The 53,502-nt window shown below is 61.2% G+C and carries 62 protein-coding genes (2 of these 62 cut by a window edge); 33 read left to right on the top strand and 29 right to left on the bottom strand.

Annotation, left to right across the window (positions count from 1 at the left end; genetic code table 11):
- Positions 1-209, top strand: the final stretch of a protein-coding gene (locus tag ACJ8HN_RS08425; protein ID WP_028240156.1) for a superoxide dismutase. Its footprint begins 391 nt before the window's first position; the window shows 209 of its 600 coding nt (coding positions 392-600); its start codon lies off the left edge, out of view; it ends in the stop codon at positions 207-209.
- Between the two features lie 58 nt (positions 210-267).
- Complete coding sequence (locus ACJ8HN_RS08420) at positions 268-720, top strand: chromate resistance protein ChrB domain-containing protein (protein ID WP_236079463.1); 453 nt, start codon at positions 268-270, stop codon at positions 718-720.
- Positions 721-954: 234 nt separating this feature from the next.
- Here the strand turns inward: ACJ8HN_RS08420 and ACJ8HN_RS08415 are convergent, their stop codons facing one another.
- The 9 genes from ACJ8HN_RS08415 to ACJ8HN_RS08375 all read right to left on the bottom strand — a co-directional run bounded on the left by ACJ8HN_RS08415 (position 955) and on the right by ACJ8HN_RS08375 (position 8,406).
- Positions 955-2,940 (bottom strand): relaxase/mobilization nuclease domain-containing protein, encoded by a 1,986-nt coding sequence (locus ACJ8HN_RS08415; protein WP_028240157.1) that lies wholly within the window; start codon positions 2,938-2,940, stop codon positions 955-957.
- A gap of 448 nt (positions 2,941-3,388) precedes the next feature.
- Complete coding sequence (locus ACJ8HN_RS08410; protein WP_028240158.1) at positions 3,389-3,988, bottom strand: S26 family signal peptidase; 600 nt, start codon at positions 3,986-3,988, stop codon at positions 3,389-3,391.
- A complete protein-coding gene (locus tag ACJ8HN_RS08405; RefSeq protein WP_015476696.1) occupies positions 3,985-4,542 on the bottom strand; it encodes a DUF2840 domain-containing protein in 558 nt (185 codons plus the stop codon). The genes ACJ8HN_RS08410 and ACJ8HN_RS08405 overlap by 4 nt, the downstream gene beginning before the upstream one ends.
- Entirely contained in the window at positions 4,539-4,802 is a 264-nt protein-coding gene (locus ACJ8HN_RS08400) for a hypothetical protein (RefSeq protein ID WP_023094609.1), read from the bottom strand. The genes ACJ8HN_RS08405 and ACJ8HN_RS08400 overlap by 4 nt, the downstream gene beginning before the upstream one ends.
- Complete coding sequence (gene parA, locus ACJ8HN_RS08395) at positions 4,799-5,437, bottom strand: ParA family partition ATPase (RefSeq protein ID WP_015476698.1); 639 nt, start codon at positions 5,435-5,437, stop codon at positions 4,799-4,801. Before parA ends, ACJ8HN_RS08400 begins: the two co-directional genes overlap by 4 nt.
- A gap of 241 nt (positions 5,438-5,678) precedes the next feature.
- On the bottom strand, positions 5,679-6,536 hold the full coding sequence (locus tag ACJ8HN_RS08390) for a replication initiator protein A (RefSeq protein WP_156867395.1): 858 nt from the start codon (positions 6,534-6,536) through the stop codon (positions 5,679-5,681).
- A gap of 26 nt (positions 6,537-6,562) precedes the next feature.
- Positions 6,563-6,847 (bottom strand): helix-turn-helix transcriptional regulator, encoded by a 285-nt coding sequence (locus tag ACJ8HN_RS08385; RefSeq protein ID WP_026069907.1) that lies wholly within the window; start codon positions 6,845-6,847, stop codon positions 6,563-6,565.
- 75 nt (positions 6,848-6,922) lie between these two features.
- Positions 6,923-7,720, bottom strand: a complete 798-nt coding sequence (locus ACJ8HN_RS08380) for a DUF2285 domain-containing protein (protein ID WP_028240160.1) — start codon at positions 7,718-7,720, stop codon at positions 6,923-6,925.
- Positions 7,721-8,055: 335 nt separating this feature from the next.
- Positions 8,056-8,406 (bottom strand): DUF2958 domain-containing protein, encoded by a 351-nt coding sequence (locus ACJ8HN_RS08375; RefSeq protein ID WP_015476702.1) that lies wholly within the window; start codon positions 8,404-8,406, stop codon positions 8,056-8,058.
- Positions 8,407-8,724: 318 nt separating this feature from the next.
- Here ACJ8HN_RS08375 and ACJ8HN_RS08370 point away from each other — a divergent pair, with 318 nt between their 5' ends.
- Entirely contained in the window at positions 8,725-9,018 is a 294-nt protein-coding gene (locus ACJ8HN_RS08370; protein WP_015476703.1) for a helix-turn-helix domain-containing protein, read from the top strand.
- 70 nt (positions 9,019-9,088) lie between these two features.
- Here the strand turns inward: ACJ8HN_RS08370 and ACJ8HN_RS08365 are convergent, their stop codons facing one another.
- The 4 genes from ACJ8HN_RS08365 to ACJ8HN_RS08350 all read right to left on the bottom strand — a co-directional run bounded on the left by ACJ8HN_RS08365 (position 9,089) and on the right by ACJ8HN_RS08350 (position 13,403).
- A complete protein-coding gene (locus tag ACJ8HN_RS08365; RefSeq protein WP_014646114.1) occupies positions 9,089-9,403 on the bottom strand; it encodes a DUF736 domain-containing protein in 315 nt (104 codons plus the stop codon).
- A 758-nt stretch (positions 9,404-10,161) separates the two neighbouring features.
- Entirely contained in the window at positions 10,162-10,371 is a 210-nt protein-coding gene (locus tag ACJ8HN_RS08360; protein WP_028240162.1) for a hypothetical protein, read from the bottom strand.
- Between the two features lie 61 nt (positions 10,372-10,432).
- Positions 10,433-12,496, bottom strand: coding sequence for a ParB/RepB/Spo0J family partition protein (locus tag ACJ8HN_RS08355; protein ID WP_028240163.1), 2,064 nt, complete (start codon positions 12,494-12,496; stop codon positions 10,433-10,435).
- A 79-nt stretch (positions 12,497-12,575) separates the two neighbouring features.
- The gene (locus ACJ8HN_RS08350; RefSeq protein ID WP_028240164.1) at positions 12,576-13,403 is read right to left on the bottom strand and encodes a DUF932 domain-containing protein; all 828 of its coding nucleotides are present in this window, start codon (positions 13,401-13,403) and stop codon (positions 12,576-12,578) included.
- Between the two features lie 625 nt (positions 13,404-14,028).
- Here ACJ8HN_RS08350 and ACJ8HN_RS08345 point away from each other — a divergent pair.
- The 4 genes from ACJ8HN_RS08345 to ACJ8HN_RS08330 all read left to right on the top strand — a co-directional run bounded on the left by ACJ8HN_RS08345 (position 14,029) and on the right by ACJ8HN_RS08330 (position 16,963).
- Positions 14,029-14,505, top strand: coding sequence for a TIR domain-containing protein (locus ACJ8HN_RS08345; protein WP_033041353.1), 477 nt, complete (start codon positions 14,029-14,031; stop codon positions 14,503-14,505).
- 105 nt (positions 14,506-14,610) lie between these two features.
- The gene (locus ACJ8HN_RS08340) at positions 14,611-15,213 is read left to right on the top strand and encodes a TIR domain-containing protein (protein ID WP_033041352.1); all 603 of its coding nucleotides are present in this window, start codon (positions 14,611-14,613) and stop codon (positions 15,211-15,213) included.
- On the top strand, positions 15,210-16,397 hold the full coding sequence (locus tag ACJ8HN_RS08335; RefSeq protein WP_033041350.1) for a toll/interleukin-1 receptor domain-containing protein: 1,188 nt from the start codon (positions 15,210-15,212) through the stop codon (positions 16,395-16,397). Before ACJ8HN_RS08340 ends, ACJ8HN_RS08335 begins: the two co-directional genes overlap by 4 nt.
- Positions 16,394-16,963 carry a hypothetical protein gene (locus tag ACJ8HN_RS08330; protein ID WP_033041349.1) on the top strand — a complete coding sequence of 190 codons (570 nt, stop codon included), beginning with the start codon at positions 16,394-16,396 and terminating at the stop codon, positions 16,961-16,963. The genes ACJ8HN_RS08335 and ACJ8HN_RS08330 overlap by 4 nt, the downstream gene beginning before the upstream one ends.
- Before the next feature lie 82 nt (positions 16,964-17,045).
- On the opposite strand, the gene ACJ8HN_RS08325 is transcribed toward ACJ8HN_RS08330, so the two are convergent.
- The 10 genes from ACJ8HN_RS08325 to pyrC form a co-directional block, all read right to left on the bottom strand.
- Positions 17,046-17,153, bottom strand: a complete 108-nt coding sequence (locus tag ACJ8HN_RS08325) for a JAB domain-containing protein (protein WP_199770497.1) — start codon at positions 17,151-17,153, stop codon at positions 17,046-17,048.
- A gap of 66 nt (positions 17,154-17,219) precedes the next feature.
- Positions 17,220-17,882, bottom strand: coding sequence for a uracil-DNA glycosylase (locus ACJ8HN_RS08320; protein WP_071534888.1), 663 nt, complete (start codon positions 17,880-17,882; stop codon positions 17,220-17,222).
- 2 nt (positions 17,883-17,884) lie between these two features.
- Positions 17,885-19,015: a nucleoside triphosphate pyrophosphohydrolase family protein gene (locus tag ACJ8HN_RS08315; protein WP_028240166.1), complete on the bottom strand. Its 1,131-nt coding sequence runs from the start codon at positions 19,013-19,015 to the stop codon at positions 17,885-17,887.
- 3 nt (positions 19,016-19,018) lie between these two features.
- A complete protein-coding gene (locus tag ACJ8HN_RS08310) occupies positions 19,019-19,645 on the bottom strand; it encodes a hypothetical protein (protein WP_033045760.1) in 627 nt (208 codons plus the stop codon).
- Entirely contained in the window at positions 19,645-20,112 is a 468-nt protein-coding gene (locus ACJ8HN_RS08305; RefSeq protein WP_028240167.1) for a TIR domain-containing protein, read from the bottom strand. The genes ACJ8HN_RS08310 and ACJ8HN_RS08305 overlap by 1 nt, the downstream gene beginning before the upstream one ends.
- 79 nt (positions 20,113-20,191) lie before the next feature.
- Positions 20,192-20,494: a helix-turn-helix domain-containing protein gene (locus ACJ8HN_RS08300; protein ID WP_028240168.1), complete on the bottom strand. Its 303-nt coding sequence runs from the start codon at positions 20,492-20,494 to the stop codon at positions 20,192-20,194.
- Entirely contained in the window at positions 20,478-20,861 is a 384-nt protein-coding gene (locus ACJ8HN_RS08295; RefSeq protein WP_028240169.1) for a type II toxin-antitoxin system RelE/ParE family toxin, read from the bottom strand. Before ACJ8HN_RS08295 ends, ACJ8HN_RS08300 begins: the two co-directional genes overlap by 17 nt.
- A 309-nt stretch (positions 20,862-21,170) precedes the next feature.
- On the bottom strand, positions 21,171-22,370 hold the full coding sequence (locus tag ACJ8HN_RS08290; protein WP_028240170.1) for a tyrosine-type recombinase/integrase: 1,200 nt from the start codon (positions 22,368-22,370) through the stop codon (positions 21,171-21,173).
- A 221-nt stretch (positions 22,371-22,591) separates the two neighbouring features.
- Complete coding sequence (dinI, locus tag ACJ8HN_RS08285) at positions 22,592-22,831, bottom strand: DNA damage-inducible protein I (RefSeq protein ID WP_033638037.1); 240 nt, start codon at positions 22,829-22,831, stop codon at positions 22,592-22,594.
- 75 nt (positions 22,832-22,906) lie between these two features.
- A complete protein-coding gene (pyrC, locus tag ACJ8HN_RS08280) occupies positions 22,907-23,953 on the bottom strand; it encodes a dihydroorotase (protein ID WP_033655064.1) in 1,047 nt (348 codons plus the stop codon).
- A 213-nt stretch (positions 23,954-24,166) separates the two neighbouring features.
- Between pyrC and ACJ8HN_RS08275 the strand changes: the two genes are divergently transcribed.
- Positions 24,167-24,454, top strand: coding sequence for a putative quinol monooxygenase (locus tag ACJ8HN_RS08275; RefSeq protein ID WP_442523257.1), 288 nt, complete (start codon positions 24,167-24,169; stop codon positions 24,452-24,454).
- Positions 24,455-24,516: 62 nt separating this feature from the next.
- Here ACJ8HN_RS08275 and rne read toward each other — a convergent pair whose 3' ends face one another.
- Positions 24,517-27,897 carry a ribonuclease E gene (gene rne / locus ACJ8HN_RS08270; RefSeq protein ID WP_442523256.1) on the bottom strand — a complete coding sequence of 1,127 codons (3,381 nt, stop codon included), beginning with the start codon at positions 27,895-27,897 and terminating at the stop codon, positions 24,517-24,519.
- Positions 27,898-28,449: 552 nt separating this feature from the next.
- Between rne and rluC the strand changes: the two genes are divergently transcribed.
- Positions 28,450-29,409: a 23S rRNA pseudouridine(955/2504/2580) synthase RluC gene (gene rluC, locus ACJ8HN_RS08265; protein WP_033646448.1), complete on the top strand. Its 960-nt coding sequence runs from the start codon at positions 28,450-28,452 to the stop codon at positions 29,407-29,409.
- A gap of 6 nt (positions 29,410-29,415) precedes the next feature.
- Here the strand turns inward: rluC and ACJ8HN_RS08260 are convergent, their stop codons facing one another.
- Positions 29,416-29,997: a Maf family protein gene (locus ACJ8HN_RS08260; RefSeq protein WP_060424709.1), complete on the bottom strand. Its 582-nt coding sequence runs from the start codon at positions 29,995-29,997 to the stop codon at positions 29,416-29,418.
- Between the two features lie 141 nt (positions 29,998-30,138).
- Here ACJ8HN_RS08260 and yceD point away from each other — a divergent pair, with 141 nt between their 5' ends.
- From yceD to ptsG, 14 genes are all read left to right on the top strand, one after another.
- A complete protein-coding gene (yceD, locus tag ACJ8HN_RS08255; protein ID WP_004927780.1) occupies positions 30,139-30,660 on the top strand; it encodes a 23S rRNA accumulation protein YceD in 522 nt (173 codons plus the stop codon).
- A gap of 16 nt (positions 30,661-30,676) precedes the next feature.
- A complete protein-coding gene (rpmF, locus tag ACJ8HN_RS08250; RefSeq protein ID WP_004927778.1) occupies positions 30,677-30,844 on the top strand; it encodes a 50S ribosomal protein L32 in 168 nt (55 codons plus the stop codon).
- 11 nt (positions 30,845-30,855) lie between these two features.
- The gene (gene plsX / locus ACJ8HN_RS08245; RefSeq protein WP_071883797.1) at positions 30,856-31,890 is read left to right on the top strand and encodes a phosphate acyltransferase PlsX; all 1,035 of its coding nucleotides are present in this window, start codon (positions 30,856-30,858) and stop codon (positions 31,888-31,890) included.
- 6 nt (positions 31,891-31,896) lie between these two features.
- Complete coding sequence (locus ACJ8HN_RS08240) at positions 31,897-32,850, top strand: beta-ketoacyl-ACP synthase III (RefSeq protein WP_025302411.1); 954 nt, start codon at positions 31,897-31,899, stop codon at positions 32,848-32,850.
- An 18-nt stretch (positions 32,851-32,868) separates the two neighbouring features.
- Positions 32,869-33,798, top strand: a complete 930-nt coding sequence (gene fabD / locus ACJ8HN_RS08235; protein WP_015377451.1) for an ACP S-malonyltransferase — start codon at positions 32,869-32,871, stop codon at positions 33,796-33,798.
- 11 nt (positions 33,799-33,809) lie between these two features.
- Positions 33,810-34,544 (top strand): 3-oxoacyl-ACP reductase FabG, encoded by a 735-nt coding sequence (gene fabG, locus ACJ8HN_RS08230; protein ID WP_049213155.1) that lies wholly within the window; start codon positions 33,810-33,812, stop codon positions 34,542-34,544.
- Positions 34,545-34,698: 154 nt separating this feature from the next.
- The gene (gene acpP, locus ACJ8HN_RS08225) at positions 34,699-34,935 is read left to right on the top strand and encodes an acyl carrier protein (protein WP_004719003.1); all 237 of its coding nucleotides are present in this window, start codon (positions 34,699-34,701) and stop codon (positions 34,933-34,935) included.
- An 82-nt stretch (positions 34,936-35,017) separates the two neighbouring features.
- A complete protein-coding gene (gene fabF, locus ACJ8HN_RS08220; protein ID WP_033638042.1) occupies positions 35,018-36,259 on the top strand; it encodes a beta-ketoacyl-ACP synthase II in 1,242 nt (413 codons plus the stop codon).
- Positions 36,260-36,403: 144 nt separating this feature from the next.
- Positions 36,404-37,201, top strand: coding sequence for an aminodeoxychorismate lyase (gene pabC, locus ACJ8HN_RS08215; RefSeq protein ID WP_442523255.1), 798 nt, complete (start codon positions 36,404-36,406; stop codon positions 37,199-37,201).
- Between the two features lie 13 nt (positions 37,202-37,214).
- A complete protein-coding gene (gene mltG, locus ACJ8HN_RS08210; RefSeq protein ID WP_033646443.1) occupies positions 37,215-38,240 on the top strand; it encodes an endolytic transglycosylase MltG in 1,026 nt (341 codons plus the stop codon).
- Positions 38,230-38,868 (top strand): dTMP kinase, encoded by a 639-nt coding sequence (tmk, locus tag ACJ8HN_RS08205; RefSeq protein WP_049194624.1) that lies wholly within the window; start codon positions 38,230-38,232, stop codon positions 38,866-38,868. The genes mltG and tmk overlap by 11 nt, the downstream gene beginning before the upstream one ends.
- Positions 38,868-39,875 (top strand): DNA polymerase III subunit delta', encoded by a 1,008-nt coding sequence (holB, locus tag ACJ8HN_RS08200; RefSeq protein ID WP_442523254.1) that lies wholly within the window; start codon positions 38,868-38,870, stop codon positions 39,873-39,875. Before tmk ends, holB begins: the two co-directional genes overlap by 1 nt.
- 19 nt (positions 39,876-39,894) lie before the next feature.
- Positions 39,895-40,671: a metal-dependent hydrolase gene (locus ACJ8HN_RS08195; RefSeq protein WP_442523253.1), complete on the top strand. Its 777-nt coding sequence runs from the start codon at positions 39,895-39,897 to the stop codon at positions 40,669-40,671.
- A gap of 343 nt (positions 40,672-41,014) precedes the next feature.
- Complete coding sequence (gene ptsG / locus ACJ8HN_RS08190) at positions 41,015-42,448, top strand: PTS glucose transporter subunit IIBC (RefSeq protein WP_016928184.1); 1,434 nt, start codon at positions 41,015-41,017, stop codon at positions 42,446-42,448.
- 56 nt (positions 42,449-42,504) lie between these two features.
- Here the strand turns inward: ptsG and ACJ8HN_RS08185 are convergent, their stop codons facing one another.
- Both ACJ8HN_RS08185 and mntR read right to left on the bottom strand, forming a co-directional pair.
- A complete protein-coding gene (locus ACJ8HN_RS08185; protein ID WP_442523252.1) occupies positions 42,505-42,870 on the bottom strand; it encodes a DUF4180 domain-containing protein in 366 nt (121 codons plus the stop codon).
- Positions 42,871-42,884: 14 nt separating this feature from the next.
- Complete coding sequence (gene mntR / locus ACJ8HN_RS08180) at positions 42,885-43,355, bottom strand: manganese-binding transcriptional regulator MntR (protein WP_033638048.1); 471 nt, start codon at positions 43,353-43,355, stop codon at positions 42,885-42,887.
- 230 nt (positions 43,356-43,585) lie between these two features.
- Between mntR and ACJ8HN_RS08175 the strand changes: the two genes are divergently transcribed.
- Entirely contained in the window at positions 43,586-44,890 is a 1,305-nt protein-coding gene (locus tag ACJ8HN_RS08175) for an Nramp family divalent metal transporter (RefSeq protein WP_004928764.1), read from the top strand.
- Between the two features lie 37 nt (positions 44,891-44,927).
- On the opposite strand, the gene ACJ8HN_RS08170 is transcribed toward ACJ8HN_RS08175, so the two are convergent.
- Positions 44,928-45,677: an SDR family oxidoreductase gene (locus tag ACJ8HN_RS08170; RefSeq protein ID WP_164098081.1), complete on the bottom strand. Its 750-nt coding sequence runs from the start codon at positions 45,675-45,677 to the stop codon at positions 44,928-44,930.
- Between the two features lie 99 nt (positions 45,678-45,776).
- On the opposite strand from ACJ8HN_RS08170, the gene ACJ8HN_RS08165 reads away from it, so the two are divergent.
- Positions 45,777-46,154, top strand: coding sequence for a winged helix-turn-helix transcriptional regulator (locus ACJ8HN_RS08165; RefSeq protein ID WP_072268980.1), 378 nt, complete (start codon positions 45,777-45,779; stop codon positions 46,152-46,154).
- Here ACJ8HN_RS08165 and ACJ8HN_RS08160 read toward each other — a convergent pair.
- Positions 46,151-47,056, bottom strand: coding sequence for a transporter substrate-binding domain-containing protein (locus ACJ8HN_RS08160; RefSeq protein ID WP_103773904.1), 906 nt, complete (start codon positions 47,054-47,056; stop codon positions 46,151-46,153). The genes ACJ8HN_RS08165 and ACJ8HN_RS08160 overlap by 4 nt on opposite strands.
- Positions 47,057-47,277: 221 nt before the next feature.
- Between ACJ8HN_RS08160 and hinT the strand changes: the two genes are divergently transcribed.
- The 8 genes from hinT to ACJ8HN_RS08120 all read left to right on the top strand — a co-directional run.
- Positions 47,278-47,628, top strand: coding sequence for a purine nucleoside phosphoramidase (gene hinT, locus ACJ8HN_RS08155; protein ID WP_004928776.1), 351 nt, complete (start codon positions 47,278-47,280; stop codon positions 47,626-47,628).
- Between the two features lie 11 nt (positions 47,629-47,639).
- On the top strand, positions 47,640-48,029 hold the full coding sequence (locus ACJ8HN_RS08150) for a YcfL family protein (protein ID WP_033646437.1): 390 nt from the start codon (positions 47,640-47,642) through the stop codon (positions 48,027-48,029).
- Positions 48,030-48,055: 26 nt separating this feature from the next.
- Positions 48,056-48,646: a penicillin-binding protein activator LpoB gene (gene lpoB / locus ACJ8HN_RS08145; protein ID WP_033646436.1), complete on the top strand. Its 591-nt coding sequence runs from the start codon at positions 48,056-48,058 to the stop codon at positions 48,644-48,646.
- On the top strand, positions 48,627-49,493 hold the full coding sequence (thiK, locus tag ACJ8HN_RS08140; protein ID WP_442523251.1) for a thiamine kinase: 867 nt from the start codon (positions 48,627-48,629) through the stop codon (positions 49,491-49,493). Before lpoB ends, thiK begins: the two co-directional genes overlap by 20 nt.
- Positions 49,494-49,531: 38 nt before the next feature.
- Positions 49,532-50,551 carry a beta-N-acetylhexosaminidase gene (gene nagZ / locus ACJ8HN_RS08135; protein WP_033646434.1) on the top strand — a complete coding sequence of 340 codons (1,020 nt, stop codon included), beginning with the start codon at positions 49,532-49,534 and terminating at the stop codon, positions 50,549-50,551.
- Between the two features lie 79 nt (positions 50,552-50,630).
- Positions 50,631-51,173 (top strand): alpha/beta hydrolase YcfP, encoded by a 543-nt coding sequence (gene ycfP, locus ACJ8HN_RS08130; protein ID WP_015377468.1) that lies wholly within the window; start codon positions 50,631-50,633, stop codon positions 51,171-51,173.
- Between the two features lie 332 nt (positions 51,174-51,505).
- Complete coding sequence (locus ACJ8HN_RS08125) at positions 51,506-52,810, top strand: NAD(P)/FAD-dependent oxidoreductase (protein WP_442523250.1); 1,305 nt, start codon at positions 51,506-51,508, stop codon at positions 52,808-52,810.
- Positions 52,811-53,168: 358 nt separating this feature from the next.
- Positions 53,169-53,502 carry the 5' portion of a glycine zipper 2TM domain-containing protein gene (locus tag ACJ8HN_RS08120; protein ID WP_004928798.1) on the top strand. The gene runs 203 nt beyond the window's last position, so 334 of the gene's 537 nt are visible here — the first part of the coding sequence; its start codon is at positions 53,169-53,171; its stop codon lies off the right edge, out of view.

Raw genomic sequence — 53,502 nt, 5'->3', positions numbered from 1 at the left:
CGCGTGATGGTCGGCTCAGCAATCAATGGGGATCTGATCACTGTCACGCCATGGCAGGGGGAACGCCCATACTGGCCCTGGATATGTATGAACACGCCTACCACATCGACTACGGCGCGAAGGCAGCAGCCTATGTAGATGCATTTATGGAAAATATCCTGTGGGATGAAGTGGCCAACCGATATATCCAGTGCGCCCGGACAGCCTGATCAGCATCTGCGCTTTGATGAAGGGTTCGATCAAGTCAGCCGAGTCACGAAGGAGGCAATGATGAAGTGGATTACACGTGAACGTCCCAAAATCGACCGTATCGCTTGTCCCTGGCTAATTCTGCGCTTCATCGACCATGATGCCGAGTTCCTTTACGTACCCGCATCAGAGGTTCTAGCCATTGCAGAGAAAACGGGTGCGATACCCTATGACATCCCAGGAGTAGAGTTTAGCCACGTCGGGGAGCAATGCAGCTTCGATGCCTTCTTGGCAAAGTACCAGCTAACCGAACCAGCACTCGTGCAGTTGGCCAACATCGTGCGCGGTGCCGACACTTCACGCCTCGAACTCACACCACAATCGGCGGGCCTCTACGCGATCTCGCTCGGCCTATCGCGCATGTTCGTGGACGACCACGAGATGCTGCGCCACGGCCTGGTGATGTATGACGCCCTCTATGCTTGGAACCGAGAGGGTCAAGACGAAACCCATAACTGGCCGCCTGCCTGAATGAACCCAAGCCCTTGGGATCAACAACCCCCAGGCGGCCTGGCAACACATTGAATCAGGAAGTGCCCTTTCGAATAGGCTGGCACTCCACTTCCGATGTCAGCTAGCAACGCACGACGTTCGTGAGGCTGCGATAGGAATATTCTGCGTATGCCAGACAGATTTCTATAACCAAGCTCTTTATGACAAGACCTGCGGTTTCATGTTGACGCTGGATGGATCTATATCAGGAGATCAGCCAACGGCAGGCCCACGCTGCCGTCCTATCTCCCAGGACACCCCGCCGCCGCGCACCGTAGCGGCAAGCTGCTGGCCCAGCCGCTGCTCGACCACCGGCCGCCACGGCACCAGACTGAACCCCTTGCCGTCATCGAGCATGGCGTAGCGCCCGCTGGCGAGCATGACGCTGCGCCGGTAGATACCGGCCACGCGCTGACCGTCACCCGCAGGCCGATATTCCAGGCCGGTTTCGGCCGCAATGTCCCTGGCGGCCTGCGCCAGCTCCCGATTGCGCAGCGTGCCCAGCAGATTGCGCGCCAGGATCACGCGCTGCCCACGCCGCTCTGCCAGCCCCTGTTCGGCCAGGAAGTCGGCACGGTGCTGCATCGCCTGTTTGGCCTCGCTGCCAAAACCCAGGTCACCCAGCCCCGACCCGCCACCGATCAACTGCTGGTCGAGCCAAGTGGCACCGATCACGCGGGCCTGCCGCTCGATGGGCAGGTGCGATTTCAGTTCCACCGCCACGCCGCCCAGGCGCTGCGCGTCATAGCGGCGGCCCTGTTCGGCCAGGTCGTTCGGCACCTTCCATAGCCCCTCGGCCACGCGCTCCACGATGCCGGCGCGGCGCAGGGCTTCCAGCCGGCGGACGTGGGCCGCGACGACTTCGTGCGAATCGCGGCCCGGCACGGCCTGACCCTGCGCGACGGCCAGGTGGTGGTCAGTGCGGTACAGGCCATCGCTCGCCAGCGCGGCGATGTTCTTGTCGGCCGCGCGCACGTCGGCCGACCCCTTCACCTCCACCACGGCGCCAGTCGGGTAGTTCGCCAGCTCGTCGCGGGCATTGAGCGCGACGTAGTGGGCCTTGCCGTCCACGCCGTCGATGACCAGATAGCCCCGGTCGCGCAGCTCGTCGGCCAGTCCCTTCGCGGCCACGCGGCCGAGGATGGTTCGGCCCTCGTCGCCCGGCTCGAACACCGCCAGTTCGCGCGGCTCGCCGCGCATCGCCCGCTGCATGGTGCGGATGATGTCGCCACGTTCGCCCAGGGCGCGCAGGGTCTTTTCCGCGTCGGCATGGACGGCCCAGGTGCCCGGCTGCATCTCGTCGGCCAGGCCCAGGCGCTGCAAGCGTTGCAGCCGGCCGATCAGCAGCAGGCGCTGGCGTTGCAGCCCAGGTTCGTTGAACCGTTCGATCTGCACCCGACCATCCTCGCCGGCCTCTCGTTGCAGGGTACGGTCGAGGCTCGTCCACCGTTCCTGCTCCACCTCGCGTTGCAAGGTCTGCTGGATCTCCAGCTCGGTGCGCGGCCCCAGCCATTCGGTCGCCAGTTCGGCGGCGCGATGGCGGAAGCCATCGGCGATGTAGTCGCCCGCGATGATGAGGTCTTTGCCGGTGTCGTCGCGTCCGCGCACGACGATGTGCGTGTGCGGGTTGTCGGTGTTCCAGTGGTTGACGGCTACCCAATCGAGGCCCATGCCCAGGTCGGCCTCCATGCGGCCCATGAGGTGCCGCGTGTAGGTGCGCAGGTCTTCCAGCTCGGCGCCGTCCTCGGGCGAGAGGATGAAGCGGAAGTGATGCCGGTCGTCGGCGCAGCGTTCCTTGAAGGCGTCGAGGTCGGCGGCATCGGTCTGCGGCCCGTAGGCTTGGCCCGGCTCGCCATCGCGGCCTACGCCATCGCGCTCGATGTAGCGCAGGTGCTTGGCGAGCGACTGCGGGCTGGCCTGGCGCTGGTTGACCAGCAGCGTCTTGATGGTCACGCGCCGCGACATGGGCGTCAGCTTCGCCCCGGCGAAGCGCGCCGCCGTGTGGCCGCGACCCAGGCGCGAGCCGGGCCGCTGGCCCGTGCCCCTCCCGGAGCCGCCGGCAGCACCAGGACGACGCACCGACGACTTGCCGCTGCTGGCCTTGCCTGCCTGCTTGAGCACCTTGGAGACGAAGCCCTGGCCCCGGTTCTTCGGGGCGCTGGGGCGGATGCGGAAATCATCGTCGCGGCGGTCGGTCATGGCTGCGCCCCCTGCAAGCTCTGGCGTGTCCGGTCGTGCGAAGCACGCGGACACGCCCGCATCGGCGCGGGCTTCGCGCCCCACGCGGCACGGCGGCGAAGCCGCTCCGTGCCGCGCAACCCCCATGTGCAGACTGGCTTTCGACGCGGCCCGGTGCCGCGTCCTTTTGTCTTGCCTTCCGCCTTTGCCCCTCGCTGTCGCTCCGGGCGTCGGCGGCCCGGCGGCGCTGCGCTGCTTGCAGCCAGCCCGCCGGCGAACGCGCCAATGGCCGCAGGCCGGGCGCGTTCGAGGCAAGACACCTGCACGCTGGACGGCTGCGCCGGATGTTGCGCGAGGCGCGGCGCGAATGCGCCCGCGCTGCACGCGCGACGACACGGCGGCAGCCACTGGAACGACATGCTCGATGGCACGACGAGAGGCACGGCAACGTGCAGCGAATCGACGGCCATCATGGGCGTGTCTCCAGCCAGACCGGGTGCGCGACGCCGATCACGGCGGATGCGCTGACCGGGCCGAAATAGCGGCTGTCGAACGATGCCGGATTGGTCACGCTCAACAGGAACAGCTCGCCCGGTTCGAGGCGGCGGCAAAGCTGCAAGGATGGCAGCGGCCGGCCCAGCCGGTCGGCAGGCAGCGAGGCGGCCGCAGGCACGCCGTCGATGCGTACCTGCCCGGCGACCATGCAAACGTGTTGCGGCGCGACCGCGCCCACACGTTTGAGCAGCGGAACGCGGGTCGGCAGGTAGCCGCGCTGCGCAGCCAGCATGGCGGCCCTGTCGGGCAGCGGCACCAGCACGATGCTGTCCACGGACAACGGACGTGGCAGCGAGGCGGTGCGCGGGTCGAACGGTTCGATGCGATACCAGCCGACCGCCACGCTGTCGGACGGGTTGTAGGTCAGACGCGGCAGCGGCGACACGAAAGCCGCCCAGGCCAGCGCAGCGAGGCCGACGGCAGCGAAGCCCGCCAGCACGATGCGAACGCGCAGGCGCGAGCGAGGATGCGGCGCGGCTTCGTGCGTGCATGTGGTGTTGGATTGGGTCGTCATGGCAGCGCCTTTCCGGCCAGCCAGGCGGCGTGCCGCTCGGCGGTGTATTCGGGCAGCGCCAGGCGGGCCGCCAGACGGTTGCCCAGCGTGCGCCAGTACGCGGGCGACACGTCGATGGCGGCGATGCCTTGCCCTTCGATGCCGTCGATGCGTTCCAGCACGGCAGGCACCGCGTTTTCGCCTTCGGCGTGCAGCAGCAGGCGTGCGCCCGGCCGCACGCCGGGGATGCGCTGCATGTCGTCCAGCGGCGTGGCGGCTTGCATCACCATGAGTTGCCAGCGGATCGTGCCGTAGTCGTTTGCTTCCCAGCGCACGCGGCAGAACATTGCACGCGGCAGGAACACCGCGCAGCGCCGCCAGCGGTCGAGCCGCAGCGTGCGCGCCGGCTCGCCGAAGCGCAGGTAGAGCTTGAAGCGCGGTTCGATGTAGGCGAGCGATACGCGAGTCAGCGGCACGCTGCCAGCTTGGTCGGCGAGCGTCGAAAGCGAAGGCGGCGGCGCAGCAGCCGGTGCAGCCGTCGCCGCATGAGCGGCAGGCAAGGCGGATCCGTTCATGGCAGGTTCTCCGGGCGCTTGTCGGGAAACTCCCGCTCCAGCAGGCCGCGCAGCAGTTCGGCCACGGTCACGCCCTGGCCGAAGGCGGCGATCTTGATGCGCGCGCGCAGCGCAGGCGTCACGTCGAGCGTCAGGCGTGCGGTGTAGAGGTCGCCTTTGTTGAGTGCATCGGCATCGCCCTGGCGAATCCACGCCTCGGCGTGCGGATTCGCGGGCGGACGTGCGCCGATGCCGACGCGCTTGCTGCGCGGGCTGCTCATGTCGGCCACCGCAGCAGTTCATCGGTGAGCACGGCAATCTCGCGTGCGGCGGCGCTGTCGGGCGCGGTTTCGCGGGCGAGCCGGCCAGCGGCCACGCTGTCGGCGAAGACGATGCGCTGGCGCACTTCGCTGTGCAGCGCCGGCAGCGGCTGTTCGGCCAGCGATTGCCGTGCTTCCCTGCCGATGATGGTGGTACTGACGCGCCGATTGATGACGAAGGCCGCGCGCAGCGCAGGCCGGAACACCTGTGCCTCGCGGATCAGCGCCACCATCTCGGCGCTGGCCCAAAGGTCATACGGGCTGGGCTGCACGGGAATCAGCACGCGCTCGGCCGCCAGCAGCGCGGAACGCGCCAGGGCGGCGATGCGCGGCGGGCCGTCGATGATGATGTGATCGGCGCGGCGGGCCAGCTCCGGCGCTTCCTGATGCAGCGTTTCGCGGGCGAGGCCCACGGCGCTGAACAGCCGTGGCAAGCCCTGCTGGCTTCTGCGCTGCGTCCAGTCCAGCGAAGAACCCTGCGGGTCGGCGTCCAGCAGGATGACGTGCAGCCCGCGCATCGCCAGCTCGCCCGCGATGTGGGTAGCGAGTGTGGTCTTGCCGACGCCGCCTTTCTGGTTGAGAAACGCGAAGATCATGGCGCGGCCCTCCCTGCTGGAAAGCCGGCCTGGCCGTGCCGTTTCGTGGTTGTCCACCGAAACGACGCGTTTCTACTAAAAGTTAGAGATTTATAGTTAGGTAAGTTAGAGGGGTCGCAAACCCGCGCCGTTACTGGCTTTGCGGCGTTTTCGTACTCCTGATAGCACGATAGGCGTACTCCCGATAGCACGATACCCGGCACTCCTGATAGCACGAGGCCGTCCACAGCTTTTCCCGCAGTTATCCCCGTGCCGTGAACGGCACGGGCCGGAAGGTCAGCAGTTCCAGCTTCTCGTCCGGCATCGACTCGATGCCCAGGACGTAGCCGGGCAGCGACTGCCGCGCGACCAGCACGCGCAGGTCGTAGGCGAAGTCCGAGAAGCGCGCCGCGCTGCCGGACTTGCGGTGCAGATGCCGGAAGTCGAATTGCCAGCCGTGTTCCTGCCGCCCGCCGTGCTTGCGCACCAGGCGATACAGCCAGCGTTCGATGCCACCTTTCAAGCGGAAATAGGCCGGGTCGATGGTCAACACCAGGGCGGCATCGAGCACGCCGGCATAGAACCAGTCCGGCAGGATCAGCTCGATGCCCAGCGGCGTGCCGCTGGCGTCGGCCAGCTCGCGCCATTCGTTCACCCACGAAAAGCGGTGCAAGCGCCTCCCGGTGGTTTCGCGGATGGAAGTCGCCACGCTGGTCGATTGCAGCCGGTCGAGCGCGGCTTTCAGGCGCTGGTAGTCGTTCAAGGACGTGCCGCGCCCGATGAAGCGCAGGATTTCGTAGGGCGTGGCGTGTATCCAGCGCGACGGGCGAATGCCTGCGTCGCGCGCCTCCACGATCTGCGAGGCCGCCCAAATCAACACGTCGGCATCCCATATCGTGGCGATGCCGTGCTCGGCCGTGCCTTCCACGCGGATGGTGATGTTCCCGCTGCGGAAGTCGATCGGCGCCGTGCGCCGCGACTTCGCCAGCGAGAAGAACGGAAAGGCCATCAAGTCCTGGCTGTCGCGCGGCGCCATGCCGTCGCCCGGCAGCGCGCGGAACAGGTCGAGCTGTTCCCGCTGCTGCGATCGCTGCCCCGACGGCAGCGATGGGCTGGACATGACGATGGCCACCGGCGAGCCGACGATCAGCGGCCATCACGGTAGTCGCCCGCGTGACGCTCGGCATATTCCGGGTCGGACGTGGCCTCGTAGCTGCGCTGGTCGGCCCAGGCATCGAGGTCGGCCACCGCGTACATGACGCGGCGGCCGAACTTGCGGAACTTCGGGCCGCCGCCGATCACGCGCTGTTTCTCCAGCGTGCGCGGCGACAGACGCAGGTATTCGGCGGCTTCGTCGTTGGTCAGGTAGCGTTGGGGCTGCACGGGCGCAGCGACAGCAGCGGCGGCAGGCCGCAAGGGAGCGGGTCGCATGGGATGTACCTCCATCAAGCCCGGCCACACCACGCGGCCGGATAGAGGCACTTTCAAGAAAGCAAGGCTTCCTGCTCAGGGACGTTTTGCAGGGGATGCAGCGCGTCCCTGTGCAACGGGCGGAAGCTGTGCCAGGCGGCGATAGCCGCCGCGCATCAGCGCATCGCCCCGGTGCACCAGTCGCCGCACGCGGGCGCGCAAGGCGCTATCGGCGTACCAGTCGGCGGCGACAGCATCGACGCCGAACAGCCCTTCGGCCACGTCGCGCAGGGACGCGCCCGCGAGGGTGCCGTCGAGCGCCTGGAGCGTGTTCAACTCCAGCAGCGCAGCGGGTGCCGGCCGCGACCGTGCCGTTCCCGCTGGCGCTGCATCGCCAGCGGCGGCCAGCTTGTCCAGTTCGGCCGCCAGCGCCTGATAGCGTCCGCAGGATGCGGCGCAGGCGCGAATGGCATAGGCGTAAGCCATGCCGTCGGCCAGGCCGGGAGCGATCACCAGCCGCAGGCAGCAGCCCAGCCAGCGTGTCAGCAGCACCAGGCGCTTGCCGTCGTGGATCAGGTGCTTCTGGCCGGGAAGGCACCAGAACGCGAAAGCCACCGCGTCGGGCGGCGGGTCGGCGTCCGGGTAGAGCTGCACTACCGCATCGTGATCGGGGAACCAGGCCGGGTGCGCGTCGCGCGCATCCAGGGCGGGATCTTCCAGCAGGCGCAGTCCCCAGCGCGCGGCGGCCTCTGGCCGGCGGCGGCGGCGCAGCCAGTCGCGGCGGTAGTCGGGGTGGCGACGCAGGTATTCCCACGCCAGCGCGGGGCCGTCGAGGTGCAGCATGTAGAGATACGCGGCGGTCGGATACCAGTGTTCGGCGCTCGGGTCAGCCATGACGCAGCCTCCTGTCATTCAGCAGGAACGTCGCCACGGATTCCGCTGTGCGGGAGCTATCGAGTCGCCATCAAGTCGTCATCGAAATCGGGGTACTCTGTAACTGCGGTGTCAAGACCGATTGGCTCCAGGGCATTGCGGAAATCGTCTGAATGCGACGGTTGCGCGCCACAAAAATGGTGCGCAGCATGGAGCACCGTGCAGCAGCCCGCGCCATAGATCATGACTGTTTGCATCAGAAGCGCACCGCTTCGGTGCAAGAGTGCGGATTCAGACCAATCAGGTCTTGGGTAAGACTGAAATAGTCAGAATGCGCCGTCGTTGGCTGGGACTGCTCAGTCGGTGATCGAACCGTTTTCCTCGGCCAGCCGCAGGTACTCCGACAGCCGCCGCACGGGCTGGAAGTAGCGATCGCGCATCACAGGTTGCTTGTGCGGCCCGACGATGGACGCCAGATCGGACAGCTTCACATGGCCCAGGCCGGGCATGCCTATTCCCAGGTCGATCAGCCCCCATGCCGTATCGCCATCGGCCGGGTCGAGCGCGGCCAGCAGCCAGGTGGCGTGCGCGTCGGGGGTGAACAGTCGCACCGCCGGCATTGGGTCGATGCTTCGGCCAGCGGCGCGTGCCGCGCCGACGGCGAGCAGTTGCGCCCGCTGTTCAGCGGTGACGAGCGGCTGGGTCATGGCCCGAATCCCCACGCATCCGAGGATGCACGGATACGATTTTCCACCGAAGCGCGGAACCGCCGAAGCGGATGCGTGCTTTGGCGGGAAAGCACGAAGGCGCAAGCCATCGAATCCGTACATGCACGGAAACGCGGAAGCGGAATTGCGCAGGCCAGGAAAGACACAGATGCGGTTCCCAGATTCTGTCGGAATCCGCCCATGCGGATTTCTGCAAAGGCACGAATACGGAAATCAACGACACCAAATGCGCACTATAGTTTGTAGCCCTATAGTGCGCAATCGGCTGTCATCTTGGTTTTCTAAGGAAAACCATAGGTGGCGGCGAAAGACTCATTGGCGACAGCAATACGGACGGTCAGGAAAGCGCGCGGCTTGAGCCAGGAAGCGTTCTCCGACGTGTCCAGCCGTACCTACCTGAGTTTGCTGGAGCGCGACCTGAAGAGCCCGACCATGCACAAGCTGACCGAGCTGTGCGAGGTCATGGACGTGCATCCGCTCACGTTGCTGACGCTGGCCTATGCCGGCGACAGCACGCGCAGGGCCGATCAGCTTCTGGCGCAGGTGCGCCAGGAGCTGGAGGCGGTGTTGAAGGAACGCGACACGCCGTAGGCGCGTGCGTGACGTGCTGCGCCAGCAGCACGGCGCCCCGCCGCAATGGACGGGGCGCGGTGGGCGGCCGTCAGGCTGCCTTGGGCTTGCTGCGCGACCAGATCAGGTCGTGCGTGCCGTCCTCGTTCTCGATCAGGCGGGCATAGACCGTCGCCGGGAACGAAGGGTCGTCGATGCTCACGGACAGGTACTCGCGCCCGGCCTCACTGGTCTTCTTCCACGCCGCGCCGATCTCGTGGCCGGCCGCCTGAAGGTGGAAGTCGGGGGCGTTCTCGCTGTCGCCCTTGTCGTTGGGAACCAGCTTGACCTTGACGTTCAGGGTCAGGGTGCGGAGCTGGCCGGTGAAGCCGTCTTTCTCTGCGGTGAAGGTGCCGATGTTAGCCATGATGTTTCTCCTTTCGGGTTGAACAAGGTCGCGCCAGTGCGTCCTTGTTGTGATCCGGCCGGCGGGGGATGGGCTGGCCGCACCGCGCAGCGGTCGCAACACCGTGGAGAACCTGGAAGCGAAAAGAATTTGCCGCGCGAGGAAGCCGCGCAGCGGCGGGGAAATTGTTTTCGCTGGAAGGTTGCGGCCATGAAGCCCAAGGCGTAGCCGTTCCCTCGCCAGGATTCACGACAAGCCAAGGACGCACGGGCCGCCCGCCCCCGAAAGGAGACATGGCCGACTCGGCATCCCCGCGTGACGGCTGCACCGGCTTGCGCCCTGACGCGAACCAGGTCAAAGCCCCGACGACAAGGCCAGAGCGCCCCTGCCGCAGCGCGCGACCACATGCTTGAGGCGTGGTGTGGATGCTCCATAGCGAGGCCGGGTGGCGTGTCGGTGAATCGCCCTTCGTGACGTACAGGCGCGAATCGCCAGCGTCGGGGACGGCACGCTATCGCACAACCTGCCGCAGCAAGCCGGGGCGTAGCCCTACAAGCCCCGCCCATTGCGGCGGGGCGCCATCGAAACCTTGCCCGCGCCAGCGGGCACCGATGGACGTGTCGCGTGCAAGGCACTTGCACGTCCGCCCCGTTGCCGCCTGGACGAAGGCGGCAACGGGGCGATTTTGACTTCGACGTTGGAACCGGGCGCGGCCACCGACGCCCCGGATTTTTGACCACCGGCCCCAAGGCGGAACGGCTTGGGGCCGGTGCTGCTCGTTATTCCTTGGTTTCGACAATCCACCACGCGGCACGCGGCAAGGTGTGGCCGGTAATGGGATGTAGGTCGGTCAGGTCGGCGCGGGCCGTCCAGCCACGCGGCGGACGGTAGCCGCGCACGTCGCCATCGCCGTGCCAGCGGCGGGCGCGTACCGTACCGGGGGCATAGATCGCCGCCATGCGCGGGCGGTCCGTGGTGTTGCGGCTCATGATAGGAATCCTTGGCGTGAAGCGCCCCGGCCGGAACCGGGGCGCTATCTGCGGTGCAGGATCACGCGGCCAGTGCCTCGGCCTGCGGCAGCTCATCCGCCACGGCGGCGACTTCCTCCGGCGCTTCGGCGCCCGCATCCACTGCCACGGCCTGCGCGTCCTGTTGCGGGCTTTCGGTGCGGAAGATGGCGGGCATCCAGCCCGTACCATCGGCCAGCCGTTCCGCTTCGCTGGCAATGTCGGCCTTCTTCAACTTCGCCAGCCGTGCAGCGTGCGACGGTGCGAACTCGCCCACGGCTTCCAGAATCGCGGCCTTCGGCACATGCTGGAAATACCCGTCTGCGGTGGGCTGCCACCATGCGGCCATGTCCAGCCCCACAGCCTGCGCCAGTTCCGCGCCCGGCTGGTGCGCAGTGGCGCGAGGCGTCACCACGTCCACGGTCGCCGCTACGCATACCGCCAGCAGCCGCACCAGTTCGCCTTGCTCCATCGCCAGCAGCGCGACGAACAGTTCGGCGCTGTCCTGCGGCAGCGCTTCGCCCGCGACCTGCTGCAACTCGCGCTGGGCGACGGCGGCGGGCGACTCGGGCCAGTCGGGGGCCATGCCTTCCAGCCGGTCTTGCACTTTCAGGCTCACGCCCAGCGGCAAGTCGTGGCCGTAGTGGTTGTCCTGCAAGACGCTCTGCACCATGCCATGCACCAGCGCGGCCAGCGCGACTTGCGGATGCCGGGCGACTTCGATTTGCAGCGCGGCGGTGCGGTGCGCGCTCAACCGCTGCGCCAGCCGGTCGGACAGGCTCGCGGCCTTGGGCTGCTCGGTGTCCTCGCCTTCGTCGTCGTTCCCGGCCTCGCCTTCCGCGCTGCCGAAACCCTGCCGCAAGCGTTCCAGCGTGCGCAGCGCCTTGGCTTCTGCCTCGCGCAGCAGCCCGCGATGAATCACGGCTTCGCCGCTGCGGTCGAGGGTGACGATGGCGCCGGCCACGGCGCGCACATCCGGGGCGTAGCCCTGCAAGGCTTCCTCCACGGCTTGCAGTTCCCCGGCAACCTGTTCGCGGCGCGGTTCCAGCGCTTCGGTCTTGTCCTCGTCCTCGGCGTCGTAGGCTTCTTCCAGTTCGGTGTCGATCTTGTCGAGGCGGGTTTGCAGCGAGGCGATGCGGCGGGCTTCGCGGGCGCTCGGTTCGCGGCGCTGGCGCGGTGCGTTCTGGAACGCCTGCCGCTCGGCGTAGCTCATGTGCGGCACGGCTTCGACCCACGCCCAACCCTCGGCGCGCACGTCCCCAGCCAGCGCATCCAGCTTGCCGCGCACCAGCGTTTCCAGCAGCGTGGCGTCGGTCAGGTAGGTTCCGGCATCGCCTTCCGCGAACAGGTCGCGGCGGATGCCGCCGCCCGCCGCCGTGTAGGCGTCCAGCCCGGCGAAGCGCACCAGCGGATGCGTGGCGTCGATTTCGCGTTCGGTCAGGCGTTCGCGCAGCGCGGACGCGCCACGCTGCCATTCTGGCGCACCGTAGAACGCGCTTTCCTGCGCGGCGTGGTCGTCGGTGATGGTCAGGGCCATCAACTGTTCCAGGGTGACGGCTCCGGCGCGGTAGTCGGCCAGCAGGCGCGGCGAGACGTTGGCGAGTTTGAGACGGCGCTGCACCACCAGCGGGGTCACGCCGAAGTCGGCGGCAATGTCTTCGATGGGGCGGCCTTCCTTGACCAGTGCGGCGAACGCCTCGAACTGGTCGGCCGGGTGCATCTGCTCGCGCAGCAGGTTTTCCGCGAGGCTGACGGTACGGGCCGAAGCATCGGGCACCAGCAGGCACGCCACTTCGTAGTCGGCAGGGATGCGCTTCTTCTTCGCCAGCAGCTTCAACGCGGTCAGTCGGCGGTCGCCGGCCACCACTTCGTACTGCTCGCCATCGGCGGCGAGGATGACGACGAGATTTTGCAGCAGGCCGATGCGGGCGATGCTCGCGGCCAGTTCGGGAATGGACAGGCGCGGGGTCTTGCGTGCGTTGCGCTTGGAGCGGCGCGGCAGCAACTGCGAGAGTGGAACCAAAATCAGGTTCTTGCTCGGGTCGGCCACTTCCAGCGGCGCGGCAGTTTCGATGGCGCGGGTTTCGGTTTGGGTAACGGCGTTCATGGTGATAACTCCTTGCGGTTAGGGATGCAGCAGCGAGAGAAGCGGCAAGGGCTGCTGCCTGCCCCTGCCGCGTGGGGGTTCAGGCTTTCAACTGGCGCATGCCATCGGCCAGCAGCCAAAGCGCACGGTTGAGGCGGATGTTCTGGTCGATGCCCTGTACCGGGCGGGTTTGCTGGCGGCGTCCGTTGGCGCTGCGCCCGCGCAGGCCGCCTTGGGTCAGGTTCTCTTGCGTGCGGTTGAACACGCTCCACAAGTCCGGGCGGCGGTCATCAAAGCGGCGCGGCATCAGGATTTGCGATTCCGTGATGGGCGCGGGCTTGTCGGGGTCGTCGTACTTGAGGGCCAGCGCGGCGCGGGCGAACACTTCGGATTCGCCATCGTTCAAGGTGATGGCGCGCATGGAATCGCGGGATTCCTGCACGCGGTCGAAGCCGCGCAAGACTTCGTAAGCGCCTTCGATGACGGAACCGGCCACGTCGCCTTTGTGGGGCACGCGCACGTCCGCCACCGTGTCGCCGCAGACAAGGCCATTGCTGCACACGAACCGGAACATTCCGGCCAGCATCTGATAGCTGCTCGTGCCGTCATGCGAGTTCAGCAGCACGATTTCGTTAGCCTCCGCGCCGTTGATCTGGCTGGCGTGGCGCAGGCGCAGCATGTGTTTGGTGTAGTCGCGGCGGTCGTCGTGGCGCACGCGGGTTTGCGCTGCCATGAAGGGTTCAAACCCTTCCTTGCGTAGTTCCGCCAGCACGGCGGCGGTGGGGATATAGGCGTACCGTTCGGAACGGCTTTCGTGCGGCGCGTCCGCGAAGATGGACGGGGCCACACGGCGGATTTGGTCATCGGACAGCGGGTAATCGCTGCGCAGCGACGGGGAACGGGAAGCGAATCGGGATGCGAGTTGCATTGCATTTCTCCTGACGAAAAGGGTTTGCTGTTCAAACCGCACACCGGATTCCTAGATTCGGAGCCCAGCCTTTCGGCTGTTCGGTGCGGTCGGCACGAGGAACCCGGTTGGCCCTGTTGCCACCGTCTTTCCTGAGTTCATCGCCCGCGGCCAAAGGAGCGCGCGGACGGGGGCCGTCAAGGAGACAAGCGCAGGGTTGGTGCGGCCCGCAGGCGCAGCCGAGGACACGGCCCTGCGCGCCTTGACGGCACACGGGAGCGGGCTACGGTCGCGGGTAAGGTGATGAAGTCAGGGGAGACGGCTGGACAAGGCAACGGCCATCCCTTTGTGCTGACCGCACGCAAGCGAAGCGCGCAGGCCCGAAGCTGGAAGCCGGGCCGGAGGCGTCAGGGATGTGGAAGGCTGGCGAATGCCAGTCCCGTCAGGGATGAGCGAATAGCGAACCTGGAGCAGCGCGGTCCGCGAAGCGGAGACGCAGGCGCACACTTTCAGCTATCATTTGTAAGGAAATTTACAAGAAAGTATTTCAAGCCAGCGATTAATTACGACTTCAGTTAAATAACTATCGCAATCCTCAATTCGAGATTTGCTTCATCGAAGCACCAACGACAAATGGAGATAAGTCATGGCGAATAAATGCTTTCTGAGCTTTCACTATAAACAGGATAGTTGGCGCGTGTCGCAAGTTCGGCAAATCGGAGCTATCGAAAAACAGCCTCTACTGGATTCGAACAAATGGGAAGAAATCAAGAAAGCAGGCGATGATGCCATCAAAAAATGGATCGCCGACAACATGAAAGGCAAAGAATGCCTTGTCGTACTTGTGGGCGAGAAGACTGCCAGCCGCCGCTGGGTCAAACACGAGATAAAGAAAGCCTGGAAGGACGGGCTGGGTGTACTCGCCATCCATGTCCACAATCTGAAAGACTCAGACGGAAATCAGTCGTCGAAAGGATCTAATCCGTTTACAGGCCTCACCGTTGATGGAGAAGCTGTCACGGGTAAAGTCTACGATCCGCCATACACCACCAGCACCAATGTGTATGACTACATCAAGTCGAATATTGAAACTTGGGTCAGCGACGCTATAAAGGCACGATGAACCGGCAATATCTGAATTGCATCCTGCGAGGTGTCGTTTGCTGTGGAGGATGCGGGTCACCTACATCCAAATTTGCCTGGGTTTAGTGTAATAGATGGAGTCAAAATGCCACGCAGAACATTCTTTTCTTTTCACTATGAGCCTGATGTATGGCGCGCCTGGAATGTCCGCAACAGTTGGGTTGTGAAGGAATCCGATGAGGAAAGCCGGGGCTTCTTTGACAGCAGCGTGTTTGAGGCATCGAAAAAAGAGAGTGACGATGCACTAAAGACTTTTCTCCGCAAGGGGTTGGAGAATACTTCGGTAACTTGTGTCCTTGCTGGAACCCATACATGGTCACGGCGATGGGTGCGCTACGAAATTGCTCGCAGTGTTATCAAGGGAAACGGCTTGCTAACCGTTTTCATTCACGGTGTCCAGAATAAAGACAAAGCGACATCTACAAAGGGTGCTGATCCATTGGCGCAGATGGGACTTTATAGAACCGATCGCGGCATATATCTCGCCGAGTGGAAGGACGGAAAGTGGGTGGCCTACGCAGATTACACGCTTGCGATTCCTGAGGGTGATCTGTGGTTCACAGCACCAAAAACGAATAGCGTAGTCCAACTGTCAAATCACTGCCTGAGTTACGATTTCATAGGCCAGGATGGCAGGAAAAATATTGGCGGATGGATTGAAACTGCTGCGGGAATGGCTGGCCGATGAGCGAGAACTCAAGCATGAGATCACCCTACCAGCTTATCCTGCTGGGTGCGGTCCATGGGCATGACACTCGCCTCCGCCGTAGCGTTGATCTGGCGCTTCAGGGGCTCGGGATTCCGAGCAACGCAATTACGTTTCTCAGCGATGCCAACGCCTCTAACCGCAGCTTAAAATCGCCGGTGATGGCAGTATTTTTCGGCTCGTCGGAAAGCACTGCCGATACCGCACTTGTGACGGAGTTGATTGATGACTCGATCGTTATCGCTCCGGTCGTTTCGGATTTGTCCCAGGTTCATGCAGAAATTCCGCCGCAGCTCAGACATGTCAATGCTATTGTATTGGGCACCAACGATGAAGGCATCACCCGCCTCGTTACGCTAGTCCTTGAGACATTTAGGCTGTTGCGACGTGAGCGACGACTTTTCATCAGTTACAAACGAACAGGGTCTCAGCCGCTGGCCGATCGGTTGTACGATGCGCTCGATGCTCGTGGCTTTGACGTTTTCATCGACGTGAGGTCAGTGCCTCCAGCCGCAGATTTCCAATCACAACTCTGGCACAGGATGTCGGATTCCGATGTCGTGGTGCTGATCGACACACCTGGCTTCAGAGAAGGTCGTTGGACGGCTGAAGAATTGGCGCGCGCAAACGCGACCAATGTGCAAATCTTGCACCTACTATGGCCGGGGCAAAAGGAAGACCCTGCATCGTCCTTCAGCCACTTCATGAAGCTTAGGCGTCGGGACTTCTTTGGATTTATTCCAATGCGGGGGCGTTGGGCCACGAAGGGATTGGTGACGAGAATTTGCGACGAGGTCGAACGGCTACGCGCACCAGCAATTGCCGCCCGCCACCGATATTTGGTCGATAACTTTTGCGACGCCGCCCGCGACGAGGGACTTGATCCAAGTGTTCAGATTGAAGGCTGGATTTCTCTCAAAACCGAGTCCAATCGAACGCTGGCGATCGTACCGGCAGTGGGAATACCAACCGCTGATCGCATCAACGAAGTGTTCGAAGCCATTACCAACCCCACTGTTGAGACGAGAGAAATATGGGTGATTTACGACAATAGAGGTGTACTGAGAACGTGGCTCTCTCACCTAGATTGGCTTGACTCGTATTTGCCGATCCGGGCCGTGCAAATGTCGAAGGCGCCACAACTTCTGAAGGAGCTCACCGCATGATAGATATATTTCTATCTGCCAGCGTGCCTTTGCCTGATCGCAATCGGGTATTTTTCGACACCGCCGATGTTCTTGCTATACGGGAAGCAATCAAGGCTTTGGTTGAAGTAGTGTTGCCGATTGGACGAATCACGTGCGGCGGCCATCCGGCGATAACGCCGCTATTGGCTCTCTTTTCCCGCGAGGCAAACCTTGACCGCAACAGGGTGGCGATTTACCAAAGTAAGCTTTTTGAGGGTCGATTGCCTCCTGAGCTAGCGGAGTTCGTCGACGTGCATATGGTGCCAGCGGTTGATGGCAACAGAGAAGCCAGTTTGACGGCCATGAGGCAAGCAATGATCGAAAGCCGCCGTTTCAGCGCAGCGGTGTTCGTCGGCGGCATGGAGGGGATCTATGAGGAGCATAAATTGTTCGTCGAACACCATCCCAAAGCTACAGTGCTCCCGCTTTCAACAACAGGGGCCGCCGCCAAAATAATTTATCAACAGGGAGAATATGATCCAATTTTTTCACGCGACCGAACCTATTCCAGCTTATTTCGTCGAAAGCTTCTGCCTGTGGATTAGCCGGGAAATTTTGCAGTAACTGCGTTCAGTAAGCTTGATGGAGCGAATAAAAAAATGGGGCCGCCTGTGCAGCCCCCTCGGTTCACAATAGCCCTCGCTCTGCAAATGAAGTTGTTTCCTGCCCGGCCACAACGACGTGATCCAGTGTGCGCACCTCCACCAGCGTCAGAGCCTCTTTCAGTCGCTGCATCAGTGAAAACCTGGCGAGTTGGATAGAAGGGGCGGTATCCGCTCGCTAAAATGCTGGAGCAATTCGTCAGAACAGCGATCCAGTCTTCATTGGATGTCCATACAGTTCAGAGATTTGCCCTTGAAACTGCGTCTGTCCGCCATAGCTCGGATGCCTCACGCAGATAACAGGCACGCTATCCGTGATTCGATGAGCGGCTGCGGCAGCATCGTTGCCGATGGCGACGATGCGCGAGGGACGAAGCAGAACGATGAGCTGTTGTAGTAGCTCTTCGCCGGCTCGCCTTTCACGGGCGTTGTGTTGCCGGTTGGTGAACGGATCCCCTGATTCATGAGGGTGAAGTGGGAAAACATTCCAGAGAAAGATGCGAGCATCAATGTGCTCTAGCATTCCCCATATAACCGCAGCGGTTCGCTCGGCTACGGCATTGCCGACTGTGGGCCGTTCTGGAGCCAGATCGACATTCCAACGTTTGGCATGTTGGCTCATGTGAACATCGTCAGTCAGGGCCAACCCAGTTCGGCGGCCTCCGCGATACCCCAAATCTCGACCGATCCAAATCGCATCTACAGGCTCCTCTGAAGCGCGACGCAATAATGCGGAAAGTGCGGCGGCGCGGCGGCGGGGCGCGTCTCGACGATCATGAACTTCACAGCGATCAGAATAAGGATTGAAGCAGTCCTCAAATTGCAGCGAGGAAACTGATTCAACAAAGGGGTGGATTTTCATTCTTAAGACTCAAGCGGCATATATTGTAGGGTGCGTTCTTTTCGGTTGCCGATGATCCAGCCGCCTTGATTTTTCTTGATTTGACGGAATACGGAATATCCGTCCATGATGGCTTTTTCCCAAAGCTTTAGCGGGCACTTCTCAACCTCATAGCCACTCACAAACTCTTCAATGGTTTTGAGAATCCCAAGGGAAACCTTTTCTTGATTCTCAAAATAGTTTAATTCCTTGGCTCTAGAGAAAATCCATGCCGTAAGCCCTTCCTCAACGACGATTGCCCGGCCGCTGTCTTGCTCTTCATCATATTTGGACTGGCTCTTTCGCTTGTGCTTGATCAATGCCCGTATTACAGGTGACCAATGCAAGATGGCTGCATATGCAAAATGGAAAACATCATGAAATCGGTAGCCATCTCGGTCAGCGATGTTGTCGGTCAGGGGATCACCTATGAATACGCCATTCCATTGGAGATAGCTTTTGCCGCTACCGCGTTGATTGACTCGGATCTTGAACTCTCTAGGGAGCTGCTCTTCTATTCCAAACTCGCTATCGAAATCAAGGCCAATCAGGTCAACCGCCTGTGGCTCCAAGAATGCACCCCTAGCTTTCCGGAGGTTCCCCCGCGCTACGTCCGAGAACGCCAACTCTGCGGCATGGATTGCATCGAGATAGGCTCGCGCGAAGGTGACCACGTCATTGCGCGCAGGCCCACTTCCCAGCAGAGCTGCGGCCGCCTGCCCCAAGCGTACCAAGGTAATGTCCAACGACGCAGGGGCCGCCACAGGCATGGCGATGTAAGCGAATGCACCTTCGGCTATGTCGCTTGCTGCCCCTATGTTCTTGAAGTTCCCGTGATTCGCCGCCTCGGCAAAGATATCTTCAAGTGGAGCTTGCATGCGCCGGCAGATCGCAGCCAAATACCAAAGCGTATCACCGAATTCTTCTTCCGCCGCCCTTCTGAAACCAGGGTACGCAGATTTTTCCCGGACATGTTTTTTGACAGTAGACATTATTCCACCGACTTCCCCATAAAGCCCTTGAAGGACAGGATTGAAATCGGTTGGACTGAGTACATCCGTAGCTGCAATTTCCGAAGCGTAGTCCGAAAGCAGCAGAGAACCTTCCTTGTGCATCGGTTACCTCCGAAGCGTCAGCCATTCGAATGGAGCGCCCTGATATCCATTCAGCCCAAAGCTACGAACCCATTGCTCTAGGTTCGCAATCAGTTTTGGATCGTCAAAAGTAGTTAGACCTATTCCTGTTTTGCATAGAGACCGGCCTTGCTGGTCTTTTAGCTCTTCCGGGAACTCCGGCCCCTCTCCTCCGAAGTACACGAAGTCATTGCTGATGAGAACCCTGTTTACACCCGTGTCGCGAGTGACGTGATCAGGATTAAGTGAACCATCGGGGCGAGAGTGAAAGGAATCTCGTTGCTGCCAGACGGCCGCTGGTGCGGCTCTGAAGTAGATATTGTCCCCGCAACTTTGCTTCCGACTACCGTTGCGATAGGGCTTTTTAGATTCAAACCGTGGATCTGCCCCATATTCATCAAATGTCATCGTTTCGGTGACTTGCATCGCATAAACCAGATACCCGCCTCGCCGAACACTTCGATCATTGCTGCCACTGCCTACCACCCAATCACCGATGTCAGCGCCCTTGCGGATATTTGGCTTGCAGGTTGCAAGCGTGCAGTATTCGTAAAAGGGATTGGGTGCGAAACCACTGTCGTACCGCACCACGTAGGAGTGGACACGTGCCATCAGCAGGGATGCCTTTTCAGAGGAACCGGATCACAGGCGCCACCGTCGGGTTTTTCCCATGTATCTTTTCCGTTGATCGCATCAATGATTGAGTCACCATTCCAGCCGACCAAGGCATCGGCGTATTCTTTCAGTGCCTCAGGAATGTCGCATTCCTTCTCACCATGCTCCCAGATGCCAACAATACGTTTGCCTTGCTTGGCTGCATATTCGATTTCCCAGGTCACCCAGTCGCTATCTTTCGTCTGGGGTGAGACGTAGCAAATAAATACGCCCGCCCAGTTTATCGCTGGGGCCAGAATCTGCGTCTTGATGTAATGCTCATCCGTGGCGTTGTTGAACTTTCCTGTATGGATGGAGGAGTCCCTTACATCCATCCCTTTCGGAGCCAGCAGATCTTTGAGCTTTTGGAGCCCATGATCGTCCTTATGGACATGGCTGATAAACACGTTCCTTTTCTCTGCCATCTGTCACCTCCATCGACGTTTTGATAGCGTAAAAGATCGTAACTGAAATTAGGTGGTTATGGCAGAAAACGCAGATCAATCAAAGGATCGCCCGGAGCCCCTTGTCGGCGATGATGTTGAGCAGCTTCAGCGCCGGGCCAGCGGGTCGGGTTTCACCTTGCTCCCACTTGCGCACGGTCGAGGCCGAGGTGTGCAGGTGATGCGCGAACACCGGCTGGCTGAATTTCAGCGTCTCCCGTAGGCGCCTAATGTCCTCGGCGCCAAACTCCCGCACTGGCGGCGGGCAGATCGCGTCGAACTCGCGCATCGTCACCTTGCTGATCGCACCCACTTCATGAAGCGTGGCCAGGTCGTCACGCAGGGATTCAATGATCTTGCTCACAATGCACCTCCAATAACACGCCCGACTGCAACGCCTTCGATAACGTTTCCCCGGACAGTTGCAAGAACGCTTTGCCGGCGAATTGCAGCGCCTTCTTCTCGTCCTGCGTGATGTTCGCCTTGTCGTTCTTCGGGAACCCATGCAGGAACACGTAGCGGCTGCCGATCCTGGCCGATACCAGTGTGCGGTAGCCGCCGCTTTTACCACCACCGGGGCGGGCCACCCGCTTCTTGTAGAGGGAGCCGCCCAAGTCCGCGTCGATCAGACCGCTTTCCATCTCCTGAACCGCCTTGCACAACGCGGCATCGGACAGCTTCTCGCCCGACTGCCAGCGTGCAAAGTCCTTGCGCTTGAGGATGACCGTCATTTCGACCTCCAAACTATACCCGAAACGGGCATACTTTTCCAGTCTCCGGTGTAGCACCTAGATAGAAGGGATGGCCCGCCCGATTGTCGTGACGCCGGCACGACAATCGGAGCCGACTGGACGGGATGCCGGCCACCGATCCGCGGGCATCCTTGACCGAAATCAGCAGCGCATAGGCCGACCACGGCAGCGTGAAGACCTTGGCCAGCTCGGCGAGGCCGAATTTCCCAGACACTGTCTCGGAAATTGCGGAACGGGGATAGTCGGCCGCCAAGGCAGCGGGGGGCGCCACCGAAAGCGTCCTCTTGCTCATGCCGTGGCCTCCGCAGGGCGCCGCGCGCCCGTGATGGCCTGCCGCCGACTCGCCACCAGTTCGGCAGCATCCCGCACCGGCTTGTCCTCGGTGTGGACGTAGTGCATGAACATCGCCACGGTCTTGTGGCCCGTCAGCTTCATGCCTACCTTGGTCGGCACTCCCGAATTGGCAATGTCGGTCGTGGAGCGGTGGCGGATGCCGTGCGTGCCGACGTGTGGGACGCCGGCTGCCTTGAGCACCCGGCACCATCCGCCATAGTGCTCGCCAAAGGTCAGGTGCTTGGTCGGGTCGTTGGGCGAAGGCAGGACGTAGGGGCAACCTTCTCGGCGCGGTGCCGTCGAGAACAGTCGATAGGCTTCCGCGCTCATGGGCTTGGAGAGGCCGCCGGTCTTGCTGTCGGGCCAGACCACGCGCCGGTTCTCCAGATCGACCCAATCCCATTCAAGCATGCAGATTTCGGAGCGGCGGCCGGCGAACTCGAATTGCAGGCGAATCGCCAGCGGGATGACGTAGTTCTCCAGTCCTTCCGCCTCCAGCTTCTCCAACTGGCGGAAGATCAGCGCCAGTTCGTCGTCCACGATGAGCCGGGTTTCCTCGCCGGGCGGGTACATCGGGACGTGGCGGCACGGGTTCGTGCCGTCCGGGCGGTAGCCCCACACTTCGGCCAGGTTGAACATCTTGCGCAGCACGCCGAAGGCGTTGTTCGCCTCGGCGGGCTTGTAGGCCAGTTTCTCCATCAGCCCGGCAATGTCGGGCCGCTTCACGTCCTGCACCTTCTTGCGGCCGATCAGCGGGACGATGCAGCGGTCGATGACGGCCTGATAGCCGCGCTGCGTGCTCGGCTTGTTGCGCTTCTTGGAGTAGTCCTCCATGAACTTCTTGCACAGCGCTTCGACCGTGGGCGCCTTGCGCGCCTCGGCCTTGGCGCCGCCGGGGTCGCCGCCTCGGCGAACCTCGGCCAGCCAGTCCTGCGCCATGACGCGGGCCTGCTCCACGGTCAGTTCCCCGAACAGGCCCAGCGAGGGCTTGCGGGGCTGCCCGGAGTTCGTGCGGTACTGGAGCATGAACACCCGACGGCCCTTCGGGGTAATCTTGCAGAGGAAACCCGGCACCACGGTATCCCGTAGTTCGATGTCCTTGGCCTGGGGTTGCGCCGACTCTACGGCGGTCTTGGTGAGCTTGATCTTCGCCATGATGACTCCTTGGAACGACCCGAATTCCAAGAGCCAGATAGGAGCGGCGCGAGGGAAAACCGGGTCAAGTTTCAGAAAGCACCGGCATATGATGGACGCGCGTAAGTCCTTGATAAACCTGCTTCATCGAGCTACGGCGCAGTCCAGCGAAGTACCGGGCTGGAGTCATCGTCAAACAAAAAAGCCGGAGAGCGACCCCCGGCAAAAACAGCATTGCAGTGTTATTCTGCGCTGAACCACTCGTCCGCGCTTTCCCAGGTTTCCTGAAGGATTTCCTCGATCAGATCCCGGTCGGTTTTGGCGCCCCCCAGCACGGAGAGCCCGTTGGCGCCGGCATAACGTACGTGCACGACGGCGTCTGGAAACTGGCGATTGACCCGTTTGCCCAGTTCACCGGTCAGCGCCTCAATGGCGCCCGACGGCAGCGGCCGGGTTTTATCTATAGTGACTTCAACACGCATAATTGCCCCCGAAGCGATTTACTGTTTATTTATACAGCTAGCCGACTGCGGGGGCAAGAGGGCGAAGAAAAAATATCAGTCTTTCAGCGACCAGTTCAGGGTTTCACCGGCCAGGAAGGGGATCACGGATTCATTGCCCAGGGCGATCTCTTCCGGCTGGGTGGTCGACACGCGCTGCAGCTCGATGAAGTCTTCGTTGAGCGGCAGGCCATAGAAACGCGGGCCGTTGAGCGAGCAGAAGGCCTCAAAGTGCGCCAGCGCGCCGAGCTGTTCGAACACCGCGGCGTAAGCCGGGATGGCATTCGGCGCGTTGAAACAGCCGGCGCAGCCGCAGCTGGACTCTTTGCGATGCTTGAGGTGCGGCGCGGAGTCGGTACCGAGGAAGAAACGATCCGAGCCGCTGGCGACCGCCTGACGCAGCGCTTCCTGATGGACATTGCGCTTGAGGATCGGCAGGCAGAACAGGTGTGGGCGAATGCCGCCGACCAGCATGTGGTTGCGGTTGAACATCAGGTGCTGTGGCGTGATGGTGGCGCCGAGGAAACGATTGCCTGCCTGCACATATTGCGCCGCTTCTTTGGTGGTGATGTGCTCGAAGACGATCTTCAGCTCCGGGAACTGCTGGCGGATCGGTTCCATCACCTGCTCGATAAAGCGCGCCTCGCGGTCGAAGATATCGACGGCAGGGTCGGTCACTTCGCCGTGGATCAGCAGCGGCATGCCGATTTTTTGCATCTGTTCGAACAGCGGGTAAATGCCGGTCACGTCGCTGACGCCGTGGCTGGAGTTGGTGGTGGCGTTGGCCGGATACAGCTTGGCGGCAGTAAACACCCCTTGCTCAAAGCCGTTGACCAGTTCACTGGCCGCCAGAGAGTTGGTCAGATAGCAGGTCATCAGCGGAGTGAAGTTGTGGCCCTGCGGGACCGCCGCCAGAATGCGATCGCGGTAGGCGCGCGCGGCGGCCACGGTCGTTACGGGCGGAACCAGGTTCGGCATCACGATCGCCCGGCCAAATACCTGGCTGGTATAGGGCACCACCGTTTTCAGCATCTCGTCGTCACGCAGGTGGATATGCCAGTCGTCTGGGCGGCGGATTTTCAGAACTTGAGGTTGTGCGGTCATCTAGCTAGGCTCCGGCGGTCAAATACGTCTAATGAAAAGCGAATAATGGGTTTATTCACGCCGGGGTGTAAGGATAAGCGGAAAGCGCCTGAGATGCATCTGTTTGTTGGCGACAAGTTGAAATCAATAGCGCGGCGGGCGCATAGTAACAGGGATTTCAACGATGCCGACGCCAATACCGTCGACTTTCATCAAGTGGAAAGGGAGAAAGCAATGGAAGTACGCGTTATCGCCACCCTGCAAGCGAAAGCGGGATTGGAAGACGCCGTCAGCGAAGCGGTGCACGACATTCTCGAGCCGAGCCGCCAGGAGTTGGGCAACCTGCAATATGATTTGCATCGCGATCTGGAAAAGCCGGGCGTTTTCGTGTTCTTTGAGTGTTGGGCCAGCAGCGAAGCGCTGGATAAGCATAATGAGACGGCGCATTTTCAGCAGTTCGTCAGCCGGCTTGACGGCAAGTTGGATGTTTTAGACATCAAAAAACTGAAAAAGATAGCCTGAGCCTTTTTGCAGGCAAGAAAAAACCCGCCGATGGCGGGTTTTTTTTAGAGCTGCAGATTAACTTATTCGTTAACCGGCTGCGGCTTGGTGGCCGGCGCGGTGGCCTGGCTCACCGCCGAATGGCCGCCTGCCGAGCCTTTGCCTTCAAAGTTGAAGGAAGGGCGCTGCCAGTCGCTGTGCTTGCGTTCTTCCGGCACGTAGGCCGGCGCAGGCGCTTTGGTCATCGGCGCAGTGGCGATGTGTTTGTACAGTACGTCCTGCACGGCTTTCACCGGTGCCGGCTGCTGAGCAACCACAGGCGCAGGTTCTGCGGCGATTGGCGCCGGGGCTTTTTCGACCGGAGCGGCTTCCACGGCGGCTGGCGCAGGCGCTGCTTCTGCCACTGGCGTTTCTTCCGCTTGCGCAGCTTCTGCCGGCGCAGCGTCGACCACAGGCTCGTCTTCCACCGGCTTGGCTTCAACCACAGGTTCTGCCGCAACGGTTTCAGCTACCGGCTCGGCTTCCACTGCCGGGGCAGTCTCTTCCGCTTTCGGTTCTTCAACTGCGGCAGGTGCCGGCGCGGCTTCCACCGGCGCCGGGGTTTCCTCGGCCGGGGTGGCAACGACAGGCGCTACGGCTGCAGCTTCTTCCGTTACGGTAACGGCCGCAGTTTCAACGGCGGCTTCTGGTGCCGGCTCGTTGACGCTGGCCGCAGCCTGAGTTTCTTCCACGGCAACGCTGTGCTGTTCAACCGCTGCGGCGACAACCGGTGCCGCTGCCTGTTCTACTTCTACGGCTTCGGCTTGCACTTCGGCTTCTTCAACCTGAGCAACCGGGTAGCTTACCCAGACTTTGCCCGATGCCATTTCCGGCGAAGCGAACGCGCCCGCCAGCGGCATTGGGGACTGCAGCGGGTAACGCTCATCGCGGTAACGACGACGACGCTGGCCGCTGACGCGCAGGTGGCGCGGTGAACGACGGGAACGGCGCGGCATGCCTTCGCCGTTGCCGCGGTTTTCGCCCTGGGCATCGTCTTCCGGCTGTGCGGCAACGGTTTCCGGCAGCAGCTTGACGCTGTCGTCGGCGGTCGGCTGCGCGACTTCGGCTTTCGCTACCGGCGCTTTCGGCGCCAACAGCTCTTCCGCTGCACGCTGCAGTTCTTCTTCCGCGGACAGGATGCGCACCTTCTGCGACAGAGGGCGGCGCTGGCGGCGCTGCATGTTCTGCTGCTGGCGTTCTTCCTGCTCTTCATCGGTGCTCTCGACAGCTTCAACGCTTTCCAGCGCTTTCACTTCCTGCTGCGCCTGGCGTTTTTCTTCCTGACGACGACGCTGGCGTTCAGCACGCTGCTCACGGCGTTGCTGCTGATCTTCGCGCGGCGCTTTAGCGCTGTCTTCCGAGGCGGTTTCCTCCGCTACCGGCGCGTTCTGCTGCTGGTTGCGGCGGTTACGGCGCTGTTCATCGCGGGATTCACGCGATTCACGGCCTTCGCGGTTCTCACGCGGCTCACGGTTGTCGCGCTCGCGATTGTCACGGCCTTCACCGCGCTCTTTACGCTCGCCGCGTTCCGGACGGTCGCCACGCTCACCGCGCTCTTTACGGCCGGTGCCTTGGCGACGCTGACCGCGACGATCCTGACGACGGTTTTCACCGTTGCTTTCCGCCTTCGGCGTTTCGGCCGGTTTGGTTTCTTCGACGGCAGGTTGTTCCTCACCGGCGAACAGGCTCTTCAGACCACCGAACAGGCGGCCCAGGAAGCCCGGCTTGGCGGCGGCCGGCGCTGCGGCTTTAGCTTTGGCGGCGGCAGCGGCAGGCTTGGCCACGGCGACAGCTTCTTCAGCCGGCGGTGGCGCATCGGCGGACAGGGGGAAGGAAGCCAGGGCCGGTTGCTCCGGACGCTTGCGTTCCATCGGCGCGTCTTCCAGCGGGCGCTCCATGTCTTCTTCGTGCAGCTTCGGCAGCAGGTAGCTGAGGGTAGAGGTTTCCTCGCCCTTGCGCACGCGCAGCACCGAGTAGTGCGGGGTTTGCATTTCATCGTTAGGCACGATGACGGCTTTCACGCCACCCTGACGTTTTTCGATCGCGCTGACGGATTCGCGCTTTTCGTTCAGCAGGTACGAAGCAACCTGAACCGGGACGATAGCGTGAACTTCTTTGGTGTTTTCCTTCAGCGCTTCTTCTTCGATCAGGCGCAGGATGGACAGCGCCAGCGATTCGTTGTCGCGAATGGTGCCGGTGCCGTTACAGCGTGGGCACACGTGGTGGCTGGACTCGCCCAGCGACGGGCTGAGGCGCTGACGGGACATTTCCAGCAGGCCGAAACGGGAAATGCGGCCGATCTGGATGCGCGCGCGGTCTTGGCGCACGGCATCGCGCAGGCGGTTTTCCACTTCGCGCTGGTGGCGAACCGGCGTCATGTCGATGAAGTCGATGACGATCAGGCCGCCAAGGTCACGCAGGCGCAGCTGGCGAGCGATCTCGTCCGCCGCTTCCAGGTTGGTGTTGAACGCCGTCTCTTCGATGTCGCCGCCGCGGGTGGCGCGGGCGGAGTTGATGTCGATGGCGGTCAGCGCTTCGGTGCTGTCGATGACGATCGAGCCGCCGGACGGCAGGCGCACTTCACGCTGGAAGGCGGATTCGATCTGCGATTCGATCTGGTAGTGGCTGAACAGAGGGATTTCACCGCTGTACAGTTTGATTTTGCTGCTGAAATCCGGGCGGCCCAGCGCAGCGATGTGCTCTTTGGCCAGATCGAGAATTTTCGGGTTGTCGATCAGAATTTCGCCGATGTCCGGGCGCAGGTAATCGCGGAAGGCGCGCACGATAACGTTGCTTTCCTGGTGGATCAGGAACGGCGCGGGGCGGCCTTCGGCGGCTTTTTTAATCGCTTCCCAGTGCTTCAGGCGGAAGGAGAGATCCCACTGCAGCGCGTCGGCGGATTTGCCTACGCCCGCGGTGCGAACGATCAGGCCCATGCCGTCCGGCAGTTGCAGCGAGGAGAGCGCTTCTTTCAGCTCGGTGCGATCGTCACCCTCGATGCGGCGGGAAATACCGCCGGCGCGCGGGTTGTTCGGCATCAGCACCAGATAACTGCCCGCGAGACTGATGAAGGTGGTCAAGGCGGCGCCTTTGTTGCCACGTTCTTCTTTGTCTACCTGAACGATGACTTCCTGGCCTTCGCGCAGCACATCTTTGATGTTCGGGCGGCCATGGGAAGAGTAATTGCTAGGGAAGTATTCGCGGGCGATTTCTTTAAGAGGGAGGAAACCATGTCGTTCTGCGCCGTAGTCCACGAACGCTGCTTCAAGACTTGGTTCAATGCGGGTGATTTTGCCTTTGTAAATATTCGCTTTTTTCTGCTCATGACCCGGACTTTCGATATCCAAATCATACAGCCGCTGTCCATCTACGAGGGCAACACGCAACTCTTCCTGCTGAGTTGCGTTAATCAACATTCTTTTCATCTTAACTTACTCGTTATTTTTACATTATCGACAAAGCTGCGGGCAAAATAACCTCATGGCCGGAGTTAAACCGAAAGCCCCGTGTCTTCTCGCAAAGCCGTCAACCTCACGGTTGTCGCCTGCATAGGGGCGCATTATCTCGGTAAGCCTGCTTTTCTTTGTGAAAGACAGCACTTTTACTAGGGGAATAGCCTCTGATTTACGTCGACAGATCTGATTCCATTTGCCGGCCAAGCTGCAACCCGCAGCCCGCTAATTGTTTGATTTCGCATTACGTCTTACGCCATTGCTGCGTTTTTGCGCGATCAGACAAATTTTATAATTCCACCGTTTTCCCTGTTTAACGAGAATCAACGCGGAAAGTGACTGCATTATTCCACTGCTGATGCCGTTATAGCAAGGTGACTTTTCCTTAACTGCGGAAGAAATCGCAAACGTTCAAACCGGCTTGCTGCCTTATTGTCCGCTGGGGTTTCGCCCGCCGTCAGAGAGACAGTTAAGCACAGAAAAAGATGTGGCGCTATTCACGCGCTCTATTTAGAATCCCGCACCATGAAAACGAACAATCCAGCAGTACAATTCATCACGATTTCCGACGACGAAGCCGGTCAGAGAATCGACAACTTTCTGCTCGCTCGCCTGAAAGGCGTGCCGAAGAGCATGATTTATCGCATCGTGCGTAAGGGCGAGGTGCGGGTCAATAAAGGGCGCATCAAGGTCGAATACAAATTGGCGGCCGGCGACGTGGTGCGCGTGCCGCCGGTGCGGGTGGCCGAGCGCGAAGAGACGCCGGTGTCGGCCAAGCTGGATAAGGTAGCCGCGCTGGCCGATTGCATTCTGTATGAAGACGACCACCTGCTGATCCTCAACAAGCCTTCCGGCACCGCGGTGCACGGCGGCAGCGGCCTGAGCTTCGGCGTGATCGAAGGGCTGCGCGCGCTGCGCCCGGAAGCCCGCTTCCTCGAGCTGGTGCACCGTCTGGATCGCGATACCTCCGGCGTGCTGCTGGTGGCCAAGAAGCGCTCCGCGCTGCGCTCGCTGCATGAACAGCTGCGGCTGAAGGGGATGCAGAAGGATTATCTGGCGCTGGTGCGCGGCCAGTGGCAGTCCCACTGCAAGGCCGTACAGGCGCCGCTGCTGAAAAACATTCTGCAAAGCGGTGAGCGCATCGTGCGCGTCAGCAGCGAAGGCAAGCCTTCGGAAACCCGCTTCAAGGTGGAAGAGCGTTACGAATTCGCCACGCTGGTGAAGGCCAGCCCGATCACCGGGCGCACTCACCAGATCCGCGTGCACACGCTGCATGCCGGGCATCCGATCGCCTTTGACGATCGCTATGGCGACCGCGAGTTCGATCGCCAGCTGGCGGGTACCGGCCTGAAGCGGCTGTTCCTGCACGCCGCGGCGCTGCGCTTCGAGCATCCGGCCACCGGCGAAACGATGCGCATCGAAGCGCCGATGGACCAAGAGCTGCGCCACTGCCTGCAGGTGCTGCGCCGGCAGGTGGCCAAGTAATCCGCGTCAGACCAGCGGGTTGATGCCTTCAGCCCGCAACATGTCCAACAGCGCGATCAACGGCAGGCCGATCAGGGCGTTCGGATCCCGGCCTTCCAACCTGTCGAACAGCGCGATCCCCAATCCCTCGCTCTTGAAACTGCCCGCGCAGTTCAGCGGTTGCTCCAGACGTACATAGGCGGCGATCTCCGCTTCGCTCAACGCGCGAAAATGCACGTGGAACGGCTCGCACAGGGCCTGCAGCTGCTTGCTGCGGCCGTTGTACAGCGCCAGGCCGGTATAAAAAGTCACGGCCTGGCTGCTGGCCTGGCGCAGCTGCGCCCGGGCGTTTTCCTCGGTATGGGGCTTGCCGGTGATGTTGCCATCGATCACGCAGACCTGATCGGAGCCGATGATCAGATGCTCGGGATAGGCGAGGGCCAGCGCCTGAGCCTTCGCCGCCGCCAGGCGCAGCACCAGCGCTTCGGCGCTTTCGCCCGGCAGTGGGGTTTCATCCACCTCGGGTGCGGCGCAGTCGAAGGGCAGCCGTAACTTCTCCAGCAGCATTTTTCGATAGGGTGAGGTGGAGGCTAAAAGCAATCTCTGCATAATTTTTTTCGCAAACCGTAGCGTAAATGGGTATGGCATTTTAAACTGTCGGCCGCTGTGGAAGCGAATATTGGTGAAAGGAGCCGTTTTACGGCCTTTTTCTTTGACTCTATGTCGTTACAAAGTTAATATGCGCGCCCTATGCAAAAGGTAAAATTACCCTTGACCATTGATGCGGTACGTACCGCTCAGAAACGCCTGGACTATGCTGGTGTCTATGCGCCTGAGCAGGTTACTCGTGTTGCCGACTCCGTGGTCAGTGTGGACAGTGATGTCGAGGTGTCGTTGTCGTTCAATATCGACAATCAACGCCTCGCGGTGATAACAGGGCATGCGGACGTCACGGTAACGTTGATGTGCCAACGCTGTGGAGTCCCGTTCGAACATCAGGTTCACACAACATATTGTTTTAGCCCGGTCGTCAATGATGAGCAGGCTGAGGCATTACCGGAAGCGTACGAACCGATCGAAGTTGACGAGTTTGGCGAAGTCGATCTGTTGGCGATGATTGAAGACGAAATTATTCTTTCACTGCCTGTCGTTCCGGTACATGAATCTGAACACTGTGAAGTGTCCGAAGCGGACATGGTATTTGGCCAACTGCCTCCCGAGGCGGAGAAACCGAATCCGTTTGCCGTATTAGCCAGTTTAAAGCGTAAGTAATTGAGGAGTAAGGTCCATGGCCGTACAACAGAATAAACCAACCCGTTCCAAGCGTGGCATGCGTCGTTCTCACGATGCTCTGACCACGACTACTCTGTCTGTAGACAAAGTATCCGGTGAAACTCACCGTCGTCACCACATCACTGCCGACGGTTTCTACCGCGGTCGCAAGGTTATCGGCTAAGTAGCGATACCTTGACTCGTCTAACCCTGGCGTTAGATGCAATGGGCGGGGACTTCGGTCCCTGCGTCACAGTGCCTGCTTCGTTGCAGGCACTGGCCTCTAATTTACAGCTTCATCTCCTGCTGGTCGGCAATCCCGACGTCATCTCCCCTTTGCTTGCCCACGCCGATCCGGTTCTTCTGGAGCGTCTGCAAGTCGTGCCCGCCGAGTCCGTGATCGCCGGCGACGCCAAACCTTCACAAGCGATACGCGCCAGCCGCGGCACGTCGATGCGCATTGCGCTCGAGCAGCTCAGCAGCGGTAAAGCGCAGGGCTGCGTCAGCGCCGGCAATACCGGTGCGCTGATGGGATTGGCGAAGCTGTTGGTCAAGCCGCTGGAAGGCATCGAGCGCCCGGCGCTGATGACGGCGATCCCGAATCAGCAACGCAGTAAAACCGTGGTGCTGGATTTGGGCGCCAACGTCGAGTGCGACAGCACCATGCTGGTGCAGTTTGCCGTGATGGGCGCGGTGATGGCGGAAGAGGTGATCGGCATTGCGCAACCGCGGGTGGCGCTGCTGAATATTGGCGAAGAAGAGACCAAAGGCCTGGATAATATCCGCGAAGCGGCCGCTGTGCTAAAAAATACTCCGGCAATCAACTATATTGGTTACCTGGAAGGAAACGAGCTGCTCACCGGCAAGACCGACGTGTTGGTGTGCGATGGCTTCGTGGGCAACGTCACCCTGAAAACCATGGAAGGGGTGGTCAGGGTGTTCTTATCGCTGCTGAAATCGTCCGGCGACGGCAACAAGCGAGCGTGGTGGCTGAAATTGTTGGGCCGTTGGTTGCAAAAACGGGTGGTTAAGCGGTTCGGCCACCTGAACCCCGACCAGTATAATGGCGCATGTCTGTTAGGATTGCGCAGCACCGTAGTCAAGAGCCACGGCGCTGCGAACCCTCACGCGTTTGCAGTCGCAATCGAACAGGCTGTGCAGGCGGTGCAGCGGCAAGTCCCGGAAAGGATTGCTGCGCGCCTTGAGGCTGTATTACCTAAGAGTGACTGATCGTACATGTATACAAAGATTCTCGGTACGGGGAGTTATTTGCCCGTACAAGTGCGCACCAATGCTGATTTGGAAAAAATGGTGGATACCTCTGACGAATGGATCGTCACGCGTACCGGTATCCGCGAACGTCGCATCGCCGCTGCGGATGAAACCGTCGCGACGATGAGCTTCCAGGCCGCTGAGAAAGCGCTGGAAATGGCAGGTGTGGCTAAAGAAGACATTGGGCTGATCGTCGTGGCGACCACCACGACCACTCACGCGTTCCCGAGCGCGGCGTGCCTGGTGCAGCAAATGCTGGGTATCAAAGACTGCGCGGCGTTCGATCTGGCTGCGGCCTGTGCCGGCTTTACTTACGCGCTCAGCGTGGCCGATCAGTACGTGAAGAACGGCGCGGTCAAACATGCGCTGGTTATCGGCGCGGACGTCTTGTCGCGCACGCTGGATCCTGAAGATCGCGGCACCATCATTCTGTTTGGCGATGGCGCAGGGGCGGTGGTGCTGGGGGCTTCTGAAGCGCCGGGCATTCTGTCTACCCATCTGCATGCCGACGGCAGCTACGGCAACCTGCTGACGCTGCCGTACAAGGATCGCCAGAATCAAGACAAGCCGGCCTATGTCACCATGGCGGGCAACGAAGTCTTCAAGGTTGCGGTTACCGAGCTGGCGCGCATCGTCGACGAGACGCTGCAGGCCAACAACATGGACCGCAGCGAGCTGGATTGGCTGGTGCCGCACCAGGCCAACCTGCGCATCATCAGCGCAACGGCGAAAAAACTGGGCATGGGGATGGACAAAGTGGTGGTGACGCTCGATCGTCACGGCAACACCTCTGCCGCCTCGGTGCCTTCCGCACTGGACGAAGCGGTGCGCGACGGGCGAATTCAGCGTGGCCAACTGGTGCTGCTGGAGGCCTTCGGCGGCGGCTTTACCTGGGGCTCGGCGCTGGTTCGTTTCTGATTTGGACAGGAAGAAAAAATGACGCAATTTGCTTTTGTTTTCCCGGGCCAGGGGTCGCAGACCGTTGGCATGCTGGCCGAGTTGGCCGCACAGTTCCCGATCGTCGAAGAAACCTTCGGCGAGGCGTCTTCCGCCCTGGGTTACGACCTGTGGCAGCTGGTGCAGCAAGGCCCGGCGGAAGAGCTGAACAAAACCTGGCAGACCCAACCGGCTCTGCTGGCCGCCTCGGTGGCGATTTTCCGCGTTTGGCAACAGCAGGGCGGTAAAGCGCCGGCGCTGATGGCGGGTCACAGCTTGGGCGAATACTCGGCGCTGGTCTGCGCCGGCGTGCTGGACTTCAAGGCGGCGATCCGTCTGGTCGAGCTGCGCGGCAAGCTGATGCAGGAAGCGGTGCCGGAAGGCACCGGCGCGATGTACGCCATCATCGGTCTGGACAACGACGCGATCGCCAAGGCGTGTGAAGAGTCTGCGCAGGGGCAGGTGGTTTCTCCGGTCAACTTCAACTCGCCGGGCCAGGTGGTCATCGCCGGCAACAAAGAAGCGGTTGAGCGCGCAGGCGCCGCCTGCAAAGCCGCAGGCGCCAAGCGCGCGCTGCCGCTGCCGGTGAGCGTGCCTTCACACTGCGCGCTGATGAAACCGGCTGCCGACAAGCTGGCCGTGGCGTTGCAGGACATCACCTTCAACGCGCCGCAGGTGCCGGTGGTGAACAACGTCGACGTGCGCACCGAAAACGATCCGGAAGCGATCCGCAGCGCGCTGGTGCGTCAGCTGTATAGCCCGGTGCGTTGGACCGAGAGTGTAGAGTTTATCGCAGCACAGGGAGTGACGTCGCTGCTGGAAGTGGGGCCGGGCAAAGTGCTGACCGGTCTGACTAAACGTATTGTTGACACCCTGACGGCTGCGGCGGTGAACGACACCGCCAGCCTGTCGGCGGCGCTTGAACAATAAAGAGGAAAATGATGAGCTTCGAAGGTAAAATCGTTCTGGTCACCGGCGCGAGCCGCGGTATTGGCCGAGCTATTGCAGAAACGTTTGTGGCACGCGGCGCCAAAGTGATCGGCACCGCGACCAGCGAGAGCGGCGCTGAAGCGATCAGCAGCTACCTGGGCACAAACGGCAAAGGGTTTATGTTGAACGTTGTTGATGCGCAATCTATCGACAGCGTGCTGGCATCGATTCGCGCCGAATTTGGCGAAATCGACATTTTAGTGAATAATGCCGGCATCACGCGTGATAACCTGCTGATGCGTATGAAGGATGATGAGTGGGAGGATATCCTCGACACCAACCTGACTTCCGTATTCCGCCTGTCAAAAGCGGTAATGCGCGCTATGATGAAAAAGCGGTTTGGCCGTATCATCACCATCGGTTCCGTTGTCGGCACCATGGGGAACGCAGGGCAGGCGAACTACGCGGCGGCTAAAGCCGGTCTGATTGGTTTTAGCAAATCTTTGGCACGTGAAGTTGCTTCGCGTGGCATTACGGTCAACGTCGTGGCACCTGGCTTTATTGAGACGGACATGACACGGGCGTTGACAGATGATCAACGCGCAGGCATTTTGTCATCAGTTCCAGCCAACCGGCTGGGCGATGCTAAAGAAATCGCCAGCGCTGTTGCATTTTTGGCCTCTGATGAGGCCGGCTATATCACCGGTGAAACGCTACATGTCAATGGCGGCATGTACATGATTTAAAAAATGTGAAAACCATTTGCGTTATTTGAGGCAAAAACCGCAAAATAGCGTAAAATCGTGGTTTGACCAGCCGGGATTTAGTTGCATCTTTTTCAGCATTTTATACACTACGAAAACCATCGCGAAAGCGAGTTTTGATAGGAAATTTAAGAGTATGAGCACTATCGAAGAACGCGTTAAGAAAATCATTGTTGAGCAACTGGGTGTTAAACAGGAAGAAGTTTTGAACAACGCTTCTTTCGTTGAAGATCTGGGCGCTGATTCTCTTGACACCGTTGAGCTGGTAATGGCACTGGAAGAAGAATTCGACACCGAGATTCCAGACGAAGAAGCTGAGAAGATCACTACTGTTCAGGCAGCTATTGATTTCATCAACGCTAGCCAGCAGTAAGAGAACATATCTAGGCGGTCGCTCGACCGCCTAAGTTTTTTCTATCCCTAGTGTCATATTTTTCCCTCCCTGGAGGACAAACGTGTCTAAGCGTCGAGTAGTTGTGACCGGACTGGGCATGTTGTCTCCTGTCGGCAATACGGTAGAGTCCACGTGGAACGCTCTTCTTGCCGGTCAGAGTGGCATCAGCCTGATCGACCATTTCGATACCACTGCCTATGCGACCAAGTTTGCTGGCCTGGTAAAGAATTTTAATTCCGAGGATTTCATCTCGCGCAAAGATGCGCGCAAGATGGACGCCTTTATCCAGTACGGTATCGCTGCCGGCATGCAAGCCATGCAGGATGCAGGCCTGGACATCACCGAGGCTAACGCCAGCCGCATTGGAGCCGCGATCGGTTCCGGCATCGGCGGCCTGGGTTTGATCGAAGAAAACCACAGTTCACTGGTTAACGGTGGCCCACGGAAAATCAGTCCGTTCTTCGTGCCATCCACCATCGTGAATATGATTGCCGGTCACCTGACAATCATGTACGGCATGCGTGGCCCAAGCATTTCCATCGCCACCGCCTGTACTTCAGGTGTGCACAACATCGGCCATGCGGCGCGTATCATTGCCTACAATGATGCGGACGTGATGCTGGCCGGTGGGGCAGAGAAAGCCAGCACCCCATTGGGCGTCGGCGGCTTTGGCGCAGCGCGCGCTCTGTCCACTCGTAATGACAACCCGCAGGCGGCGAGCCGTCCGTGGGATAAAGACCGCGACGGTTTTGTGCTGGGCGACGGCGCCGGCATGATGGTGCTGGAAGAGTACGAGCACGCGAAAAAGCGCGGCGCGAAAATCTACGCCGAAGTGGTGGGCTTTGGGATGAGCAGCGATGCTTATCACATGACGTCGCCACCGGAAAACGGCGCAGGCGCTGCGCTGGCGATGGAAAATGCCCTGCTTGACGCCGGTGTGACCCCGTCACAAATCGGCTACATCAACGCGCACGGCACCTCTACGCCGGCGGGCGACCAGGCGGAAGCGCAGGCGGTGAAATCCGTCTTCGGCGCCGATGCAGAGCGCGTGCTGGTGAGCTCGACCAAATCGATGACTGGCCACCTGTTGGGTGCGGCAGGCGCGATCGAGTCTATCTTCACCGTGCTGGCGCTGCGCGATCAGGCGGTACCGCCAACCATCAATCTGGATAACCCGGATGAAGGTTGCGATCTGGACTTCGTGCCTCACGAAGCGCGCCAGGTCAGCGATATGGAGTTCAGCCTGTGTAACTCCTTCGGCTTCGGCGGCACCAATGGCTCGCTGATCTTCCGCCGAGTGTAATTCGCGCTGTGGATAGCTGATGAAAGCCCGGTTTTTTAACCGGGCTTTTTTACGCCTATCGTCTGGACACCAACAGGGCTGCGTATCGCCTCGTCGCCTGCTATTCTGCGAGCGTAATGAAATCACCCGGCAACAGGAGGAAGCATGTACTGGATTAACGGACAACGCCACGATGCGCTGGCGCCGAGCGATCGCGGCCTGCAGTTCGGCGATGGCTGCTTTACTACTGCCCGGGTTACCGATGGTAAAATCGAGCTGCTGCCCTGGCATCTGGAGCGGCTGCAGCAAGCGGCGCAGCGGCTGATGCTGCCCGCCACCGATTGGCTGGCTTTCGAACGGGAGATGGCGCTGGCGGCCGAATCAATTCCGCTCGGCGTGGTCAAAGCGATACTGACGCGCGGCAGCGGCGGGCGGGGTTACAGCCCGACGGGGTGCGAAAACCCGACGCGTATCGTGGCCCGCAGCAGCTACCCCGCGCACTATTTGCAGTGGCGCGAGCAGGGCATCACGCTTGCGCTCAGCCCGGTGGCGCTGGCGCGCAATCCGTTGCTGGCGGGGTTGAAGCATTTGAACCGCCTGGAGCAGGTGCTGATCCGCGCGCATCTTGACCAGACGGCCGCCGACGAGGCGCTGGTGCTTGACACTGCCGGTATGCTGGTGGAATGCTGTGCGGCTAATTTGTTCTGGCGTAAGGGAAAAGCGGTATTTACCCCGGATCTGAGCCAGGCAGGCGTCGCGGGCCTGATGCGGCGGCGGGTGATCGCGCTGCTGGCGGGCTCGGAATACCGTCTGCAGTGCGTCAGTGAACCGCTGGAGACGCTGGCCGATGCCGACGAAGTCCTGGTGAGCAATGCGCTGATGCCGCTGCTGCCGGTAAACGCTGCGCAATCATGGCGCTATGCTTCGCGCCAGCTGTATGATTTTTTGCGTCCACACTGTTAACCATGGCTGATTGATGAAGAAAAGAAAGCTGAAGGTCCTGTCTATTATTGTTGTTCTGGTATTGGCGCTGCTGTTTTGGGGCTACCAGAAGATCGAACGCTTTGCCGATACGCCACTGGCTATCCAACAAGAAACCATCTTCAAACTGCCGGCCGGCACCGGTCGGGTAGCGCTGGAAGGGCTATTGGTGCGCGATAAGCTGGTGCGCAACGGCCGCTGGTTCCAGTGGCTGCTGAAGCTGGAGCCGGAGCTGGCGGAGTTTAAAGCCGGCACCTACCGGTTCACGCCGGGCATGACGGTGCGCCAGATGCTGAAACTGTTGGCCAGCGGCAAAGAGGCGCAGTTCACCGCACGCTTTATCGAAGGCTCACGCCTGCGTGACTGGCAGCAGGTGCTGCAGCAGTCCAAATACCTGAAACACACCCTGGCGGGCAAGAGCGAAGCGGAGATTGCCGCAGCGCTCGGCATTCCTGCGGGAGAAACGCCGGAAGGGCATTTGTACCCGGATACCTATCAGTATACCGCCGGCATGAGCGACATCGCGCTGCTCAAACGCGCACACGTGCGCATGAACAAAGCGCTGCAGGCCGCCTGGGCCGGCCGCGACACCAGCCTGCCGTATAAAACGCCGGAAGAGCTGCTGACCATGGCCTCGATCGTCGAGAAAGAGACCGCGGTGCCGGAAGAGCGCAGCAAGGTGGCGTCGGTGTTCGTCAACCGCTTGCGCATCGGCATGCGCCTGCAGACCGATCCGACGGTGATCTACGGCATGGGCGAAAGCTATAATGGCAACATCACGCGCAAGGATCTGGAGACGCCGACACCGTACAACACCTATGTGATCGCCGGCCTGCCGCCAACGCCGATCGCCATGCCGGGTGAGGCCTCGTTGCAGGCGGCCGCCAATCCGGCCAAAACGCCTTATCTCTATTTTGTCGCCGACGGCAAGGGTGGGCATACCTTCACCACCAATCTGGCGAGCCATAACCAGGCGGTGCGCGTGTACCGTCAGGCGTTAAAGGAAAAGAATGAAAAGTAAATTCGTTGTTATCGAAGGGCTGGAAGGCGCGGGTAAAACCACCGCGCGCGATACGGTGGTCAAGGTGCTGCGCGAACACGGCGTCAGCGACATCGTCTTCACCCGCGAGCCGGGCGGCACGCCGCTGGCGGAGAAGCTGCGCGATCTGTTCAAGCGCGGCATCGACGGCGAATTGCCGACCATCAAGGCCGAAGTATTGATGCTGTACGCCGCGCGCGTACAGCTGGTGGAAACGGTGATCAAACCGGCCCTGGCGCGCGGCGCCTGGGTGGTGGGCGATCGCCACGATCTCTCTTCACAGGCTTACCAGGGCGGCGGCCGCGGCGTGGATCCGCAGCTGATGAGCTCGCTGCGCGACACCGTGCTAGGGGATTTTCGCCCGGATCTGACGGTGTATCTCGATCTGCCGCCGCTGGTCGGCCTGCAACGCGCGCAGGCGCGCGGTCAGCTGGATCGCATCGAACAGGAGGCGCTGCCGTTCTTCGAACGCACCCGCGCTCGCTATCTCGAGCTGGCGGCGCAGGATAAAACCATCGTCACCGTCGACGCCGCCCAGCCGCTGGAGCAGGTGACCGCGGCGATCCGCGACTGCGTCGGCCACTGGCTGCGGCAGCAGGAAGGCGCATAATGAACTGGTACCCGTGGCTGAACGGCCCTTATCGCCAGCTGATTGGGCAGTACGCCGACGGCCGAGGCCATCATGCGCTGCTGCTGCACGCGGCGGCGGGCAACGGTGATGATGCGCTGGCCTACGGCCTGAGCCGCTGGTTGATCTGCCAGCAGCGCAACGGTGAAAAAAGCTGCGGCGAGTGCCACAGCTGCCGGCTGATGCTGGCGGGAAACCACCCGGATTATCACGTGCTGACGCCGGAAAAGGGTAAGAGCAGCCTGGGCATCGAGCCGATCCGCCAGGTGATTGAAACGCTGTACGCCCACGCGCAGCAGGGCGGCGCTAAAGTGATTTGGCTGCCGCAGGCGGAACAGCTGACCGAGGCGGCGGCCAACGCGCTGCTTAAAACGCTGGAAGAGCCGCCGGAGAAAACCTATTTTCTGCTAGGCTGCCGTGAGCCGTCGCGGCTGATGGCGACGCTGCGCAGCCGTTGCCTGTATTGGCATTTGGCCAGCCCGGATGAGCAGCTCAGCCTGCAGTGGCTGGGCCGACAGGCGGCCGGCTCTCAGACGGACCGCCTCACGGCGCTGCGCCTGCACGACGGCGCGCCGCTGGCCGCCGAACAGCTGTTGCAGCCGCAGCAGTGGCAACAGCGCAGAGCCCTGTGCGCCACGTTGAGCGCCGCGCTGCCGCAGCGCGATATGCTGTCGCTGCTGCCGGTGTTGAACCATGAAGACGTCGCCGAGCGCCTGCACTGGCTGTGCGCGTTGCTGGTGGACGCGATGAAGTGGCAGCAGGGCGCGCATCACTATGTATTGAATCAGGATCAGCAGCCGCTGGTGCATCAACTGGCCAGCCTGCTGAGCAGCGCCTCGCTGCAGCAGATCGTGCAGCAGTGGCTGAACTGCCGCCATCAGCTGCTCAGCGTGGTGGGCGTCAACCGCGAGCTGCTGCTGACCGAACAGTTACTTCGCTGGGAACAGATGCTCGGCGCCGCCGGCTATTCCCAACCTCATTCGCTGTAAAGTAAAAGAGTTAAAAATTATGTTGTTAGTCGATTCTCATTGCCACCTTGACAGTCTGGATTATCAAACGCTGCACCAGAATGTGGACGATGCGCTGGCCAAAGCCAAGGCGCGCGACGTCGGCTATGTGCTGGCGGTTGCCACCACGCTGCCGGGTTACCGTTCCATGACCGAGCTGATCGGCGAGCGCAACGACGTGGCCTTCTCCTGCGGGGTGCATCCGCTCAATCTGGAAGAGGGGTATGATTACGCCGAACTGCGTCGCCTGGCGGCGGCGGAGCAGGTGGTGGCGCTGGGGGAGACCGGGCTCGATTACTTCTACCAGAAAGACAACCTTGAGCTGCAGCAGGACTCTTTCCGCGAACATATCCGCATCGGCCGGGATCTGAACAAGCCGGTGATCGTCCACACTCGCGATGCGCGCGCGGACACGCTGGCGATCCTGCGTGAAGAGAACGCACAGGACTGCGGCGGCGTACTCCACTGCTTCACTGAAGATCTGGCCACGGCCGAAGCTCTGCTGGATCTGGGCTTCTACATCTCCTTCTCGGGCATCGTCACCTTCCGCAACACCGAACAGCTGCGCGAGGTGGCGCGCTATGTGCCGCTGGATCGCATTCTGGTGGAAACCGACTCGCCTTATCTGGCACCGGTGCCGCATCGCGGCAAAGAAAACCAACCCGCCTATGTGCGCGATGTGGCTGAATACATGGCGGTATTGAAGGGCGTCAGCCTGGAACAACTGGCCGAAGCCACCACCGCCAACTTTTCACGTTTATTTCACCTCGAACTGTGATCTTTGACCTAGGCTATAGCTGTAGGTCATTGTCTGCATAATTTTTTTTAAGCTCGTAATTAATCACTGAAACGGGTAAGGTTCCCTCCCGTTTCAAGGTGATTGATGCGTGTTTTTTGGTCTGTTTCGCCAAAAAACAGCCGGTTTATGCAAAGTTACCGCGGCTCGATCATCGAAACGTGATTGTCATCAAACATTGCGCAGGCTATTTATTTTACTCTGCGTAATAAATTCAAGGGGTGCACAGACACCCTGAATTGCAGGGGTTTTTCTCCCCCCCTTGCAGCGCGAATTATCGCGACAAGAAGTAGCAAAGCATTATTACTCAGGAGCACACTCAACTATGTTCAAGAACGCATTTGCAAACCTGCAAAAAGTAGGTAAATCGCTCATGCTGCCGGTGTCCGTGTTGCCTATCGCAGGTATCCTGCTGGGCGTCGGCTCCGCCAACTTTAGCTGGCTACCTGCGGTAGTCTCCCACGTGATGGCGGAAGCGGGCGGTTCGGTCTTCGCCAACATGCCGCTGATTTTCGCCATCGGCGTCGCCCTGGGCTTCACCAACAACGACGGCGTTTCCGCGCTGGCGGCGGTGGTGGCCTACGGCATCATGGTGAAAACCATGGCGGTGGTTGCGCCGCTGGTGCTGCACCTGCCGGCTGAAGAGATTGCGGCCAAACACCTGGCGGATACCGGTGTGCTCGGGGGGATTATCTCCGGCGCCATCGCGGCCTATATGTTCAACCGCTTCTTCCGCATTCAACTGCCGGAATACCTAGGCTTCTTTGCCGGTAAGCGTTTCGTGCCGATCATTTCCGGTCTGGCGGCGATCGTTCTGGGCGTAGTGCTGTCCTTCATCTGGCCGCCGATCGGTACGGCTATCCAGACCTTCTCGCAGTGGGCGGCTTATCAGAACCCGGTCGTGGCCTTCGGCATTTACGGCGTGGTTGAGCGTGCTCTGGTGCCATTCGGTCTGCACCACATCTGGAACGTACCGTTCCAAATGCAAATCGGTGAATTCACCAACGCGGCGGGCCAGGTATTCCACGGTGATATTCCTCGCTACATGGCGGGCGACCCTACCGCGGGCAAACTGTCCGGCGGCTTCCTGTTCAAAATGTACGGTCTGCCTGCTGCGGCCATCGCCATCTGGCACTCGGCCAAGCCGGAAAACCGCGCGAAAGTCGGCGGCATCATGATCTCCGCCGCGTTGACCTCGTTCCTGACCGGTATCACCGAGCCGATCGAGTTCTCCTTCATGTTCGTCGCGCCGATCCTGTACGTGATCCACGCTATCCTGGCCGGCCTGGCGTTCCCAATCTGCATCCTGTTGGGCATGCGCGATGGCACCAGCTTCTCGCACGGCCTGATCGACTTTATCGTACTGAGCGGCAACAGCAGCAAAATCTGGCTGTTCCCAATCGTCGGCATCGTCTACGGTCTGGTGTACTACACCATCTTCCGCGTGCTGATCGCCAAGCTGGATCTGAAAACCCCGGGCCGTGAAGACACCGCTGCCGAGCAGACTGCGCAGGGCGGTTCCGAAATGTCCGCGGCGCTGGTTCAGGCCTTCGGCGGTAAAGAAAACATCACTAACCTGGATGCTTGTATCACCCGTCTGCGCGTCAGCGTGGCCGACGTGTCCAAAGTTGACCAGGCGGGCCTGAAGAAACTGGGCGCAGCCGGCGTAGTCGTCGCGGGCTCCGGCGTGCAGGCCATCTTCGGCACCAAGTCCGACAACCTGAAAACCGATATGGACGAATACATCCGTAATCACTGATTCAGGCAGGGGAGTTATCAAGGGAGGCGAAAGCCTCCCTTTTTTATTGCCTGCCGTCAGGCGCCCAGGCGCTGTTCGAGTTCGGCGAGAGAAGGGAGGAACCAGACCTGTTCGCCGCGGTTGGCCTCACGCACGAAATCTTGCAGCGCGTTGCTTTGCGCCAGCCAGGGGGAGATATCGCCCAGCAGCGCAACGCGCAGGCGGTAGTTGATGAATTTCTGCAATACGGCGCCGGCAATGCCGCTTTTGAGCTGGAAAAAGGTGGCGTCGAGGCGGTTGATGGGGAGGGCAATCATTCCGGCATCGTGCTCAAAGGCGGGCGCGATAAACAGGCTGACGTCGTTTTCGTCTTTCAACATCGGCCCGGCTTCGGCGAACACCACTAGGCGCAGATCGTGGATTTGCTGCACGGCGTAGCTCATCGGCGCTCCGGGAGTCAGGGCTTGGCGTGCTTTTGCAGGTAATGCTCGAACACCGCCAGCGTTTCGTCCGAGATATGGTGCTCAATCCCTTCGCTGTCCAGCTCGGCGGTTTCGCTCGGCACCCCGACGCACATCAGCAGATCGACCACGATGCGGTGACGGCGGCGCACCTTCTGCGCCAGCAGCTCGCCTTCCTCGGTTAAAAACACCCCGCGATAAGGGCGCGATTCCACCAGCCCGGCGCTTTTCAGCCGCGCGATATTTTTGATCGCCGTCGGGTGAGACACGCCGAAGCGGCGCGCGATGTCGGTGGTTCTGGCTTCGCGGGTGCTTTGCAGCAAATCGGCGATCAGCTCAACGTAATCTTCGATCAGCGCATTGGATTGCGCTTCGCGGGCGCGGCTAAAACGCAGGGCGTGCTCGGCCTCGTCCGGCATGTCGGTCTGGGCGTGGCGGTCGGCGTTATCTGGCGCGCGGGTAACCATAGCGTGGGGCGTCCTGTAAGCATAAAAATGGCGTCTCCCGGCAATGCGGGGAGGGTTGCCCTAAGTTAGTCCAAATAGCACACATTATCAATTCGATGCCACGCATTGTGGTAGTTAGAAATATCTCTACACAAAGCCAATGAATTTCGCCTGTTGCATAAAGTGTAGCCGATGCTACATTGTCGGCATGGTAGGTGGAAAAATAACCAGTGAAAGATTGAGGGTAATTCATGCGTGACGCGGCAACCACTCCATCGTTAACCGAACGGACCAACATCGCGATTGGCGCCGCCCTTGCCGGACGCAAGCGCGGCGCCTTTACGCCGTTGCTGTTCGCCGGCCCGGCGGTGATTGCCTCTATTGCCTATATGGATCCCGGCAACTTCGCCACCAATATTCAGGCCGGGGCGAAATACGGCTACAGCCTGCTGTGGGTGGTGGTGATGGCCAACCTGATCGCCATGCTGTTCCAGGCGCTGTCGGCCAAGCTCGGCATCGTCACCAACCGCAATCTGGCGGAGATGTGCCGCGACCAGTTTTCACGGCCGGTAGTGATCGGCATGTGGCTGCTCAGCGAAGTGGCGGCGATGGCCACCGATCTGGCGGAGTTTCTCGGCGGGGCGATCGCGCTGGCGCTGCTGTTCCATATGCCGCTGCTGGCGGGGATGGGGGTGACGGCGGTGATCACCTATGCGCTGTTAATGGTGGAAAAGAAAGGTTTCCGCCCGGTCGAGCTGATGATCGGCGGCCTGGTGGGCATCATCGCGCTGTGCTATCTGGTGGAGATGTTCATCGTACCGGTGGACTGGCAAGCGGCCGGCCTCGGCATGGTGACGCCGCAGTTGCCGGACGCGCAAGCGCTGACCATCGCCGTCGGCATTATCGGCGCCACCGTGATGCCGCACGCCATTTTCCTGCACTCGGGGCTGACCCAGCACCGCAGCCCGGCCAGCGACAACGGCGAGCGGCGCAAGCTGCTGCGTTTTTCCAATATTGAGGTGGTGATCGCGCTGGCGCTGGCCGGGCTGGTGAATATTGCGATGGTGATCATGGCCTCGAGCGCCTTCCACGCCGGTAACAGCGACGTGGCCGAAATTGGCACCGCCTACCATACGTTGACGCCGCTGTTCGGCGCGGCGGCCGCCGGCATCTTCCTCGCTTCGTTGATCGCCTCCGGCATTTCCAGCTCGGTGGTGGGCACCATGGCCGGGCAAATGATCATGCAGGGCTTCGTTGGCTTCCGCATCCCGGTATGGGTGCGCCGCCTGGTCACCATGGTGCCGGCGTTTATCGTGGTGGCGATGGGCGTCAACGCCACCGACGCGCTGGTCTATAGCCAGGTGGTACTGAGCCTGGCGCTGCCGGCGCCGATGATTGCGCTGGTGATGTTCACCCGCCGCCGCGACATCATGGGCGAGTTCGCCAACGGCCGCTGGACCAGTCTGGCGGCGGTGGTCGGCACGGTGGTGATCGTGCTGCTCAACGTGGTGCTGTTGTTGCAGACCTTCGGCGTCGATATTCCCGGTTTGGGGTGATCTTGCGGGCCGCGCGGGGCGCGGCCGCGTCGCTAAATTATAAATTTCCCACACCACCGTCCATCTGCAGCTCGGCGCCGACCATAAATGCCGACTCGTCCGCCGCCAGAAACACCGCCGCTTTGGCCAGCTCCAGCGTGCTACCCATGCGGCCGATCGGTACCAGCGCGCGGATATCGTCGCGTAATGCCTGTTCATCCGCTTCCGCCAACCCCAGCTTACCCAACGCCGGGGTTTCGGTCGGGCCGGGGCTGAGGCCGTTAAGGCGAATGCCGCGCGCGTGCAGCTCGCCGGACAGCGTTCTGGCCAGCGACAGCAAGCCGGCTTTGCTGGCGGCGTAGGCGCTGCTCTGCGGCAGGCCGATATGGGCGCTGACCGAACCGCACAGGATCACCGAAGAAGGGTTGGCCAGCAGCGGCAGCAGCGCCTGGATCAGAAAAAACGGCCCCTTCAGGTTGATGTCCATCAGCCGCTGATAGCTCTGCTCATCCCACTCCTGCAGCGGGCGATGCGTAACGTCGCCGGCGTTGATGTACAGCACGTCCAGCCGCGGCCACCGTTGCCCCAGCCGCTGCGCCAGTTCGCGCTGCTGCGGAATATTGCCGGCGTCGCTCAGCAGCAACAGCGCCTTGCCACCCAATGCCTGGCCCGCCGCGTCCAGGGCGCTTTGGCTGCGCCCGGTGATCGCCACCGTCGCGCCCTCGGCGATGAACTGGCGGGCGGTTTCCAGCCCGATGCCGCTGGTGCCGCCGGTAATCAATGCGTATTTGCCTTGCAGTCGTGACATAACCGATTCCTCTTTAGCGTCAGTTGCGGCATTATTTGCGCTATAGTTCCTTTTGCATAGTAGGCACCTTTTGGATACTAAAGGGCGAGGTGGGATGAAATGACGGCGCAAGCGCCATTCGCGGCGGAAAATAATTTGGCGGCGTTGCCGCCGGCGGGCGAATCCTGCCCGATGGTGGACTTCGTCAATCTGGTGTCGGGCAAGTGGGCGATACCCATCCTGTACCGGCTGATAATGATCGATGGCCCGGTGCGATTCAGCGAGCTGCAGCGGGCGGTGGCGCCCATTGCGCAGAAAGAGCTGACGCGTCAGCTGCGGCTGTTCGAGCAGCGTGGCCTGGTGACGCGGCAGGTGTTTCCCGAAGTGCCGCCGCGGGTGGAGTATCAGGTCACCGCGCTCGGTAAATCGCTGCGGCCGACGCTGGACTCGCTGGCCGAGTGGATGCGCCGACACGCGCCGCAGCTGATCGGCGGCTAGTCGCCGATGCCCGGCGGGTTGATGGCGGAGCGCTCGATCTTTTCATCGCCTTCGCCCCAGCGTTCCAGCACCTGCGCGTATTCGCCGCTGACGATGACGCCGTTGATGGCGGCGTTGACGGCGTTCACCAAACCGTTGCCTTTTTTGGTGGTGACCGCGACGTAGGCCACGTTGGGGCCGATGCCGACCATTTTGGTTTTGCCGGTCAGCGCCGCCTTGTAGGCGCCGGTGGAGTGGGGGCCGAAGAACGCATCGGCGCGCCCGGACTGAATGCTCAGGTTGGTGGCGGCGTCGTCGGTCACGTAGATCGGCTGCACGGGCGGCAACCCGGCGGCGCGGTTTTGCTTATCCCATCCCAACAGTATGTTTTCCTGATTGGTGCCGGATCCGACGATGACCCGCAGCCCGGCGACGTCCTGCGGCCGGTTGATCGAGGTGATGTGGCTGGTGGATTTGACGTAAAAGCCCAGCGTGTCCACCCGATAAGTGGCGAAGTCGAATTTGGTCTTGCGCAGTTTGGTGACGGCGATGTTGAAGATCGCCGCGTCGTATTTGCCGGTGCTGATGCCCAGCGGCCAATCTTCCCACGAGGTAGGCACCAGATTCAGCGCCAGCCCAAGGCTGTCGGCCACCAGGCGGGCGATGTCCGGATCGCTGCCGATCAGCGTTTTATTGTCCTCGGCGAACAGCGCCAGCGGCGGGGAGTTCTCGAACGCCACCGCCACCGTCAGCTTGCCGGGCACCGCGAAGTGAAAGTTCGCCGGGATCAGCGCGATAGCGGCGGGGTTTTTCGCTGCGCGTATCGGCTCTCGGTTAGCCTGCAGGTCGATACCGCCTGCCGTGGCCGCCTGAACGGCGGCGCTCAGCAACAGCGCGCACAGCGCCGGTATTCTCGGTGACATAACGCCCTCTATCCTTTGTTAATCATGGGGTTAATATTGGCGGCGGTACGGGGTAAGTAAAGCAACAATAGTGAATAACCAAAGCGAAAAGGTGCACAAGCGGGGCGCCGGCCTGCGCGAATCTGCAGCACTCGACGTGGAAAGTGCGCAATCAGGTTGAAAGCAGTAGAATTTGTCACTCATACTGCGTACAGCTAATTGTGTAAAACAAGGAACGCCAGATGGCCGAAGAAACGATTTTCAGTAAAATTATCCGCCGCGAAATCCCTGCTGATGTGGTTTATCAGGACGAACTGGTCACCGCTTTCCGTGACATCTCTCCCCAGGCACCCACCCATGTGCTGATCGTTCCCAACGTGCTGATCCCAACCGTCAACGACGTGACCGTGGAGCATGAAGCCGCGCTGGGCCGCATGATCACCGCCGCGGCGAAGATCGCCGAACAGGAAGGCATCGCCGAGGACGGCTATCGCCTGATCGTCAACTGCAACCGCCACGCCGGTCAGGAGGTCTATCATATTCACATGCACCTGGTCGGTGGCCGCTCGCTGGGGCCGCTGCTGTCACGTTAAGCGAGGAAATCATGCGCGGTAAAAAAACTCTCCGTGGTCTGATGGCGTTGGCGCTGCCCGCCGCGTTGCTGATGGGATGCAGTTCATCGCCCGGCATCGCGGTCAACCAAGGGCAGACGGTGGTGATGGATCCTTCGGTGCTGACCGCCGGCATTTTGGCCGATACGCCCTCGATTTCGAACGCCTCCGGGCGGGTGATGGCGACCTCGGTGCTCAACAACAGCCAAATGACGCCGGTCACCGTACATTACCGCTTCTATTGGTACGACGCGCAGGGGCTGGATATTCGCCCCTTCGAGAAACCGCGCGAGATCGTGGTGGCGCCCGACTCGGACGCCAAAATTTACTCGATTAACGGCAATCTGGACGCTAAAAGCGCGCGTCTGTATCTGTACCTGTAAGCGCTTGCCAGGTTTGGAGAAAAAGCATGAAAAAGTACGTCTTAGTGGCGCTGGCCGCATTAACCCTCAGCGGCTGTCTGTCGCGCCCGCCTGAGCCGGAACAACCGTTGCCGCCGGTCACCGTCGAACCGGAACAGCCGACGCCGCCGGTCGAGCAGCCGCAGCCGCCAACCACCGAGCCGGTGCCGCAGCCGCCGAAAATCCAGCAGCTTGACTGGCTGGGCAGCGTCCAGCCGCTGGTGGGGCAGATGCTGAAGGCCGATGGCGTCACGGCCGGCAGCGTGCTGCTGCTGGACAGCGTCAAGAACAACACCAACGGTTCGCTGCAGATGGGCAAAGCTACCGCGGCGCTGTACAAGGCGCTGGCGTCGAATTCCACCTTCAGCGTGGTGCCGGAAGCGAAGCTGACCAGCGCCAGACAAACGCTGGGCCTGTCGGCGGATGACAGCTTCGGTTCGCGCAGCAAGGCGATTGGCCTGGCGCGCATCGTCGGCGCGCAGTACGTGCTGTACAGCGACGTCAGCGGCGACGTGAAGTCGCCGGCGTTGGATATGCAGCTGATGCTGGTGCAAACCGGCGAGATCGTCTGGTCGGGCAATGGCGCCGTTAAACGCTGAGGCCGCGCTGCGACGATTGATGGAAACCAGACTGCCGGCGGTGAATACCGCCGGTTGTCATTTCAGCCCGGTGCAGGGGCTGACCGGCGAGAGCTGGCGCATCGACGGCGCGGGCATCACGCTGTTGGCGCGCCAGCACAGTGAGGAAAAACGCGCGCTGGGCGTGAGCCGACGGCGGGAAGCGCGGGTCTTGCGCCGCTGCGCGCCGGGGCTGGGGCCGCGGGTTTTCGCACAGAATAATCAGTGGCTTATCCTCGAATGGCTCGAAGGTGACGTCGTCACAGATGCCGAGTTTGCGACGCTGAATGAGCGCGGCGAGCTGGCGACGATGGCGGCGGAACTGCATCGGCGGCCGCTCAGCGGTTACCGGCTGGATCTGCGGCGGCAGTTCCTCCGCTACTGGCCGCAGCTGGATACGCGGCGTGTAACCCCCGCCTGGCTGCGCCTGCAGCGCCATTTTTTGCTAAGTGTGCCGCCACGGCCGCTGCGCCTGGCGCCGCTGCACATGGACATCCACCCGGGCAATTTGCTCGCCACCGGCGAGGGGCTGCGATTGATCGACTGGGAGTATGCCGCCGACGGCGACGTGGCGCTGGATATCGCCGCACTGTTTCGCGGCAATGGTTGGTCGGCCGGGCAGCAGCAGCGCTTTTTGCAGCACTACGCGCGCCAGGGCTATCACGACGCCGCCCGGCTGCAGGCCCAGGTGCGGGGCTGGCTGCCGTGGGTGGATTATCTGATGCTGCTGTGGTTTGAAGTGCGCTGGCAGCAGAGCGGCGACGCCGAATTTTTACGCTGGGGCGCTGCGGTGCGCCGGCGATTCTGTTTATCATCATCCGAATTCTGAACGAACAATAATGAAGTGAGGTGCCCGTGGGCCCAGTAATGCTAGATGTCGCCGGCTACGAGCTGGATGCAGAAGAACGCGAGATTCTGAAACACCCGCTGGTTGGCGGATTGATCCTGTTTACCCGCAACTTCCACGATGCGGAGCAGTTGCGTGAGCTGGTGCGCCAGATCCGCGCCGCCTCGCACGATCGGCTGGTGGTGGCGGTAGACCAGGAGGGCGGGCGCGTGCAGCGCTTCCGCGAGGGCTTCACCCGCCTGCCGGCGGCGCAGTCGTTCGCCGCGTTGCACGATGCGCAGGAAGGCGGCCGGCTGGCGCAGGAGGCCGGCTGGCTGATGGCGGCGGAGATGATCGCGCAGGATATCGACATCAGCTTCGCACCGGTGCTGGACATCGGCCACGGCAGCGCGGCGATCGGCGAGCGTTCGTTCCACAGCGATCCGCAGCAGGCGCTGGCGATGGCGGAACGCTTTATCCTCGGCATGCACAGCGCCGGCATGAAAACCACCGGCAAACACTTCCCTGGGCACGGCGCCGTCAGCGCCGATTCGCACAAGGAAACCCCGCGCGATCCGCGGCCGCTGGCGCAGATCCGCGAGCATGACATGGCGATCTTCCGCGAGCTGATCAACCGCCAGCTGCTGGACGCCGTCATGCCGGCCCACGTCATCTATACTGAAGCGGACCCGCGCCCGGCCAGCGGCTCGCCTTACTGGCTGCAGCAGATCCTGCGTCAGGAGCTGGGCTTCGACGGCGTGATTTTCTCCGACGATCTGTCGATGGAAGGCGCCGCCATCATGGGCAGCTACGCCGAGCGCGGCCAGGCGGCGCTGGATGCCGGTTGCGACATGATCCTGGTGTGCAACCACCGCGAAGGTGCGGTCAGCGTGTTGGATAACCTGTCCCCGGTCAAAGCAGAGAAGGTGAAGCGGTTATATCATCGCGGTCAGTTCACCCGTCAGGAACTGCGCGACTCCGAGCGCTGGCAGCAGGCGCACAAGGCGCTTAGCGCGCTGAGCGAACGCTGGGAGGAGCACAAGCAGCGTTCGCAGGGGTGAATCCAGGCGCCGCATCGCGGCGCAGAGCGGAAATGATGAGGGCCGCGCCCGCGGCCCTTGGCTTGTTGCGAGGATCCACATGATTATCTATTTGCACGGCTTCGATTCCACCAGTCCCGGCAATCATGAAAAGGTGTTACAGCTGCAGTTTATCGATCCGGACGTGCGCTTCATCAGCTACAGCACGCTGCATCCGCGTCACGACATGCAGCATCTGTTGAAAGAGGTGGACAAGGCGGTGCAGCAGGGCGGCGACGCGCACCCGTTGATCTGCGGGGTCGGCCTCGGCGGCTTCTGGGCGGAGCGCATCGGCTTCCTGTGCGGCATTCGCCAGGCGATGTTCAACCCGAACCTGTATCCGGAAGAGCACATGCACGGCAAGATAGACCGGCCGGAAGAGTATCGCGATATCGCCACCAAGTGCGTGGAGGATTTCCGCGAGAAGAACCGCGATCGCTGTCTGGTGGTGCTGTCGCGGCACGACGAGGTGCTGGATAACCGGCGCAGCGCCGAATTGCTGCATCACTACTACGAGATCGTGTGGGATGAACAGCAGACGCACAAGTTCAAAAATATCTCCCCCCATTTGCAGCGGCTCAAGGCGTTCAAGGCGCTGGGTTAACAGTTTCATAACGCTGCCGTGAGCCGCGCTTCCCGTTTTTCACCGGCGGAAAGTGCGGCTTTTTTGTGCGCCCAGGCAAGATTTTGCGTGGCAATCGGCAAAATTTAAAACTGTGACTCAGCGCTAACTATTTGAATCACAATCGCCAAAAAATCCCCGCGTCCAGCCTTTAACCAAAAAAATTTGATGTACGTCAATTTTGGTATGACCAAATAACCTCACATGCTATTCTGGCTGCAGAGAGCCGATTTATTTTAAGCGAACCCTATGTATTCTAAGGATATTATTTATTTACCCTGGAATAACAAATGGTTCACATTTAGGGGGTTATTTTGACAACGCCAAAGAAGAAAATCGTTATTGTTGGCGGCGGCGCCGGTGGCTTGGAGCTGGCGACCAGCCTGGGCCATAAACTTGGCCGCAAGAACAAAGCGGAGATCACGCTGGTGGATCGCAACCACAGCCATTTGTGGAAACCGCTGTTGCACGAAGTGGCGACCGGTTCCCTCGATGACGGCGTGGATGCGCTCAGCTACCTGGCGCACGCGCGCAACCACCATTTCAGCTTCCAACTGGGGTCGTTGACCAACATCAACCGCGAGACGCAAACGCTGCAGCTGGCGCAGATCTGCGACGAGCAGGGCGGCGAGCTGGTGCCGGCGCGCGAATTGCCGTACGACATCCTGGTGATGGCGCTGGGCAGCACCTCGAACGATTTCGGTACGCCGGGCGTGAAAGAGCACTGCATCTTCCTGGATAACCCGCATCAGGCGCGTCGCTTCCACAACGAAATGCTCAACCTGTTCCTGAAGTTCTCGGCGCAGCCGGGGCAAAAAGAGCGGCTCAACATCGCCATCGTCGGCGGCGGCGCCACCGGCGTTGAGCTGTCCGCCGAACTGCACAACGCGGTGAAGCAGCTGCACAGCTACGGTTTCGAAGGCCTGGACAACAGCGCGCTCAACGTGACGCTGGTAGAAGCCGGCGAGCGCATTCTGCCGGCGCTGCCGCCGCGCATTTCTGCTGCGGCGCACCAGGAGCTGATCAAACTGGGCGTGCGCGTGCTGACCAACACCATGGTGACCAGCGCCGATGCCAAAGGCCTGAACACCAAGGGCGGCGAGTTCATCGACGCCGATCTGATGGTGTGGGCAGCCGGCATCAAGGCGCCGGACTTCATGAAGGATATCGGTGGCCTGGAAACCAACCGCATCAACCAGCTGGTGGTGGAGCCAACGCTGCAGACCACGCGCGATCCGAACATCTTCGCCATCGGCGACTGCGCCTCCTGCCCGAAAGAGGGCGGCGGTTTCGTGCCGCCGCGCGCCCAGTCGGCGCACCAGATGGCCTCGCGCTGCGCCACCAATATCCTGGCGCTGATGAACGGCCAGACGCTGAAGCCATACGTGTATAAAGACCACGGCTCGCTGGTGTCGCTGTCGCGCTTCAGCACCGTCGGCAGCCTGATGGGCAACCTGATGCGCGGCTCGATGATGGTGGAAGGGCGCATCGCGCGCTTCGTCTACATCTCGCTGTACCGCATGCACCAGGTGGCGTTGCACGGTTACATCAAAACCGGCCTGATGATGCTGGTGGGCGGCATCAACCGGGTGATCCGCCCACGTCTGAAAATGCACTGATCCCGCCTTTGTCGACCAACCCGCGCCGGTTCGCTCGCGCGGGTTTTTTTTATGGCGGCGCGAGGCGATCGGCGGCGGTTGCTTGATTCTTCAGCATAAGCTGTCGCCGGCATGGGTAAAATTCTTAAGATTCCTCCTAAACAGCGGAAAAACGGCCGTTTTCCCGCATTTTTGGTCCCCTTGTCTTATTGCGGGGCTTCAGATCATTGTGCAGACTTTACCTCGTTTACAGACGGCGCGTCGCGCACGCCGTAAACCGGGATACCGCAAGCCGCCCACGCGCAAAATAATAAGCGCGGTGCCATGCCGGTAACAGACCCCGGAAAAAATGCGTGGTAACACTTTCAGGAGGTTTCCTGTGAACAAGTCAATGTTAGCCGGTGTTGGAATTGGTATCGCTGCCGCTCTGGGGATTGCCGCGGTAGCCAGCCTGGACGTCTTTTCTGCCGGTCCGCAATATGCGCAGGTGCTCGCCGCAACGCCGATTAAAGAAACCATCAAAACGCCGCGTCAGGAATGCCGCAACGTCACCGTTACGCACCGTGCGCCGGTGCAGGATGAAAACCGCATCGCCGGTTCTGTGCTGGGCGCAGTGGCGGGCGGCGTGATCGGCCACCAGTTCGGCGGCGGTCGCGGGCGCGACGTGGCGACCGTGGTCGGCGCGCTGGGCGGCGGCTATGCCGGTAACCAGG

It is taken from the genome of Serratia sp. CY29653 (genome assembly GCF_052169255.1).
GTDB classification, from domain to species: Bacteria; Pseudomonadota; Gammaproteobacteria; order Enterobacterales; family Enterobacteriaceae; genus Serratia; species Serratia sarumanii.
The sequence above is the reverse complement of the archived record's forward strand: the minus strand, read 5'-3'. Positions and strand labels throughout refer to the sequence as shown.

What these genes read in the sequence shown, in the direction of transcription:
- ACJ8HN_RS08420 (WP_236079463.1), top strand. Translation starts at nt 268, where the DNA reads ATGATGAAGTGGATTACACGTGAACGTCCCAAAATCGACCGTATCGCT.
- ACJ8HN_RS08415 (WP_028240157.1), bottom strand. Translation starts at nt 2,940, where the DNA reads ATGACCGACCGCCGCGACGATGATTTCCGCATCCGCCCCAGCGCCCCG.
- ACJ8HN_RS08410 (WP_028240158.1), bottom strand. Translation starts at nt 3,988, where the DNA reads ATGACGACCCAATCCAACACCACATGCACGCACGAAGCCGCGCCGCAT.
- ACJ8HN_RS08405 (WP_015476696.1), bottom strand. Translation starts at nt 4,542, where the DNA reads ATGAACGGATCCGCCTTGCCTGCCGCTCATGCGGCGACGGCTGCACCG.
- ACJ8HN_RS08400 (WP_023094609.1), bottom strand. Translation starts at nt 4,802, where the DNA reads ATGAGCAGCCCGCGCAGCAAGCGCGTCGGCATCGGCGCACGTCCGCCC.
- parA (WP_015476698.1), bottom strand. Translation starts at nt 5,437, where the DNA reads ATGATCTTCGCGTTTCTCAACCAGAAAGGCGGCGTCGGCAAGACCACA.
- ACJ8HN_RS08390 (WP_156867395.1), bottom strand. Translation starts at nt 6,536, where the DNA reads ATGTCCAGCCCATCGCTGCCGTCGGGGCAGCGATCGCAGCAGCGGGAA.
- ACJ8HN_RS08385 (WP_026069907.1), bottom strand. Translation starts at nt 6,847, where the DNA reads ATGCGACCCGCTCCCTTGCGGCCTGCCGCCGCTGCTGTCGCTGCGCCC.
- ACJ8HN_RS08380 (WP_028240160.1), bottom strand. Translation starts at nt 7,720, where the DNA reads ATGGCTGACCCGAGCGCCGAACACTGGTATCCGACCGCCGCGTATCTC.
- ACJ8HN_RS08375 (WP_015476702.1), bottom strand. Translation starts at nt 8,406, where the DNA reads ATGACCCAGCCGCTCGTCACCGCTGAACAGCGGGCGCAACTGCTCGCC.
- ACJ8HN_RS08365 (WP_014646114.1), bottom strand. Translation starts at nt 9,403, where the DNA reads ATGGCTAACATCGGCACCTTCACCGCAGAGAAAGACGGCTTCACCGGC.
- ACJ8HN_RS08360 (WP_028240162.1), bottom strand. Translation starts at nt 10,371, where the DNA reads ATGAGCCGCAACACCACGGACCGCCCGCGCATGGCGGCGATCTATGCC.
- ACJ8HN_RS08355 (WP_028240163.1), bottom strand. Translation starts at nt 12,496, where the DNA reads ATGAACGCCGTTACCCAAACCGAAACCCGCGCCATCGAAACTGCCGCG.
- ACJ8HN_RS08350 (WP_028240164.1), bottom strand. Translation starts at nt 13,403, where the DNA reads ATGCAACTCGCATCCCGATTCGCTTCCCGTTCCCCGTCGCTGCGCAGC.
- ACJ8HN_RS08345 (WP_033041353.1), top strand. Translation starts at nt 14,029, where the DNA reads ATGGCGAATAAATGCTTTCTGAGCTTTCACTATAAACAGGATAGTTGG.
- ACJ8HN_RS08340 (WP_033041352.1), top strand. Translation starts at nt 14,611, where the DNA reads ATGCCACGCAGAACATTCTTTTCTTTTCACTATGAGCCTGATGTATGG.
- ACJ8HN_RS08335 (WP_033041350.1), top strand. Translation starts at nt 15,210, where the DNA reads ATGAGCGAGAACTCAAGCATGAGATCACCCTACCAGCTTATCCTGCTG.
- ACJ8HN_RS08330 (WP_033041349.1), top strand. Translation starts at nt 16,394, where the DNA reads ATGATAGATATATTTCTATCTGCCAGCGTGCCTTTGCCTGATCGCAAT.
- ACJ8HN_RS08325 (WP_199770497.1), bottom strand. Translation starts at nt 17,153, where the DNA reads ATGCAGCGACTGAAAGAGGCTCTGACGCTGGTGGAGGTGCGCACACTG.
- ACJ8HN_RS08320 (WP_071534888.1), bottom strand. Translation starts at nt 17,882, where the DNA reads ATGAAAATCCACCCCTTTGTTGAATCAGTTTCCTCGCTGCAATTTGAG.
- ACJ8HN_RS08315 (WP_028240166.1), bottom strand. Translation starts at nt 19,015, where the DNA reads ATGCACAAGGAAGGTTCTCTGCTGCTTTCGGACTACGCTTCGGAAATT.
- ACJ8HN_RS08310 (WP_033045760.1), bottom strand. Translation starts at nt 19,645, where the DNA reads ATGGCACGTGTCCACTCCTACGTGGTGCGGTACGACAGTGGTTTCGCA.
- ACJ8HN_RS08305 (WP_028240167.1), bottom strand. Translation starts at nt 20,112, where the DNA reads ATGGCAGAGAAAAGGAACGTGTTTATCAGCCATGTCCATAAGGACGAT.
- ACJ8HN_RS08295 (WP_028240169.1), bottom strand. Translation starts at nt 20,861, where the DNA reads ATGACGGTCATCCTCAAGCGCAAGGACTTTGCACGCTGGCAGTCGGGC.
- ACJ8HN_RS08290 (WP_028240170.1), bottom strand. Translation starts at nt 22,370, where the DNA reads ATGGCGAAGATCAAGCTCACCAAGACCGCCGTAGAGTCGGCGCAACCC.
- dinI (WP_033638037.1), bottom strand. Translation starts at nt 22,831, where the DNA reads ATGCGTGTTGAAGTCACTATAGATAAAACCCGGCCGCTGCCGTCGGGC.
- pyrC (WP_033655064.1), bottom strand. Translation starts at nt 23,953, where the DNA reads ATGACCGCACAACCTCAAGTTCTGAAAATCCGCCGCCCAGACGACTGG.
- ACJ8HN_RS08275 (WP_442523257.1), top strand. Translation starts at nt 24,167, where the DNA reads ATGGAAGTACGCGTTATCGCCACCCTGCAAGCGAAAGCGGGATTGGAA.
- rne (WP_442523256.1), bottom strand. Translation starts at nt 27,897, where the DNA reads ATGAAAAGAATGTTGATTAACGCAACTCAGCAGGAAGAGTTGCGTGTT.
- rluC (WP_033646448.1), top strand. Translation starts at nt 28,450, where the DNA reads ATGAAAACGAACAATCCAGCAGTACAATTCATCACGATTTCCGACGAC.
- ACJ8HN_RS08260 (WP_060424709.1), bottom strand. Translation starts at nt 29,997, where the DNA reads ATGCAGAGATTGCTTTTAGCCTCCACCTCACCCTATCGAAAAATGCTG.
- yceD (WP_004927780.1), top strand. Translation starts at nt 30,139, where the DNA reads ATGCAAAAGGTAAAATTACCCTTGACCATTGATGCGGTACGTACCGCT.
- rpmF (WP_004927778.1), top strand. Translation starts at nt 30,677, where the DNA reads ATGGCCGTACAACAGAATAAACCAACCCGTTCCAAGCGTGGCATGCGT.
- ACJ8HN_RS08240 (WP_025302411.1), top strand. Translation starts at nt 31,897, where the DNA reads ATGTATACAAAGATTCTCGGTACGGGGAGTTATTTGCCCGTACAAGTG.
- fabD (WP_015377451.1), top strand. Translation starts at nt 32,869, where the DNA reads ATGACGCAATTTGCTTTTGTTTTCCCGGGCCAGGGGTCGCAGACCGTT.
- fabG (WP_049213155.1), top strand. Translation starts at nt 33,810, where the DNA reads ATGAGCTTCGAAGGTAAAATCGTTCTGGTCACCGGCGCGAGCCGCGGT.
- acpP (WP_004719003.1), top strand. Translation starts at nt 34,699, where the DNA reads ATGAGCACTATCGAAGAACGCGTTAAGAAAATCATTGTTGAGCAACTG.
- pabC (WP_442523255.1), top strand. Translation starts at nt 36,404, where the DNA reads ATGTACTGGATTAACGGACAACGCCACGATGCGCTGGCGCCGAGCGAT.
- mltG (WP_033646443.1), top strand. Translation starts at nt 37,215, where the DNA reads ATGAAGAAAAGAAAGCTGAAGGTCCTGTCTATTATTGTTGTTCTGGTA.
- tmk (WP_049194624.1), top strand. Translation starts at nt 38,230, where the DNA reads ATGAAAAGTAAATTCGTTGTTATCGAAGGGCTGGAAGGCGCGGGTAAA.
- holB (WP_442523254.1), top strand. Translation starts at nt 38,868, where the DNA reads ATGAACTGGTACCCGTGGCTGAACGGCCCTTATCGCCAGCTGATTGGG.
- ACJ8HN_RS08195 (WP_442523253.1), top strand. Translation starts at nt 39,895, where the DNA reads ATGTTGTTAGTCGATTCTCATTGCCACCTTGACAGTCTGGATTATCAA.
- ptsG (WP_016928184.1), top strand. Translation starts at nt 41,015, where the DNA reads ATGTTCAAGAACGCATTTGCAAACCTGCAAAAAGTAGGTAAATCGCTC.
- ACJ8HN_RS08185 (WP_442523252.1), bottom strand. Translation starts at nt 42,870, where the DNA reads ATGAGCTACGCCGTGCAGCAAATCCACGATCTGCGCCTAGTGGTGTTC.
- mntR (WP_033638048.1), bottom strand. Translation starts at nt 43,355, where the DNA reads ATGGTTACCCGCGCGCCAGATAACGCCGACCGCCACGCCCAGACCGAC.
- ACJ8HN_RS08175 (WP_004928764.1), top strand. Translation starts at nt 43,586, where the DNA reads ATGCGTGACGCGGCAACCACTCCATCGTTAACCGAACGGACCAACATC.
- ACJ8HN_RS08170 (WP_164098081.1), bottom strand. Translation starts at nt 45,677, where the DNA reads ATGTCACGACTGCAAGGCAAATACGCATTGATTACCGGCGGCACCAGC.
- ACJ8HN_RS08165 (WP_072268980.1), top strand. Translation starts at nt 45,777, where the DNA reads ATGACGGCGCAAGCGCCATTCGCGGCGGAAAATAATTTGGCGGCGTTG.
- ACJ8HN_RS08160 (WP_103773904.1), bottom strand. Translation starts at nt 47,056, where the DNA reads ATGTCACCGAGAATACCGGCGCTGTGCGCGCTGTTGCTGAGCGCCGCC.
- hinT (WP_004928776.1), top strand. Translation starts at nt 47,278, where the DNA reads ATGGCCGAAGAAACGATTTTCAGTAAAATTATCCGCCGCGAAATCCCT.
- ACJ8HN_RS08150 (WP_033646437.1), top strand. Translation starts at nt 47,640, where the DNA reads ATGCGCGGTAAAAAAACTCTCCGTGGTCTGATGGCGTTGGCGCTGCCC.
- lpoB (WP_033646436.1), top strand. Translation starts at nt 48,056, where the DNA reads ATGAAAAAGTACGTCTTAGTGGCGCTGGCCGCATTAACCCTCAGCGGC.
- thiK (WP_442523251.1), top strand. Translation starts at nt 48,627, where the DNA reads ATGGCGCCGTTAAACGCTGAGGCCGCGCTGCGACGATTGATGGAAACC.
- nagZ (WP_033646434.1), top strand. Translation starts at nt 49,532, where the DNA reads ATGCTAGATGTCGCCGGCTACGAGCTGGATGCAGAAGAACGCGAGATT.
- ycfP (WP_015377468.1), top strand. Translation starts at nt 50,631, where the DNA reads ATGATTATCTATTTGCACGGCTTCGATTCCACCAGTCCCGGCAATCAT.